Origin of the sequence: Streptomyces tropicalis, assembly GCF_029269835.1 — a bacterium.
Lineage (GTDB): Bacteria > Actinomycetota > Actinomycetes > Streptomycetales > Streptomycetaceae > Streptomyces > Streptomyces tropicalis.
Window position 1 is genome coordinate 57,045 of record NZ_JARJBB010000014.1, and the last position, 56,884, is coordinate 113,928.

48 protein-coding genes, 1 tRNA gene and 1 riboswitch (2 of these 50 only partly in view) are annotated in these 56,884 nt (G+C 72.2%); of the genes, 18 read left to right on the top strand and 31 right to left on the bottom strand.

Annotated elements, in window-relative coordinates; genetic code table 11:
* A protein-coding gene (hutU, locus tag P3H78_RS23775) for a urocanate hydratase (protein WP_276111165.1) crosses the window boundary here: on the bottom strand, positions 1-973 show its 5' portion. 692 nt of this gene lie to the left of the window's left edge; the window shows 973 of its 1,665 coding nt (coding positions 1-973); its start codon is at positions 971-973; the stop codon falls past the left edge of the window.
* A gap of 273 nt (positions 974-1,246) precedes the next feature.
* Between hutU and P3H78_RS23780 the strand changes: the two genes are divergently transcribed.
* The 5 genes from P3H78_RS23780 to P3H78_RS23800 all read left to right on the top strand — a co-directional run bounded on the left by P3H78_RS23780 (position 1,247) and on the right by P3H78_RS23800 (position 5,050).
* Positions 1,247-2,737: a type III PLP-dependent enzyme domain-containing protein gene (locus P3H78_RS23780; RefSeq protein WP_276111166.1), complete on the top strand. Its 1,491-nt coding sequence runs from the start codon at positions 1,247-1,249 to the stop codon at positions 2,735-2,737.
* A gap of 169 nt (positions 2,738-2,906) precedes the next feature.
* Entirely contained in the window at positions 2,907-3,299 is a 393-nt protein-coding gene (locus P3H78_RS23785) for a hypothetical protein (protein ID WP_276111167.1), read from the top strand.
* Complete coding sequence (locus P3H78_RS23790; protein WP_276111168.1) at positions 3,296-4,147, top strand: transcriptional regulator; 852 nt, start codon at positions 3,296-3,298, stop codon at positions 4,145-4,147. Before P3H78_RS23785 ends, P3H78_RS23790 begins: the two co-directional genes overlap by 4 nt.
* A gap of 13 nt (positions 4,148-4,160) precedes the next feature.
* Positions 4,161-4,655, top strand: a complete 495-nt coding sequence (locus P3H78_RS23795) for a roadblock/LC7 domain-containing protein (protein ID WP_276111169.1) — start codon at positions 4,161-4,163, stop codon at positions 4,653-4,655.
* A gap of 20 nt (positions 4,656-4,675) precedes the next feature.
* The gene (locus tag P3H78_RS23800) at positions 4,676-5,050 is read left to right on the top strand and encodes a roadblock/LC7 domain-containing protein (RefSeq protein ID WP_276111170.1); all 375 of its coding nucleotides are present in this window, start codon (positions 4,676-4,678) and stop codon (positions 5,048-5,050) included.
* Positions 5,051-5,300: 250 nt separating this feature from the next.
* On the opposite strand, the gene P3H78_RS23805 is transcribed toward P3H78_RS23800, so the two are convergent.
* Together P3H78_RS23805 and P3H78_RS23810 are read right to left on the bottom strand one after the other, a co-directional pair.
* Complete coding sequence (locus P3H78_RS23805; protein WP_276111171.1) at positions 5,301-6,143, bottom strand: MurR/RpiR family transcriptional regulator; 843 nt, start codon at positions 6,141-6,143, stop codon at positions 5,301-5,303.
* A 136-nt stretch (positions 6,144-6,279) separates the two neighbouring features.
* Entirely contained in the window at positions 6,280-6,822 is a 543-nt protein-coding gene (locus P3H78_RS23810; RefSeq protein ID WP_276111172.1) for a GNAT family N-acetyltransferase, read from the bottom strand.
* A 130-nt stretch (positions 6,823-6,952) separates the two neighbouring features.
* Here P3H78_RS23810 and P3H78_RS23815 point away from each other — a divergent pair, with 130 nt between their 5' ends.
* Positions 6,953-7,384 (top strand): hypothetical protein, encoded by a 432-nt coding sequence (locus tag P3H78_RS23815; RefSeq protein WP_276111173.1) that lies wholly within the window; start codon positions 6,953-6,955, stop codon positions 7,382-7,384.
* Positions 7,385-7,888: 504 nt separating this feature from the next.
* Here the strand turns inward: P3H78_RS23815 and P3H78_RS23820 are convergent.
* Positions 7,889-9,277 (bottom strand): cystathionine beta-synthase, encoded by a 1,389-nt coding sequence (locus P3H78_RS23820; protein ID WP_276111174.1) that lies wholly within the window; start codon positions 9,275-9,277, stop codon positions 7,889-7,891.
* Between the two features lie 156 nt (positions 9,278-9,433).
* On the opposite strand from P3H78_RS23820, the gene P3H78_RS23825 reads away from it, so the two are divergent.
* The 3 genes from P3H78_RS23825 to P3H78_RS23835 all read left to right on the top strand — a co-directional run bounded on the left by P3H78_RS23825 (position 9,434) and on the right by P3H78_RS23835 (position 12,995).
* The gene (locus tag P3H78_RS23825; protein ID WP_276111175.1) at positions 9,434-10,459 is read left to right on the top strand and encodes an SGNH/GDSL hydrolase family protein; all 1,026 of its coding nucleotides are present in this window, start codon (positions 9,434-9,436) and stop codon (positions 10,457-10,459) included.
* Between the two features lie 142 nt (positions 10,460-10,601).
* Positions 10,602-11,822, top strand: coding sequence for an acetyl-CoA C-acetyltransferase (locus tag P3H78_RS23830; RefSeq protein WP_276111176.1), 1,221 nt, complete (start codon positions 10,602-10,604; stop codon positions 11,820-11,822).
* 351 nt (positions 11,823-12,173) lie between these two features.
* On the top strand, positions 12,174-12,995 hold the full coding sequence (locus P3H78_RS23835) for a hypothetical protein (protein WP_276111177.1): 822 nt from the start codon (positions 12,174-12,176) through the stop codon (positions 12,993-12,995).
* A 69-nt stretch (positions 12,996-13,064) separates the two neighbouring features.
* Here P3H78_RS23835 and P3H78_RS23840 read toward each other — a convergent pair whose 3' ends face one another.
* Complete coding sequence (locus P3H78_RS23840; protein ID WP_276111178.1) at positions 13,065-13,376, bottom strand: hypothetical protein; 312 nt, start codon at positions 13,374-13,376, stop codon at positions 13,065-13,067.
* Between the two features lie 101 nt (positions 13,377-13,477).
* On the opposite strand from P3H78_RS23840, the gene P3H78_RS23845 reads away from it, so the two are divergent.
* Positions 13,478-13,705, top strand: a complete 228-nt coding sequence (locus P3H78_RS23845; protein WP_276111179.1) for a DUF4287 domain-containing protein — start codon at positions 13,478-13,480, stop codon at positions 13,703-13,705.
* 97 nt (positions 13,706-13,802) lie between these two features.
* Here the strand turns inward: P3H78_RS23845 and P3H78_RS23850 are convergent, their stop codons facing one another.
* The 5 genes from P3H78_RS23850 to P3H78_RS23870 form a co-directional block, all read right to left on the bottom strand.
* Entirely contained in the window at positions 13,803-14,726 is a 924-nt protein-coding gene (locus P3H78_RS23850) for a Bax inhibitor-1/YccA family protein (protein ID WP_276111180.1), read from the bottom strand.
* 318 nt (positions 14,727-15,044) lie between these two features.
* On the bottom strand, positions 15,045-15,719 hold the full coding sequence (locus P3H78_RS23855) for a hypothetical protein (protein WP_276111181.1): 675 nt from the start codon (positions 15,717-15,719) through the stop codon (positions 15,045-15,047).
* A 130-nt stretch (positions 15,720-15,849) separates the two neighbouring features.
* Complete coding sequence (locus P3H78_RS23860) at positions 15,850-17,760, bottom strand: zinc metalloprotease (protein WP_276111182.1); 1,911 nt, start codon at positions 17,758-17,760, stop codon at positions 15,850-15,852.
* 132 nt (positions 17,761-17,892) lie between these two features.
* Positions 17,893-18,111, bottom strand: a complete 219-nt coding sequence (locus P3H78_RS23865; RefSeq protein ID WP_276111183.1) for a hypothetical protein — start codon at positions 18,109-18,111, stop codon at positions 17,893-17,895.
* A 48-nt stretch (positions 18,112-18,159) separates the two neighbouring features.
* A complete protein-coding gene (locus P3H78_RS23870) occupies positions 18,160-18,375 on the bottom strand; it encodes a hypothetical protein (RefSeq protein WP_276111184.1) in 216 nt (71 codons plus the stop codon).
* A gap of 233 nt (positions 18,376-18,608) precedes the next feature.
* Between P3H78_RS23870 and P3H78_RS23875 the strand changes: the two genes are divergently transcribed.
* Together P3H78_RS23875 and P3H78_RS23880 are read left to right on the top strand one after the other, a co-directional pair.
* Complete coding sequence (locus P3H78_RS23875) at positions 18,609-19,004, top strand: helix-turn-helix domain-containing protein (RefSeq protein WP_276111185.1); 396 nt, start codon at positions 18,609-18,611, stop codon at positions 19,002-19,004.
* 183 nt (positions 19,005-19,187) lie between these two features.
* Positions 19,188-19,439, top strand: a complete 252-nt coding sequence (locus tag P3H78_RS23880; RefSeq protein ID WP_276111186.1) for a hypothetical protein — start codon at positions 19,188-19,190, stop codon at positions 19,437-19,439.
* A 144-nt stretch (positions 19,440-19,583) separates the two neighbouring features.
* Here P3H78_RS23880 and P3H78_RS23885 read toward each other — a convergent pair whose 3' ends face one another.
* Together P3H78_RS23885 and P3H78_RS23890 are read right to left on the bottom strand one after the other, a co-directional pair.
* A complete protein-coding gene (locus tag P3H78_RS23885; protein ID WP_276111187.1) occupies positions 19,584-20,105 on the bottom strand; it encodes a hypothetical protein in 522 nt (173 codons plus the stop codon).
* Positions 20,106-20,326: 221 nt separating this feature from the next.
* Positions 20,327-20,409 (bottom strand) — tRNA-Leu (locus tag P3H78_RS23890).
* A gap of 378 nt (positions 20,410-20,787) precedes the next feature.
* Here P3H78_RS23890 and P3H78_RS23895 point away from each other — a divergent pair.
* Together P3H78_RS23895 and P3H78_RS23900 are read left to right on the top strand one after the other, a co-directional pair.
* Positions 20,788-21,594 (top strand): ABC transporter ATP-binding protein, encoded by an 807-nt coding sequence (locus P3H78_RS23895; protein ID WP_438828030.1) that lies wholly within the window; start codon positions 20,788-20,790, stop codon positions 21,592-21,594.
* A gap of 38 nt (positions 21,595-21,632) precedes the next feature.
* Positions 21,633-24,179 (top strand): ABC transporter permease, encoded by a 2,547-nt coding sequence (locus tag P3H78_RS23900; protein ID WP_276111189.1) that lies wholly within the window; start codon positions 21,633-21,635, stop codon positions 24,177-24,179.
* A gap of 92 nt (positions 24,180-24,271) precedes the next feature.
* On the opposite strand, the gene P3H78_RS23905 is transcribed toward P3H78_RS23900, so the two are convergent.
* The 13 genes from P3H78_RS23905 to P3H78_RS23965 form a co-directional block, all read right to left on the bottom strand.
* On the bottom strand, positions 24,272-25,579 hold the full coding sequence (locus tag P3H78_RS23905; protein WP_276111190.1) for a class I SAM-dependent methyltransferase: 1,308 nt from the start codon (positions 25,577-25,579) through the stop codon (positions 24,272-24,274).
* A 237-nt stretch (positions 25,580-25,816) separates the two neighbouring features.
* Positions 25,817-27,220 (bottom strand): NAD(P)/FAD-dependent oxidoreductase, encoded by a 1,404-nt coding sequence (locus P3H78_RS23910; RefSeq protein WP_276111191.1) that lies wholly within the window; start codon positions 27,218-27,220, stop codon positions 25,817-25,819.
* 514 nt (positions 27,221-27,734) lie between these two features.
* Positions 27,735-28,688: a Ppx/GppA phosphatase family protein gene (locus P3H78_RS23915; protein WP_276111192.1), complete on the bottom strand. Its 954-nt coding sequence runs from the start codon at positions 28,686-28,688 to the stop codon at positions 27,735-27,737.
* Complete coding sequence (locus tag P3H78_RS23920; RefSeq protein ID WP_276111193.1) at positions 28,685-29,215, bottom strand: DUF501 domain-containing protein; 531 nt, start codon at positions 29,213-29,215, stop codon at positions 28,685-28,687. The genes P3H78_RS23915 and P3H78_RS23920 overlap by 4 nt, the downstream gene beginning before the upstream one ends.
* 19 nt (positions 29,216-29,234) lie before the next feature.
* Positions 29,235-29,711 (bottom strand): FtsB family cell division protein, encoded by a 477-nt coding sequence (locus tag P3H78_RS23925; protein ID WP_276111194.1) that lies wholly within the window; start codon positions 29,709-29,711, stop codon positions 29,235-29,237.
* Between the two features lie 159 nt (positions 29,712-29,870).
* Complete coding sequence (gene eno, locus P3H78_RS23930) at positions 29,871-31,151, bottom strand: phosphopyruvate hydratase (protein ID WP_276111195.1); 1,281 nt, start codon at positions 31,149-31,151, stop codon at positions 29,871-29,873.
* A 320-nt stretch (positions 31,152-31,471) separates the two neighbouring features.
* Entirely contained in the window at positions 31,472-32,149 is a 678-nt protein-coding gene (locus P3H78_RS23935) for a LysM peptidoglycan-binding domain-containing protein (protein ID WP_276111196.1), read from the bottom strand.
* Between the two features lie 3 nt (positions 32,150-32,152).
* Positions 32,153-32,318: riboswitch (cyclic di-AMP (ydaO/yuaA leader) on the bottom strand.
* A gap of 182 nt (positions 32,319-32,500) precedes the next feature.
* A complete protein-coding gene (locus tag P3H78_RS23940; RefSeq protein WP_276111197.1) occupies positions 32,501-33,583 on the bottom strand; it encodes a transglycosylase family protein in 1,083 nt (360 codons plus the stop codon).
* 194 nt (positions 33,584-33,777) lie between these two features.
* Positions 33,778-35,049, bottom strand: a complete 1,272-nt coding sequence (locus P3H78_RS23945; RefSeq protein ID WP_276111198.1) for a cytochrome P450 family protein — start codon at positions 35,047-35,049, stop codon at positions 33,778-33,780.
* Positions 35,046-36,068 (bottom strand): nucleoside triphosphate pyrophosphohydrolase, encoded by a 1,023-nt coding sequence (locus P3H78_RS23950; RefSeq protein WP_276111263.1) that lies wholly within the window; start codon positions 36,066-36,068, stop codon positions 35,046-35,048. The genes P3H78_RS23945 and P3H78_RS23950 overlap by 4 nt, the downstream gene beginning before the upstream one ends.
* Positions 36,069-36,331: 263 nt before the next feature.
* On the bottom strand, positions 36,332-36,979 hold the full coding sequence (locus tag P3H78_RS23955) for a SurA N-terminal domain-containing protein (protein WP_276111199.1): 648 nt from the start codon (positions 36,977-36,979) through the stop codon (positions 36,332-36,334).
* A 170-nt stretch (positions 36,980-37,149) separates the two neighbouring features.
* Positions 37,150-37,749: a hypothetical protein gene (locus P3H78_RS23960; protein ID WP_276111200.1), complete on the bottom strand. Its 600-nt coding sequence runs from the start codon at positions 37,747-37,749 to the stop codon at positions 37,150-37,152.
* A 75-nt stretch (positions 37,750-37,824) separates the two neighbouring features.
* Positions 37,825-38,652: a glycoside hydrolase domain-containing protein gene (locus P3H78_RS23965; protein ID WP_276111201.1), complete on the bottom strand. Its 828-nt coding sequence runs from the start codon at positions 38,650-38,652 to the stop codon at positions 37,825-37,827.
* Positions 38,653-39,174: 522 nt separating this feature from the next.
* On the opposite strand from P3H78_RS23965, the gene P3H78_RS23970 reads away from it, so the two are divergent.
* Together P3H78_RS23970 and P3H78_RS23975 are read left to right on the top strand one after the other, a co-directional pair.
* Positions 39,175-39,882, top strand: a complete 708-nt coding sequence (locus tag P3H78_RS23970; RefSeq protein WP_276111202.1) for a hypothetical protein — start codon at positions 39,175-39,177, stop codon at positions 39,880-39,882.
* 79 nt (positions 39,883-39,961) lie between these two features.
* Positions 39,962-40,339, top strand: a complete 378-nt coding sequence (locus tag P3H78_RS23975; protein WP_276111203.1) for a hypothetical protein — start codon at positions 39,962-39,964, stop codon at positions 40,337-40,339.
* A 19-nt stretch (positions 40,340-40,358) separates the two neighbouring features.
* On the opposite strand, the gene P3H78_RS23980 is transcribed toward P3H78_RS23975, so the two are convergent.
* Positions 40,359-40,778, bottom strand: coding sequence for an ATP-binding protein (locus P3H78_RS23980; protein ID WP_276111204.1), 420 nt, complete (start codon positions 40,776-40,778; stop codon positions 40,359-40,361).
* A 235-nt stretch (positions 40,779-41,013) separates the two neighbouring features.
* Between P3H78_RS23980 and P3H78_RS23985 the strand changes: the two genes are divergently transcribed.
* On the top strand, positions 41,014-41,865 hold the full coding sequence (locus P3H78_RS23985) for a helix-turn-helix domain-containing protein (protein WP_276111205.1): 852 nt from the start codon (positions 41,014-41,016) through the stop codon (positions 41,863-41,865).
* Between the two features lie 8 nt (positions 41,866-41,873).
* On the top strand, positions 41,874-42,074 hold the full coding sequence (locus P3H78_RS23990) for a DUF397 domain-containing protein (protein WP_276111264.1): 201 nt from the start codon (positions 41,874-41,876) through the stop codon (positions 42,072-42,074).
* Here the strand turns inward: P3H78_RS23990 and P3H78_RS23995 are convergent.
* The 5 genes from P3H78_RS23995 to P3H78_RS24015 all read right to left on the bottom strand — a co-directional run.
* Positions 42,053-43,183, bottom strand: coding sequence for a hypothetical protein (locus P3H78_RS23995; protein WP_276111206.1), 1,131 nt, complete (start codon positions 43,181-43,183; stop codon positions 42,053-42,055). The genes P3H78_RS23990 and P3H78_RS23995 overlap by 22 nt on opposite strands.
* Before the next feature lie 44 nt (positions 43,184-43,227).
* On the bottom strand, positions 43,228-44,814 hold the full coding sequence (locus P3H78_RS24000; protein ID WP_276111207.1) for a M48 family metalloprotease: 1,587 nt from the start codon (positions 44,812-44,814) through the stop codon (positions 43,228-43,230).
* A 61-nt stretch (positions 44,815-44,875) separates the two neighbouring features.
* Complete coding sequence (locus tag P3H78_RS24005; RefSeq protein WP_276111209.1) at positions 44,876-45,397, bottom strand: DUF4304 domain-containing protein; 522 nt, start codon at positions 45,395-45,397, stop codon at positions 44,876-44,878.
* Positions 45,398-45,646: 249 nt separating this feature from the next.
* On the bottom strand, positions 45,647-46,099 hold the full coding sequence (locus P3H78_RS24010; protein WP_276111211.1) for an Imm26 family immunity protein: 453 nt from the start codon (positions 46,097-46,099) through the stop codon (positions 45,647-45,649).
* A 41-nt stretch (positions 46,100-46,140) separates the two neighbouring features.
* Positions 46,141-56,884 carry the 3' portion of a LamG-like jellyroll fold domain-containing protein gene (locus P3H78_RS24015; RefSeq protein ID WP_276111212.1) on the bottom strand. Its footprint extends 203 nt past the window's final position, so 10,744 of the gene's 10,947 nt are visible here — the last part of the coding sequence; the start codon falls outside the window, past its right edge; it ends in the stop codon at positions 46,141-46,143.

Below are 56,884 nucleotides of genomic sequence, written 5' to 3' on the forward strand. Positions count from 1 at the left end.
CCTCGCCGCGGATGGAGTTGCCGTAGTCGAAGACCTCGGCGCCGGCGTCCATGAAGCCGACCATGGCCTCGACGTGCCGGGCCATGGACTCGCGGGCGCGGGCGGTGAAGCCGGCAGGGTCCTTGGCGGCGGCGTCGGCCATGTCCTCGAAGGCGATCCCGACGGGCAGGTAGGCCAGCGGGTCGTGGGCGGAGGTCTGGTCGGTGACGATGTCGATCGGCGCGTCCATCGCGAGCAGCTGCGGGACCAGCTCGGCGGCGTTGCCGAGGACGCCGATGGACAGCGGGCGGCGGGCGTCGCGGGCCTCGGTGGCCAGCCGCAGCGCGTGGTCGAGGGAGTCGGCCCTGACGTCGAGGTAGCGGTGCTCGATGCGGCGGTCGATGGCGCGCGGGTCGCAGTCGATGCAGAGGGCGACGCCGTCGTTCATGGTGACGGCGAGCGGCTGGGCGCCGCCCATGCCGCCGAGGCCCGCGGTCAGGGTGATGGTGCCGGCCAGGGTGCCGCCGAACTTCTTCGCGGCGACGGCGGCGAAGGTCTCGTAGGTGCCCTGGAGGATGCCCTGGGTGCCGATGTAGATCCAGGATCCGGCGGTCATCTGGCCGTACATGGTGAGGCCGAGGGCCTCCAGGCGCCGGAACTCCTCCCAGTTCGCCCAGTCGCCGACCAGGTTGGAGTTGGCGATGAGGACGCGCGGGGCCCACTCGTGGGTCTGCATGACGCCGACCGGGCGGCCGGACTGGACGAGCATGGTCTCGTCCTGCTTCAGACCCTGCAGCGTCCGCACCATCGCGTCGAAGGAGCGCCAGTCGCGGGCGGCCTTGCCGGTGCCGCCGTAGACGACGAGCTGGTCGGGGTGCTCGGCGACCTCGGGGTCCAGGTTGTTCTGCAGCATCCGCAGGGCGGCCTCCTGCTGCCACCCCAGGGCGCTCAGTTCCGTACCGCGCGGCGCCCGTACGGGGCGGGGTCCTGACATCGTCTGCCTCCCGGCGCATTGTTGCTGTCGTTATTCACATCCTGAACCTCTGAATAGAACTAGTCAATACATCGGCACGACACCACGGCGCACGCCGGGCGCACTGCCGCACGCCCCGGCCCGGTCCGCGCTCCCCCCGCGCTCCGCGCCGCACTCTCCCCCTCCGCGCCCCGCCCGCCGCCCGCCCGCGCCCCCGCATCCGCGGACCCGCCCCTCCGTCGCCGGCACCGGCGCACCCCCGCGGATCGGCGCACCGGCGGGTCGGCCGGATGCATGAGCACCCCTCGGCCGGGGGACGCGAACGGCATGGGCGAGCAGCACCAGGGACAGCCGGCCGCGGCCGGGGAGCAGCAGCGGCCGGCGGCCGGGACCCGGGAGGCGGGCGGGCCGGGCGGCCCCGGGGAGGCGGGGCGGCGCGCCCGGCGCCGGGACGCCGCCGTGCGGGCCGCGGTCGCCCAGGGGCTGATCGGGCCGGACGAACCCCTCGTCTGCCTGCTCGACGTGGCCGGGATCCGGGAGTCGGCGGCTGCGCTGCGGTCCGCGTTCGCGGAGGTGGCCGCGCCGGGGACACCGGTGCTGCACGCCTTCGCGGTGAAGGCGGCCCCGCTGGTGCCGGTGCTGCGACTCCTGCACGAGGAGGGCGTCGGCGCCGAGGTCGCGAGCCCCGGCGAGCTGGCCCTGGCGCGGGCGGCGGGCGTCCCGGCCGGGCGCACCGTCCTCGACTCCCCCGCCAAGACGGCCGGCGAGCTGCGCGAGGCCCTGGCGCTGGGCGTCGCCGTCAACGTGGACAACCCGCAGGAACTGGACCGGCTCGACGCGCTGGTCGCCGGCGCCCCCGGTGCGGGGCCCCGGCCCTCCGTGGGCATCCGGGTCAATCCGCAGATCGGCGCCGGCTCCATCGCGGCGCTCTCGACGGCGACGCCGACCTCGAAGTTCGGCGTGGCGCTGGAGGACGAGGGTGCGCGGGCCTGGGTCGTCCGGGCCTGCCTGGACCGCCCCTGGGTGACCCGGCTGCACACCCACACCGGCTCGCAGGGCGTCCCCCTGGAGCTGATGGCGCAGGGGGTGGCCCGGACGTACGCCCTGGCCGAGGAGATCAACGCACGGGCCGGCACGCGGCGGATCGACACCCTGGACATCGGCGGCGGGCTGCCGGTGAACTTCACCTCCGACGAGACCGACCCGGCCTTCGCCCGGTACGCGCGGCTGCTGCGGGAGGCGGTGCCGGGCCTGTTCGACGGGCGGTACGGGCTGGTCACCGAGTTCGGGCGGTCGCTGCTCGCCAAGCACGGCACGGTGCTGGCCCGGGTGGAGTACACCAAGCAGGCCGGCGGGCGGCCGGTCGCGGTCACGCACGCGGGGGTGCAGGTCGCCACCCGCACGGTGTACGCGCCCGGCGCATGGCCGCTGCGCATCGCCTCGTACGACGCCGCGGGGCGGCCCCGGACGGGACCCGAGGTGGTGCAGGACGTCGCGGGCCCCGCGTGCTTCGCCGGCGACCTGCTCGCCGAGGGCCGCGCGCTGCCCCGGCTCGAACCGGGCGACATCGCCGCCGCGCTGGACACCGGCGCGTACTATTTCGCCCACCACTACGGATACAACTCGCTCGCCCGGCCGGGAGTCCTCGGCTTCGCGCAGGACCCGTCGGGCCGGGTGGCCTTCGCGACCGTGCGGGCGCCGCAGACGCTCGACGAGATCGTGGCCGCCTCGGGCGGAGGACACGCTTCGGCGCTCACCGCCCTGCGGACCCCCGGGCGCCCGTGACGCCCCCGGGGAACTCCCGTGCATCTGGTGTGAAAACCGGGTCAGTCGACCCACACTAGTGCCTCGGTCGCATGTTCCACCGGAAAATGCCAGATCCCTCATCACCCGCGCACACCGTGCGTAGCGTCGGCATCACTCAGCCGAACCCGAGGCGGGAGGGGAAGACACGGTGCCCGGAATCGACGAGTGCCTGCTGGAAGCCATGCGGCTGCCCGGCGCGCGCGGGGCTTCGCTGGTGGACTGGACGAGCGGCCTGGCACTGGGCACGGTCGGGGAGTCGCCGGGCGGGGACCACGAGACCACCGCGGCCGAGGCCGCCGAGCTGGCGCGGTTGGCCGCCGAGCACGGCGCCTTCGCCGCGGCCGACGACCCCGGCGGCGAACGTCCGCCGGTCGAGGACCTGATCGTCAGCAACCGCGACAGCTACCACCTGCTGCGATTCGTGGACACCTCCTTCGACAGCAGCGTCTTCCTGCACCTGTGGCTGGCCCGCGCCGAGGGCAACCTGGCCCTGGCCCGGATACGCCTGGGCGAGATGGCCGAACGGCTGGTGCTGGGATGACCATGGTCGGGACCCCACCGCCGCGTCTGCCGGTCCGGGACCGCGCCTCCGCCACCGAGCGGGCCTGGGGCGGGCTGTCGCCCATGCTGACCCGGCTCGCCGCCGAGCGGGCCACCGGCGTCCTGGTGCGGGCCCGCGGCACGCTGTACCTCGCCGAGGGGATGGTGGTGCACGCGGAGAGCCCCGCGGCGGCCGGGCTGGACGCGCTGCTGACCGCGCACGGCACGCTCGCGCCGGAGGTGTGGCAGGACGCCGTCGCCCGCTCCGACGGCCGGCACGGCGCCGCGCGCCTGCTGCTGGACGGCGGCCACCTGTCCCCCGGGGCGCTCCAGCTGTGCCACCTGGGCGCGCTGTACGACGCCGCGTACTTCGCGCTCGCGCCGAGCAGCGCCCCCGGCCGCTTCCGCTACGGCGTTGCCCACCGGCTCGGACCGGTCCTGCCGGTCCAGGTCGCGGCGCTGGAGCGGGAGACGCTGCGCCGGCGGGACCTGCTGGACCGCATCTGGCCCGACGCGACGCCGGACGAGGCCCCGCTGGAGCGGACGTACGCCTCCGGGGCCCCGAAGCTCACCACCCGGCAGCAGACCCTGCTGGACCGGATCGACGGCACCCGCACCGCCACCGGTCTGGCCCACGGGCTGGGACGGCAGTCGTTCCACACCCTGGTGGACGTCCGGCGCCTGGTCGCCGCCGGCCTGGTGGCGCCGCGGGCACCGGCCGCGCCGGAGCCCGTCGTCCACCCGCCCCCGCACACGCACACGCCCGCGGCCGCCGAGCAGTTGGCGTACACCACCGACCCCCACATCACGTTGCTGAAGAGGCTCAGGGATGCGCTGGAGGCCCTTTGAGAGGAGACACCGGATGGCAGCCGAGCCCGAAATCCTGGAGGAACTGCGCCGGCTCAGAGCCCGGGTGCCCCAGCTGACCGGTGCCCTCGCCGCGAGCGTCGACGGCCTGGTCCTGGCCCACGACACCCCGGGCGTGGAGCCGGAGAGCCTGGCCGCGCTCACCGCGACCGCGCTCGGCGTCGCCGTCCGCATGGCGGACGTGACCGCCCGGGGCGAGCTGCGCGAGCTGCTGCTGCGGGGCGTCCACGGCTACGTGGCGACGTACGCGGCCGGCCACACGGCCGTGCTGACGCTGCTCGCCCAGGACCGGATCAACGTCGGCCGCCTGCACCTGGAGGGCCGCCGGGCCGGCGGCCGCATCGGCGAGCTGGTCGACGCCGAGGCCGCCGCCCGGGCCCCGGCCAGGCCGCCGGTGAAGGCCGCCGCCAGGACCGGCACCCCACGGACCAGAACCACGCGCACACCGCGCACCACGGCGCCGAACGCGCCCACCACCACCGATAGTTGAGAGAACAGGGAGAACCACCCATGGCGAACACCGACACCTGCCTCAAGGAAGCGCTCGCCTCCATCGAGGGCGCCACCGCGGTCGCACTCGTCGACTACACCAGCGGCATGGCGCTGGGCACGCTGGGCGGCGGCAAGACCTTCGACCTGAACGTCGCCGCCGCCGGCAACACCGACGTCGTCCGGGCGAAGATGCGCACCATGGAGCACCTCGGCCTCAAGGCGCAGATCGAGGACATCCTGATCACGCTGTCCGACCAGTACCACATGATCCGCCTGATCAGCGGGCGCGGCGGGAACGGCCTCTTCCTCTACCTCGTGCTGGACAACAAGCGGGCCAACCTGGCGATGGCCCGTCACCAGCTGCGCCGGATCGAGGAGGACCTGGAGGTCTGAACCACCCCGGGCCCCGCCACCGGGCTCCCGTCACCGCCCGCGCCGCACGGGGAGACCCCCTCCCCGCCGCACCCGGGCACCGACGGGAGCCGGGCGCCGGGGCCTCACCGTGTACTACGGGCGCCGGGGCGCCCACGTTCAGCGACCGCTCCAGCTGGTGCGGGGCCGCGGTCCGAGGGCCCGTCGTCCGGGCCGGGAGTCTGGCGGCCGCACCCGAGACGCGTCCGAGAACGCGGGCGGGGGCGGTCCGTCACTCGACGAACAGGCTCCGCGCCGCCGCCTGCACGTCGAACTCCTCCAGCCGTGCCTGTGCGTCCGGCAGGTCGTCGCACATCGCCTCCAGCAGGACCCGGCCGAGCAGCATCGGCGCGCAGGCCGTGTCGAAGGCGAGGCCGGTGCCCACGGCGGCGGGCAGCAGCAGGTCGGAGAACTTGGCGACCGGCGCGAACGCGGAGTCGGCGACCGTGACGACGGTCAGCCCGGCCTCCCGGGCGTGGGCGAGGGCGTCGACGACCTCGCGCGGGTGCCGCGGAAGCGCGAAGCACAGCAGTGCGCTCGCCCCGGCCCGGACGGCCGCGTCGATCCGGTCCTGGACCATGGTGCCGCCCTCGTCGAGCAGCCGTACGTCGGGATGGACCTTGGCGGCGAAGTACGTGAAGCCGTAGGCCTGGGAGGCTGCGGCGCGCAGGCCGAGGACGGGCAGCGGGCGGGAGGCGGCCAGGATCCGGCCGGCCCGGCGCACCGGCTCCGGGTCGGCAAGTGCCGCCGCGAGGTGCCGCAGGTTCTCGATCTCGGCCTCGACGGCCTGCTGGTACTCGTTGTAGGAGGCGGGGCGGGCGGCGGGCTCGGCCGGCGCGACCTCGCGCAGGTGCCGGCGCAGCGCCGGATAGCCGTCGAACCCGAGCGCCACGGCGAAGCGGGTCACGGACGGCTGGCTGACACCGGCCAGTTCGGCCAGTTCGACGCTGGACAGGAAGGGCACGTCGGCGGCGCGCCGGACCATGCTGTGGGCGATGCGCCGCTGGGTCGGCGTGAGCCGGTGCCCCTCGAAGAGCGCCTGCAACCGCGCGGCAGGACTGTCGGTCACGCTCATGACGTACTCCCCCTCCAGAAGTCTCGACGCCCCGGGAGAGTACTCCCCGACCACCTTCTATTCAGATACCCAGAACTCTGCATGAGGTCATGCAGACGGGCAAGCAGGCGGGAGGGCCGCCGGGGGCAGGCTCCTGTCAGGGGCGATCCAGGCCCCAGGTCTGCAGGATGAAGGGCCGCCCCTTCTCCTCCCCCTTGATCAGCGGTACGTCGAGGAGGCCGAAGCCGGCCCTGGTCGCCACGGCGACGCTGGCGGCGTTCTCGGCCTCCAGCTCCAGGATCACGCGTTCCGCGCCCAGTTGCTCGAAGGCGTACGCGGCCATCACCCGCACCGCCCGCGCCGCCAGCCCCCGGCCGCGGTGCGCCGGTCCGACCGCGTAGCCGATCTCCGTGCCCTCGGGCGCTCGCCGCAGCATGACCTCGCCGAGCGGTGCGCCGCCGTCGGCCGTGATGGCGAGCAGGACGGCCGTGCCCTCCGCCCGCAGCCGCCGGCACCGGTCCAGTCGTGCGCGGGCGGCCGCCGCGTCGAAGGGGGAGGCGATCGGTGTCCAGTACGCGATGTCGGGGTGGTCGAACAGCTCCGGCATCGCGGCGAGGTCCGCTTCCGTCCAGTCCCGCAGGACGAGCCCTTCCCCCGCGAGCTCGATGCGTGCGGGAAAGGACGGGGTGGTGCCGGTCATGGTGGAGGGCCTCCCTGGCCTGGTGGGGACGAGGCAGCATATCCGGGGCGGTCGTCCGCTCCGCCGGGATGCCCGGTCGGGGGGTTTTCCCCAGTGCGGTGGCGGGTCCCGGCTGCCTAGCCTGACCGGCATGACGCCACGGGACCCGCGGGACGCGGATCTGACGAAGGACCTGGACGCCACCCTGCGCACCAGGGGTGAGCTGGGCGAGGAGTACGAGCCCGCGCTGATCGACTCCTTCCTGGAGAAGGTCGACCGGCGCATCGACGGCGTGGTCGAGCGCCGGGTGCGCCGGGAGCTGGCCGAGCAGCGGATGGCCGAGGCCCGCGGTGCGCGGCCGGCGCGGACCGGCGGCCGGGGGGAGCGTTTCGGCTTCGGGGTGGTCTCGCTGGTCCTCGCGGTGCCGCTGACCGCGGTCGCCGTCACCATGGCGCAGCTGCCGGGGCTCGTCGTCGCCTGGGCCGGGATCGTCGGCGTCAACGTCGCCCAGGCGGTGCGTGCCGACCCCGGCCCGTTCGGCCGCCGGCGCCGCGCGGAACGTGACGGCGACCGGGAGGCGTGAGCGGGCCGGGAGGGGAGGACGGAGGCGGACGGGGCCGCGGTCGGTGCCGGGCGGGCGGGGGAGCCGGGACGACACGGGTGCCGCACCGCCGGGCGGTCCCGGCCCCCGGAGCGGGCGGGAGCCGGTCGGGCCGCCGGTGGTGCGGGGCACCCGGCGAGAGGGGTGCGCGGGGACCGCCGCTCCCCCGTTGCCGGGGGGCGGGACGACGGCGGTCCCCGCGGCGGACGCGGGCCGGGTCAGGGCCGGGCTTGCGCGTCCGTGGCGTCCATGGAGGTCCGGGAGCCGCTCCGGAGGTCCGTGACGCCGTTCCGCACCGGCGCGGAACGGGACGCCCCGGGGTGCGTTCCCGGGCGGTGCCCCGCCGCCGTGCCGACACCCCTCACTCTGCCGGACGCGTGTTAAGCGGGTGCTGCGCCGACGTGACACGCTCGTGGCGCGGGCGCGACGCCCCCTCGGCCGGCCGTCACCGCGCGTTCCCCGCGGTCCGGCCGGCGTCCGGGCCTGCTACGGCCGGCCCGCCTTGGCCAGGAAGGCCAGCAGGTCCTGCCGGCTGACCACACCGGTCGGCTTGCCCTCGACCAGCACGATCGCCGCGTCCGCCGCGCCGAGCACGGACATCAGGTCGGCGACCGGCTCGCCGGAGCCGACCTGCGGCAGCGGTGCGGACATGTGCTTCTCCAGCGGGTCCTGGAGCGAGGCCCGCTGGGTGAACAGCGCGTCCAGGAGCTCCCGCTCCACCACGGACCCGACGACCTCGGCGGCCATGACGTCGGGGTGGCCGGCGCCCGGCTTCACGATCGGCATCTGCGAGACGCCGTACTCGCGCAGCACCTCGATGGCCTCGCCCACGGTCTCGTCCGGGTGCATGTGGACGAGGGACGGGATGCCGCCCTCCTTGTCCTTGAGGACGTCGCCGACGCGCGCGCTCGTGCCCTCGTCGTCGAGGAAGCCGTAGTCGGCCATCCACTCGTCGTTGAAGATCTTGCTGAGGTAGCCGCGGCCGCTGTCGGGCAGCAGCACGACCACGACGTCGTCCTCGGTGAGCCGTTCGGCGACCCGCAGCGCGGCGACGACGGCCATGCCGCAGGAGCCGCCGACCAGCAGGCCCTCCTCCTTGGCCAGCCGCCGGGTCATCTGGAAGGCGTCCTTGTCGGACACGGCGACGATCTCGTCGGCGACCGTGCGGTCGTAGGCGGTGGGCCAGAAGTCCTCGCCGACGCCCTCGATGAGGTACGGGCGCCCGGAGCCGCCGGAGTAGACCGAGCCCTCCGGGTCGGCGCCGATCACCTTGACGCGGCCGTCGCTGGCGTCCTTCAGGTAGCGGCCGGTGCCGGAGATGGTGCCGCCGGTGCCGACGCCCGCCACGAAGTGGGTGATCCGGCCCTCGGTCTGCTCCCACAGCTCGGGGCCGGTGGAGTGGTAGTGCGAGAGCGGGTTGTTGGGGTTGGAGTACTGGTCGGGCTTCCAGGCGCCGGGCGTCTCACGGACCAGCCGGTCGGAGACGTTGTAGTACGAGTCCGGGTGCTCCGGGTCCACGGCCGTGGGGCAGACCACGACCTCCGCCCCGTAGGCGCGCAGCACGTTGATCTTGTCGGTGGAGACCTTGTCCGGGCACACGAAGATGCACTTGTAGCCCTTCTGCTGGGCCACGATGGCGAGGCCGACACCGGTGTTCCCGCTGGTCGGCTCGACGATCGTCCCGCCGGGCTTGAGCTCGCCGCTCTGCTCGGCCGCCTCGATCATGCGCAGGGCGATGCGGTCCTTCACGGAGCCGCCCGGGTTGAAGTACTCCACCTTGGCCAGGACGGTGGCCCGGATGCCCTGAGTGACGTTGTTGAGCCTCACCAGCGGGGTGTTGCCGACGAGACTGATCATCGAGTCGTGGAATTGCACCGTTGTCTCCGGTTGCTGCAAAAGATGTCGTAGTGGTGCCGCCAGCCTAAGGCCAGGGACGGGAAGGGGGCGGGCGTTCACTCCCTGTCGAGATTGGACGACGGCCGGTACGGGGCAAGGAGTGGATGTACGGCTACGAGGAGGTGGCGGCGAGGCATGACGAGCATGTCGAGGGCGAGGGTGGCCCGGCGTATCGCGGCCGGCGCCGCGTACGGCGGCGGGGGGATCGGCCTGGTGGGCGCGGCCGCCGCGGGACTGCTGCTGGCCGAGGCGCAGCTGGCGAGGCGGCATGTCCGGGGCAACGGCCGGGGCGGACGCCTGCCGTCGGCCGACGGCGTGTACGGCCGGGGCTACGACGCTCCGGGCGAGTCGCCGCTGCGGCTGGCGTTGCTGGGTGACTCCACGGCCGCGGGGCAGGGCGTCCACCGGGCCGGGCAGACGCCCGGCGCGCTGCTGGCGTCGGGGCTCGCGGCGGTGGCGGAGCGGCCGGTGGACCTGCGCAACGTGGCCGCGCCGGGCGCGCAGTCGGACGACCTGGACCGCCAGGTGGGCCTGGTCCTGGGCGATCCGGACCGGATGCCGGACGTCTGCGTGATCATGGTCGGGGCCAACGACGTGACGCACCGGATGCCGCCGACGCGGTCGGTGCGGCACCTGTCGGCCGCGGTGCGCCGGCTGCGCACGACGGGCGCGGAGGTGGTGGTGGGGACCTGCCCGGACCTCGGCACGATCGAGCCGGTCCAGCAGCCGCTGCGCTGGCTGGCCCGCCGGGCGTCGCGCCAGCTGGCGGCGGCGCAGACCATCGGGGTGGTGGAGCAGGGCGGCCGCACGGTGTCGCTCGGCGACCTGCTGGGCCCGGAGTTCGCGGCGAATCCGCGGGAGCTGTTCGGGCCCGACCACTACCACCCGTCCGCCGAGGGGTACGCCACGGCGGCGATGGCGGTGCTGCCGACGGTCTGCGCGGCGCTGGGGCTGTGGCCGGAGGAGGAGCGTCCGGACGCCTTCCGGCGCGAGGGCTTCCTGCCGGTGGCGCGGGCCGCCGCCGAGGCGGCCTCCGAGGCCGGTACGGAGGTCACGGCCGCGATGCCGACGGGTCCGCGCGGGCCGTGGGCCCTGCTCAAGCGCCGCCGGCGCCGCCGGGTGCCCGAGCCGGAGGCGGCCCCGGCCACCCCGTCCCCGTGACCTTCCGGCCGTCCGGCCGGTCCGGAACAAAGCAAGCGCTTAGAAAGTTGCGGTCAGGATCACACCCCGACCCCCGTGACCCGGTCCGTACGTACCGGTAACTTCCCAGACAGCCCTGCCCGCTCTTCCGTATGGAGCCGTGATGCCCGAAGCCGTCATCGTCTCGACCGCCCGCTCCCCCATCGGCCGCGCCTTCAAGGGCTCCCTCAAGGACCTGCGACCGGACGACCTCACCGCCACGATCATCCAGGCGGCCCTCGCGAAGGTCCCCGAACTGGACCCGAGGGACATCGACGACCTGATGCTCGGCTGCGGCCTGCCCGGCGGCGAGCAGGGCAACAACCTCGGCCGGATCGTCGCCGTGCAGATGGGCATGGACCACCTCCCCGGCTGCACGGTCACCCGGTACTGCTCGTCCTCCCTGCAGACCTCCCGCATGGCCCTGCACGCCATCAAGGCCGGCGAGGGCGACGTCTTCATCTCGGCCGGCGTCGAGACGGTCTCCCGCTTCACCAAGGGCAACTCCGACAGCCTCCCGGACACGCACAACCCGCTGTTCGCCGAGGCCGAGGCCCGCACCGCCGAGGTCGCCGCGCAGGAGGGCACCACCTGGCACGACCCGCGCGAGGACGGCCTCGTGCCCGACGCGTACATCGCGATGGGCCAGACCGCGGAGAACCTCGCCCGCCTCAAGGGCGTCACCCGCCAGGACATGGACGAGTTCGGCGTCCGCTCGCAGAACCTCGCCGAGGAAGCGGTCAAGAACGGCTTCTGGGAGCGCGAGATCACCCCGGTGACGCTGCCCGACGGCACGGTCGTCGGCAAGGACGACGGCCCCCGCGCCGGCGTCACGCTGGAGGGCGTCCAGGGCCTGAAGCCGGTCTTCCGCCCCGACGGCCTGGTGACCGCGGCCAACTGCTGCCCGCTCAACGACGGCGCCGCCGCGCTCGTGATCATGTCCGACACCAAGGCCCGCGAGCTCGGCCTGACCCCGCTCGCCCGGATCGTGTCCACCGGCGTCTCCGGCCTGTCCCCGGAGATCATGGGCCTCGGCCCGGTCGAGGCCAGCAAGCAGGCGCTGCGCCGGGCCGGGCTGTCCGTCGGCGACATCGACCTGGTCGAGATCAACGAGGCGTTCGCCGCGCAGGTGATCCCCTCCTACCGCGACCTCGGCATCGACCTGGACAGGGTCAACGTCAACGGCGGCGCCATCGCGGTCGGCCACCCCTTCGGCATGACCGGCGCCCGCATCACCGGCACGCTGATCAACTCCCTCCAGTGGCACGACAAGCAGTTCGGCCTGGAGACGATGTGCGTCGGCGGCGGCCAGGGCATGGCGATGGTCGTCGAGCGCCTCAGCTGATCGCCGCGCGGCCACCGGTGGCCCGACCGGACGGCCGGTCGGCGGAGCGGCCGGAAGGCCGCCCAACGGCCCGCCGGAGGACCGTCGGTGGCCGCCGTAGCACCCTGAGTGAGCGAATGGCCCGGAATCCAAGAAACGGATGGATTCCGGGCCGTTTTGTGATCGAATCTCCCCCAGGATGTGACCTAACTCCCCCGGAATGGGGATAGCTGCAGGTCAGCGTGGCCACGGAAGGGACGCACAGGCGAAGTTCCTGTCCCTTTCGTGACGTTACGCACTGACAGCTGCTTAGTCCGCCCTTCAAGCTGATGTAGGAAGTCGGGGGTCGACCTTGAACCCGGGAGTACGTCAGTGAGCGCCATGCCCATCGCCCTGCTGCTCATCACGGCCGCCACCGGTGCCGTGGGCGTCGCCGTCCTGCGCACGCTCATGGCGCTGCGCCGCCAGGTCGCAGCACTGCACACCCAGCTCGCCGAGAGCCAGGCCGCCGCCACGCGCGCCCTGCTGCCGGCCGCCCGCACCCAGGCGGACGCGGAGCAGATACGCACCGCCGTGGCCCAGGCGCTCGCCGAGGAGCGGGAGCGGGAGCTGGCCGAGGCGCGCGCCTTCTGGGCCGCGCAGGAGGCCCGCGACGCGGGCGACACACCCACGCTGCTCGGTCTCAACGACAGCGAGCTGTTCCTGCCCCGCCAGGCCGACTTCGCGGGTCTGGAGCCGCTGGAGCCGGTGGCCGAGCCCGGCGCGGACGCCGAGGACCCCGCCGGCGAGGACGGCGTCCCGGGCGGGACCCCGAGGGAGTCCGCCGAGCTGGCCGCGGCCCGCCGCCGCCACCCCTCGCACCCCGACTTCACGCCGTCCCCGTCGCCGGTCGCCGGCGACCACGAGCGCACGGTGGCGACCCTGGAGGAGCTGGCCGACTCCGCGGTGGAGCTGGCCGACGTGCGCCCCGGGCCGCTGGGCACCCTGGACGTCTACGTCTTCGCCGACGGCACCACCCTGTGCATGACCCCCGGCCACCGGGAGACCGCGGAGCGCCTGTCGGCCGCCCTGCACGCCGGACGCGCCCCGGTCCTGCTCGGCGGCTCCGGCGTGTCCGGCGCCTACGCCCTCACCTTCGCCTGCGGCGAGGAGAACGTGTACATCCTGGCCGACCGGGTCATCGCCTCGCTCTGACCGCCCCGGCCCTCCGCCTCTCCGGCGGAGCGTGACGTGCGGGACGTGCGCCGGTCCGGCCCCGGCGTGTCAGACACCGGCCCGCTGCCGGGCCTCCTCCACCAGGACCACCGCCTCGTCCACCTCGGCCGCGCTGCCGAGGACGAGCGCCAGATCGCGTCCTGCGACGGTCACCTGGTCCGCGGCTGCGAACATGCCGGCGTCCGGCATCTCCCGCGGCTCGCGTCCCGGTTCCTCGCGCAGCTGCGCACGCCGAGCCAACTCCCGCGCCAGTCCGAGGGCCTCGGCCGCGCCGCTGCGCTGCAGGCGGCTCTGGGGTGCGGCCCGGAGACGGTCGGCGAAGTGATCCACTGCCCGGATCAGAGGTGTCGTGTCAACCACGCGGCGAGACTACGCGTCGCGGCAGGACTGTTGCCAATACGCGAACGCTCAGGCACGGTGACGTGAAGGACCGGCTTCATCGAACGCGTCCGGAGGCGCCGATGTCCCAAGTCTTCTCCGAAGAGACCCACCGCAACCTGCTCGCCCGCATCCCCCATTGCACCGGTCGTGAAGTCTCCGACTGGCTGCGCACCGTCGAAGAAGGCCCCGCGCTCCGCTTCGAGGAGAAGGTCAGCTGGCTCCGCCACGAGCACGACCTCGCGTACGGCCACGCCAAGGCGCTCATCCACGAGTACGACCTGAGGAGGGCCGCGCGCAAGCTGCTGTAGGCGCGCACCACCGGCCCGGCGTCCGGCGCGGCCCGGTCGCGCGCAAGGGCCCCGGGGTCTTCCCCGGGGCCCTTGCGGTGCGACTGCCGTCGGCGCGCTAGTCGTTCTGGTTGAGGATCGCGATGAGCCGCAGGAACTCCATGTAGATCCACACCAGCGTCATCGTGAGGCCGAAGGCGGCGAGCCAGGCCTCGTCGCGCGGGGCGCCGTAGGCGATGCCGTCCTCGACCTGCTTGAAGTCCAGGGCGAGGAAGCAGGCGCCGAGGATGACGCCGACGACGCCGAAGAAGATGCCGAGGCCGCCGCTGCGGAAGCCGAGGCCGTCACCGCCGCCGAAGACCGCGAACAGCAGGTTCACCATCATCAGCAGGACGAAGCCGAGCGCGGCCGCCATCACGAAGCCGTAGAAACGGCGGTTGACGCGGATCCAGCCCGCCTTGTACGCGACCAGCACGGCGGCGAAGACCGCCATGGTGCCGATCACCGCCTGCATGGCGGCACCGCTGGCGATGCGGTTGTCGACGACGCTGGAGACGACGCCGAGGAAGACGCCCTCGAAGGCCGCGTACGTCAGGATCAGCCCGGGCGAGGCCTTGCGCTTGAAGGACTGCACGAAGGCCAGCACCATGCCGACCAGCGCGGCGGCCACACCGATGCCGTACGAGCGGTTGATGTGGGCGTCGTCGACCGGCAGCAGCGCCCAGGCGAGCGCGGCCGTCACGATCAGCGTGCCGAGCGTGGACGCCGTGCGCAGGACGACGTCGTCCATGGTCATGCGGCCGGTGGTGGCCGGTGCCTGCGGCGGGGCGCCCTGCAGGTCCTGCTGGGCGTAGGGGTTCTGGGCGTACGGGTTCTGCGCGTAGGGGTTTCCGCTCGGCTGGGCGTACGGGTTGCCCTGCGCGTACGGATGGCCCTGCGTGCCGACAGCGGGACCCCCGGCCTGCGGCGCGGCGTTGAAGCCCGCGTAGCCGTTGTCGCGGCTGAAGCCCCGTCGCGAGAAGACCGGGTTTCTGCTCCTCATCTCACTCCTCCATGGCCGCACAGCACGGCCTTGGCTCAAGAGTAATGGAAAGGCAAAGGATCGATCCTAGTACCTGGGAAGGATCTTTCCCTCGCTCTGCTGGCCAACACGCTACGCGGCCAGGTGATTCCCGGCCACGACCGCCCCCATTCATGACTGTTCCGGGACACGTCCGGAATCGGCCGGAGATCATCGGACCCGCAGGGGCGTGCCCCGGGGCGGTAGCTGCCCGCCCCGGGGCACGCCACCGACCGCCGTGCCCGCCCGGTCAGGTCGCGGGCACGGCGGTCGGCCGGGGGCGGCGTGCGTGCGCCGCGGTCAGTGGCCCGGCCAGCCCTCCAGGTGGCGGTGCAGCGTCACGTCGGGCTGTGCGTCGCCCTTCGGGGCGCGCGCGACGGCGTCGTGCAGGACGCCGCTCACCTCGGCGGCGAGCCCGTCGACCCGGGTCTTCAGGTCGGCGGCCGGCAGGGAGGAGCGGGTGAGTGCGTCCAGCCGGCGGTGGATGTCGGCGAGCCGGTGCCGGGCGTCGTCGTCGAGGAGGAACGGCCGGGGCGTGGAGACGACGAACTGGTAGGCGCCCGCCAGGGTCTGGCAGCCGGTGCACTTCTTGTTCGCCGCGTCGCTGAGGTTCACGGCGTTGAGGTGGGTGCGCTCCCCGGCGATCGTGACGATCTGGAAGGACAGCGCCACCGAGCGGCAGGCGTCGTCCGCCGAGCAGCCGGCCGACACGGCATTGGCCTGATTGCGGACGGAGGCGGCGTTCACCGTGCCGAACTGACGGACGGTGAAGCTGTCGCGGACCTGGGTGTGGTGCATCCGGTCGGTGTGGCTGAACACGTTGTCGGAGGCGATCGCGGCGTGCGGTGCGGCGGTGGCGGCCTGGGCCGGCACGGCGGTGGCCACCCCGGCGACCCCGGCCGCGAACAGGCCTATGCGGGCGACGCGCCCGGTGAACGGATTGCTGGTGGAGCGTGGTTTGCGATGACTGCTCACTGGTTCTCCTGCGCTGGATGGTTCGTACGGGCGCGAGCGGCGCTGCCGGATGCGGCGGGCACGGCCCGGGGGCGGGCCCGCCGTCCGGGCCCGCCCCCGGGCCGCGCCCGCCTCCGGGACGCGCCGGCCCTCAGGTCGACGCCGGGCTGGGCGACTCGGTGGCCGGCGGCGGGGACGGACTTGCCGGGGACGACGGCGGCAGGCTCTCCGAGGGGGTCGGCGAGGGTTCCGGCGCGGGCCCGCCCCCGGGCGACGACGACGGGTCCGGCCCCCCCGCGCCGCCCCCGCCGGACGGCGGCGGCTTCTGGGACGTGGTCGCCGGCCTCCCCGACGCCGGGGCCGACGCCCCGGGCGAGGCCGGCGCACTGCCGGAGGCGTCCGCCGACGGGCCGCCGGACCGGGCCGCCGGACCGGTGGCCCGCACCCCGGACGGTCCCGCCGGAACACTGCCCGACGGGCCGGTGGAGGCCGGACCTTCCGGGGTGGACGCCCGCCGCGGCTGCGGCTCCTGGGTGGGCACCCCGGGCTGCAGGATCGGCGCGATCGGCGGCTTCTTCGGCAGCGGTTTCGGCGTCACCCCGGACACCCACGCGTAGCTGAGGCCGGTCAGTCCGGCCAGCGCGAGCGCGCACACCGCCACCCGCAGCACCGGCCGGCCCGAGGTGGCCCGCTTGGCCGCCCGGAGGATCCGCCCGGTCAGCTTCACCGACAGGTAGACGACGCCGGCCATGGGGCACAGCAGCATGACGCAGCCGATGACCCCGACCAGGCCCTCCACGATGCGCCCGTCGGCGAAGGCGGAGCCGGTGCCGGTGATCTGCTCGGTCAGCGACCGCGTCATCGTGGCGATGATGCGCGGCAGGTTCCACAGGGCGTAGCCGAGTTCGCCGACGAGCAGCGGCACCATCGTCAGCACCCAGGTGGCGACGACGGAGCGCGCCGACCGCTTCAGCCCGGCGACCTCCTTGCGGGCGGCGCGGCCGGAGCGTCCGGGCACGAGGCTCAGCAGGATCGGCTTGATCTTGCCGTACAGGTCCGGCACCCCGGCGAGGTCGCCGAGGATGTAGTAGCCGTCCAGCCGCACGGCCGGCATCAGCTGCTCCAGGATCTCGAAGTGCCCCAGATAGACCGCGGCCAGGAAGAACTGCGCCCCCGTGGCGAAGTACGCCCCGGCCATGGCCAGCATGAAGACGACGTTGAAGTACACGCCGCCCAGGTCGGTGCGCAGCCGCCCGCCGCGTCCGATCCGGTAGACGTCGGTGACGTCGGTGTACATCGACGGCCAGATGAGGAAGAGCCCGCAGCCGATGCATCCGGGTCTGGCGCCGCCGTAGCGGCAGGCGGAGGCGTGGCCGAACTCGTGGAAGACGAGCGAGGCCACGGTGAGCACGAAGACGATGAGGATCAGGACCGGCTGGTCCAGGACCTCCAGCACCGGCTCGATCGCCCCGAAGAAGCCGAACAGCCACACGTCCATGGCCAGCGCCGACAGCAGGACGGCGGCGACCACGGCCGGCCGGTGCAGCCAGGCCAGTGAGCGGGCGATCCGTGCGGTGCGGCGCTCGTTGAAGACGACCCGGTGGCCCTTGAGGGCGAGCAGCAGGTCGGAGCGCGGGGCGTCGACCTCCTCGCTCTCCTGACCCTCGGGCACGGTGACGCCGAGCGGTTCCAGCTTCTGCTCCACCAGGAAGCGGACGTTGTCGCCGCTGACCTCGCGGCCGAAGCGCGCGCTGACCCGGTGGGCGATGGTCTCGACGTCGCGGGTGCCGTCGACGGAGGAGGCGACGAGGTAGAGCAGCCGGGAGAGCTGCACGACCTGCCCGTCCCCCCGGCGGGCGATGTACTTCGGCTCGGTGAACCCCGACCCCTGGTACTCGCCGTGCAGCTTCAGTCCCGCGCTGAGCCGCGGCACCAGCGCCGGCGGCTCGACGACCGGCAGCCGGCCCGTCGTCGCCTGCTCGTACGTCACCGGCCAGCCGCCGGGCCCGGGAACCGGTCCCGTGTCGTACAGCGTCGGCGCCCCGTCTCCGAGCACCGTCATGTGTGGTCTCCCCCCACGTCCGCCCCCGTCCTCCCCGCTCTCCCCCGGTTCGGCTCCGGGGGCGGACCGCGCAGTACCCCCCGCGCGGTCCGCCCCCGGAGCCGTCGTCGCGGCCTGCCGCCGCGGTGTGCGTTACTGCGTGACGCTGATGCTCTGGACGGCCTGGGACGACGCGGCCGAGAAGGCGGAGTGGTCGTTCAGGGCGGCGGACTCGTTGTGGGCCGAGATGTTCGCGACGTGCTTGGTGACGTTGACCGTCTTGCCGAAGCTGAACTTCAGGCGACCCAGGGCCTCACGGCCCGGCAGCAGCTCCGCGGACTCGGCCTCGAGGTCGTGCATGTCCATGCTCATGATGGGTGTCCTTTCGGTGTTTCCGTGATCGGGATCGGCTGGGGAGGGCTACTGGGTGACGCTGATGCTCTGGCCGGCACCGGAGTCGGCCACGGACCACAGCGAGTGGTCGTTCAGCGCGGCGGACTGGTTGTGGGCCGAGATGTTCGCGACGTGCTTGGTGACGTTGACCGTCTTGCCGAAGCTGAACTTCAGGCGACCCAGGGCCTCGCGACCCGGCAGCAGCTCCGCGGACTCGGCGTCGAGCTCGTGGGCGTCCATCATGATCAATTCCCCCTCAGGGATGGGCATTTCCGGTCGGACCGAGTCAGGTTCCCCCCGGACTCTGTCCAACTTGGTCGGACGAGCTGTCCAACGAGATTGGACACTAGGGCCTCCGGAACCCCTCGCGCAACCCGTTCGGGGAATCGCCTCTCGGCGGGCGGCGCCGACGCCCGTAGAATCGGGCCCAGGGATTTCAGGGGTTCCGCCAGGCGGCGAGCGGGAAGTGACCATCAGTGGCCAACGCACTGCAGCAGTTGATCCGTGAGCGCCTCGACCGGAAGGGCTGGTCCTACGGCGAGGTGGCGCGACGCGGTGGCGTCCCCCGGTCCACGGTCCATCACCTGGCCACCGCCGACCGCGTGGTGCGCATGCCCCAGCCGGCCACGCTGGAGGGGCTCGCCAAGGGGCTGGAGCTGCCGCTGGACGGTGTGCGCCGGGCCGCCGCAGAAGCGTGCGGCATCCACGTCTACGGCTCCGCGGACCAGGGCGCCGAGGGCGCGGCCGCCCGCCCCCGGGACCTGGAGGTGGACATGCTCATCGCGAGTGTCCAGCAGCTCTCGGCCGACGACCGCCGCCATGTCGCCGCTCTCGTGGAGTCCCTGCTGGACCGCTCCTCGCGGGAGAAGTGACCGGTCCGGACAGACGCCCGACCGTCCGATGTCGTCGGACGGTCGCCGAGTGGCCGCTCTGCCGCCAACTCGGAAAAAGAATGCAGACCGCCCGAAATCCCTCCCGGCCCGCCGCTAGTCTCTCGCTTGCCCGAGACGCGAGAGCCGCACGACCCGGGCTCCCAGGGGGGAAGTGTGTTGTTCGTGCATGGCGGACCGACCACGGCCGTGGTCCGGGGGCCCGCCGGTGAGTCGGTCGTCCTCTTCTCCGGCGAGCTGCCGGAGGTCCTGACCGACACGTCCGTGGCGGAACTCCTGGACCTGGCCGCCGCCATCCTGGACGCGGACGAACTGGTCCTGTTCCACCAGTGCCTGCAGACCCTGCGCCGCAACGGGATGCGGGCCGGACGCCGGATCGAACGGGGAGGCGCCGTCCTCACGGTCTACGAAGGGTGAACGACCCACGGGCCGCGGGGTTACGGGCCCGGCACCACGCCGGCCCGCACCGGGAGCCCGACCTCCGCGAGACCGGGCTCCGGCTCCCCGGGCCCGGGGAGCCTCCGCACAGCCCCGCCTGCGACGGGACCCTGCGGACGTGCCCTAGCTCCCCGCGCGCCGGGCGGCCCAGGCGTGCACCTCGGGCGCGCAGTCGGCCCGCGGCTTCCCCGCGGGCACGGCATGCTCCCACTGCTGCAGCACGCCGAACCGGTCCTCGTCGTCCACGCCGTGCTTCCGCAGGCTCCGCAGTGTGCTGTCGACGACGGCCGCCAGGTGCGGCAGGTCCTGCGTGCAGCGCGGCGCCAGCGCGTCGAGCACCTGCTGGTACGCGGCGACGGGCCGCCCCCCGCCGTCGAGGTCGGCCAGCCGCTGGGCGGGCCCGGCCGCGGACGCCTGCGGGGCGCCCGTCGGCGTCGCCGCCGCCGTGGACCCGGCCGCCGGTCCGCCGCCACGCGCCGAGGCGTGGTGCGCCCCGGCCCCCTGCGTCCCGAGGACCACCCCCACGGCGAGCAACGACACCACGGCCAGCACACCGCCCCCGACGGCGGCCTTCTTCCCCCGGCCCGGCACGCCCCGCCCGGCCGAAACGTTCCGCTCCTCCACGATCCCCCCTGTGCAGACCACGCCCCCACCACGCCGAACACGGCACCGGGACCGTACACCGCACGCGCCCGGTCCCGTCGGTCGGTCGGGACGGCCGCCGGCGGTGCGGCGGGCGTGCGTCCCGCCGCAGAGAGAGGGAAAGCCGCAGAGAGAGGGAAAAGGGGGAAAGGGGGAAAGGGGACACCGAGGGCCCCGCGGGTCGGCGGGGCGTCGTGGGTGAGGGTGCGCCGCAGGTGCGGAAGTGCCCGGAACCGGACTTGAACCGGTACGCCCGCGAGGGGCAGCGAGGTTTAAGCTCGCCGTGTCTGCATTCCACCATCCGGGCAGGCCATGGGCTCCGCATCGCGGTCTTGAGCCTATCGGGGCGCGCCCCGCGAACACCGGTCGGGCGACCCGATGTTGTCTTATTTTATTGAGTCCTGAGGGAGCATCAGCACCTGGAACAGGCCGTCCTCACGAGCCAGAAGCCTCACGCGGAGCCGATCACCGCGCATGCGAAATGACGGAATTTCACCGTCCGAACGAGGGGGCTCCACCTGTTCTTGACCTGCGCGGTCGCGGGGGACGGGCCGCGGCGGTCTCGGGGGCGGCCCTCATCCCCAGGTATGACGCGGACGGCGGCGGTCCGACCCGAGTCGGCCCCCGGAACCGGAGCAGCGGCTGACTACACCGGCGCGGGCGGCGGCGACGATGGAGTACGTCCATGCGAACACCCTCGTCCCGTCAGGAGCCCCCACCCGTGACCACCTCCTCCCTCGCCGGCCCGACCACCGCCGTGGCCGCGCGCGCCACGGAGCTGTCGAAGATCTACGGACAGGGCGAGACCCAGGTGGTCGCCCTCGACCAGGTCTCCGTCGACTTCCGCCGAGCCGAGTTCACCGCGATCATGGGGCCGTCCGGATCGGGCAAGTCCACGCTGATGCACTGCGTCGCCGGCCTGGACACCTTCTCCTCCGGCTCGGTGCGCATCGGCGACACCGAACTGGGCTCCCTGAAGGACAAGCAGCTCACCCGGCTGCGCCGGGACAAGATCGGCTTCATCTTCCAGGCGTTCAACCTGCTGCCGACGCTGACGGCACTGGAGAACATCACCCTCCCCATGGACATCGCGGGCCGCACGGCGGACCGGCAGTGGCTGGATTCGGTGATCGCCATGGTCGGCCTGGCGGACCGGCTGGGCCACCGGCCGGCCCAGCTCTCCGGCGGTCAGCAGCAGCGGGTCGCCGTCGCACGGGCGCTGGCCTCCAGGCCGGAGATCATCTTCGGCGACGAGCCGACCGGCAACCTCGACTCCCGCTCCGGCGCCGAGGTGCTCGGCTTCCTGCGCAACTCCGTGCGCGAGCTGGGCCAGACGGTGGTGATGGTCACCCACGACCCGGTGGCCGCGGCGTACGCGGACCGGGTGGTGTTCCTCGCCGACGGCCGGATCGTGGACGAGGTGCACGGGCCGACCGCGGACTCGGTGCTGGACCGCATGAAGCGGTTCGACGCCAAGGGCCGCACCAGCTGACGCCCCCGACCCGACGCACCCCTGGACTGAGACACCCCATGCTCCGCACCGCCCTGCGCAATGTCTTCGCGCACAAGGCCCGGCTCCTGATGACCGTGCTCGCCGTGATGCTCGGCGTCGCCTTCGTGTCGGGGACCCTGGTCTTCACCAACACCATCTCCCGGGCCTACCAGAAGAGTTCGGCCAAGGGCTTCGACCGCGTCGACGTGGCCGTGCGCCCCGCCCACCAGGAGGGCCCCGCCCACCGGGAGGGCCGCGGCCACCGTGCCGGCCGGACGGCCGACCTCACCCAGGCCGACCTCGACCGCAGCGCCCGGGTGCCGGGCGCCGCCTCCGCCGTCGGGGTGGTCGGCGGCTTCACCGCCCTCGCCGGCAAGGACGGCAAGCTGGTCGGCAACGGCTTCCAGTCCCAGGGAGGCAACTACTCCGGCGCCCGGGACCCGCGCTACCCGCTGGTCTCCGGGACCGCCCCGCACGGCGCCGGCGAGGTGGCCGTCGACTCCGAGACCGCGCGGCGCACCGGGTACCGGGTGGGCGACACGATACGGCTGTCGGTCGACGGGCCCGTCCTGACGCCGCGGATCACCGGCGTCTTCACCACCGACGACGGCAACGTCGCCGCCGGCGGCAGCCTCGCCCTGTTCGACACCCCGACCGCCCAGCGGCTGTTCGGCAGGCCGGGCGCGTACGACGAGATCGACGTGACCGCGCGGCCCGGCACCGGCCAGACGGCGCTGAAGGCGCAGCTGGACCGGGCGCTGCCGCACGGGTCGACGGAGACCACCACCGGCCGGCAGCTCGCCGACGACCAGGCGCGCACGATCGCCTCGTCGATGAGCGGCCTGCGCCAGTCCCTGCTGGTCTTCGCCGGCATCGCGCTCTTCGTCGGCACCTTCATCATCGCCAACACCTTCACCATGCTGGTCGCGCAGCGCACCCGTGAGCTGGCGCTGCTGCGCGCGGTCGGCGCGTCCCGCCGGCAGGTCACCCGCTCCGTGCTGGTCGAGGCGTTCGTGGTGGGCGTCGCGGCGGCGGTGACCGGGCTGGTCGCGGGCATCGGCATCGGCGCCGGACTGCGGTCCCTGATGGGCTCGATGGGGGCGACCGTGCCCGACGGGCCGCTGGTCGTCACGCCCGGCACCGTCCTCGCCGCCCTCGCCGTCGGCGTCCTGGTGACCATGCTGGCCGCCTGGCTGCCGGGCCGCCGGGCCGCGAGGATCCCGCCGGTCGCCGCGATGAGCAGTGTGCACGCGCAGGCGTCCACGCGGTCGCTGGTGCTGCGCAACACCCTGGGCGCCCTGTTCGCGGCCGCGGGCGTGGCGGTGGTCCTGGCGGCCACGACGATGAACGGCACCGACGGACAGGCGCCGATGGGCCTGGGCGCGGTCCTGCTGATCATCGGTGTGTTCGTCCTGACCCCGCTGCTGTCCCGCCCGCTGATCGCGGCGGCGGCACCGCTGCTGCGCGGCTTCGGTGTCGCGGGCCGGCTCGCCCGGCAGAACGCGGTGCGCAACCCGCGCCGGACGGCGGCCACCGCGTCCGCGCTGATGATCGGGCTGACCCTGATCACCGGCATGACGGTGATGGCGGGCAGCCTCCAGCAGTCCATCGACCGGATGGCGTCCTCCGCGATCCGCGCCGACTACGTGGTGTCGATGGCGAACGGCAACCCGCTCTCCCCCGAGGTGGAGCGCACGCTGCGGGGAACTCCGGGCGTGACCGCCCTCAGCCCGCTGCGCAACGCGCCCGCCCGCATCGGCGGCGGCACCGAGTACCTGACGGGCGTCGACGGCCGGGCGATCGGCTCCCTGACCGACCTCGCGGTCGACGAGGGCTCCTTCACGGTCGGCGGCACGCGCGTCGTCGTCGACTCCGGCACCGCCGCCTCGCACCGCTGGAAGGCGGGCTCCGGCTTCACCGTCGTCTACGAGGACGGCCGCACGCAGCGCCTCACGGTCGCCGGGGTCTACCGCGGCAACGACATGATGCGCGGGATCATGCTCGACACCGCGGTCCTCGCCCCGCACCAGAAGGACCCGGCCGACATGCAGGTCATGGTGAAGACGGCCGGCGGGCCGTCCGCCGCGGCGAAGGACCGGCTGGCGAAGGCCCTGGGGCTCAACCCGGCCGTGAAGATCCAGGACAAGCAGGACATCTCCGACGGCATCGCGCGGATGTTCACGCTGATGCTGAACATGCTCTACGGCCTGCTCGCGATGGCGGTGGTCGTGGCGGTGCTCGGCGTCATCAACACCCTGGCGATGTCGGTCTTCGAGCGCTCCCAGGAGATCGGCATGCTCCGCGCGATCGGCCTGGACCGCCGGGGCGTGAAGCGGATGGTCCGTCTGGAGTCCCTGGTGATCTCCCTGTTCGGCGGGGTGCTCGGCATCGGCCTCGGCGTGTTCTTCGGCTGGGCGGCCGGCGAACTGCTCGGCACGAGGATGGCGACCTACGAACTGGTTCTGCCCTGGGGGCGGATGGCCCTCTTCCTGCTGCTGGCGGCAGGGGTCGGCATCCTGGCGGCGCTGTGGCCGGCCCGGCGCGCGGCCCGGCTGAACATGCTGGCGGCGATCACGTCCGAGTAGCCCGCCGAACCCCGTGCGAGGGGCCCCCGTTCCGGCCGGGACGGGGGCCCTTCGTCCTGCCCGGCCGGCAGCACCGGCCGGGCGGGACCGTGCTACGGCTGCCGGGTCGCCCAGACGCGGGAGCGCAGCGGCAGTCCCGAGGCGCCCGAGTCCGGGGTGCGCACCGCCAGGACCTGGTTCACGCCGATGCGGTTGCGTTCGAAGGCGAGGGCGGAGGCGGCCATGTACAGCCGCCAGACCCGGGTGCGGCCGGCCCCGGCCAGCCGGGACGCGCGGTCCCCCTGGGCCTCCAGGTTGGCCACCCAGCGGCGCAGGGTGAGCGCGTAGTGCTCGCGGATCGACTCCACGTCCCGGACCTCGAAGCCGGCGCGCTCGAGTTGGGTGACGGTGGTGCCGAGGGGGGCGAGCTCGCCGTCCGGGAAGACGTAGGCGTCGATGAACTCGTCCACCCGGTAGGCCGACTCGTCGAGCTGGGGGCGGCGGGCGATCTGGTGGTTGAGCAGCCGGCCGCCCGGCTTGAGCAGGCCGTGCAGGTGGGTGGCGTACTCCAGGTAGCGGGCGGCGCCGACGTGTTCGGCCATGCCGATGGAGGAGATCGCGTCGTACGGGCCGTCGCGGACGTCCCGGTAGTCCTGGACGCGGATCTCGACGCGGTCGGTGAGGCCCTCGTCGGCGACGCGCTTGCGGGCGTAGGCCGCCTGTTCCTGGGAGAGGGTGATGCCGACGGCGTTCACCCCGTGCTCGCGGGCCGCGTGCATCGCCATCGAGCCCCAGCCGCAGCCGACGTCCAGCAGCCGCTTTCCGGGCGTCAGGTCCAGCTTCCGGCAGACCAGTTCCAGCTTGTCGTGCTGGGCCTCCTCCAGGGTGCCGGCCGGTTCCGGGGCGCTCCAGTAGGCGCAGGAGTACACCATGGACGGGCCGAGGACGATCTCGTAGAAGGCGTTGCCGACGTCGTAGTGGTGGCTGATGGCGCGCCGGTCGGAGCGCCGGGTGTGCAGGTGCCCGCGTCTGCGGACCTCCTCGCGCGGCGGGGCGGGCGGCAGGGCGGGGCCGGCGAGCTTGATCAGGCCGCGGACGGCGGCGCGGGAGTGCGGGTCGCGCAGCGTGTCGGCGAGGGTCCGGGCGTCGTCGCCGCGCTCCCAGATCTGCCCCGAGATACGCTCCAGGACGGCGTACAGGTCACCCTCGACCCCCAGGTCTCCGGCGACCCAGGCGCGGGCGAGCCCCAACTCGCCGGGCTTCCAGAGCAACCGGCGCAGGGCGCGGCGGTTGCGCACCACCAGCGTCGGTGCGTCCGGCGGCCCCGCCTGCGATCCGTCCCAGGCGCGAATGCGCAACCGGAGCGGGGCCCCCAGCAACTGTTCCAGCAGGCTTCTGAGCCGCGGCGCGGCGTCGGGCATGGTGCACACCTCCGTGACGAGCGTTCCGGGATGTCTCCTCCTCCTGTAACACCCGGGAGGCCGTCGTGCAGTCCCCCACGCGCGTGACAATCGGACGATCCCCGCTCCACTCACCCGATCCGCCCTGGTGCACCGCCCCGCCGGGGCCGTCCGGAACGCCGTCGCGGACACGCCGAAGGGGGCCGCCCGCACCACGGATGGCGGACGGCCCCCTTCGGGGTGACGCGTGACCGGAGGTCAGGAGGCCTTGGCCCGCTCCTCGGTCGGGGCGGCGGCCGGGACCCCCGCCTTCACGGCCGGAGCCGGGGCGGGCTTGGCGGCCTCGTAGAACTCCTCGCGCGGGTTCTCCATGGCGCCGAGGGAGACCACCTCGCGCTTGAGGAACATGCCGAGGGTCCAGTCGGCGAAGATGCGGATCTTCCGGTTCCAGGTCGGCATGGCCAGACCGTGGTAGCCGCGGTGCATGTACCAGGCGAGACGGCCCTTGAGCTTGATCTTCATCTTGCCCATGACGATCATCGCGACGCCCTTGTGCAGACCGAGGCCCGCGACCGCGCCCTTGTTGGCGTGGCTGTACTCCTTCTGCGGGAAGCCCCGCATGCCGGAGACCACGTTGTCACCGAGGACCTTGGCCTGGCGCAGCGCGTGCTGGGCGTTCGGCGGGCACCAGGCGTTCTCGTTGCCCGCCTTGCGGCCGACGAGGTCCGGGACCTGGGCGTTGTCGCCCGCGGCCCAGATGTAGTCGGTGCCCTGGACCTGGAGGGTGGGCGCGCAGTCGACGTGGCCGCGCGGGCCGAGCGGCAGGCCGAAGCGGGCCAGCGCCGGGTTCGGCTTGACGCCGGCGGTCCAGACGATCGTGTTGGAGTCGACCTCGAGGCCGTTCTTCAGCACGACGTGGCCGTCGACGCAGGAGTCCATCGAGGTGGAGAGGTAGACCTCGACCCCGCGGCCCTCCAGGTGCTCCTTGCCGTACTGGCCCAGCTTGGGGCCGACCTCCGGGAGGATCTTGTCGGCGGCGTCGACCAGGATGAAGCGCATGTCCTCGCGGGACACGCTGGTGTAGTACTTGGCCGCGTCCCGGGCCATGTCCTCGACCTCACCGATCGTCTCGGCGCCGGCGAAGCCGCCGCCGACGAAGACGAAGGTGAGCGCCTTGCGGCGGATGTCCTCGTCGGTCGTGGAGTCGGCCTTGTCGAGCTGCTCGAGGACGTGGTTGCGCAGGCCGATGGACTCCTCGACGCCCTTCATGCCGATGCCCTGCTCGGCGAGGCCGGGGATCGGGAAGGTCCGGGAGACCGCGCCCATCGCGATGACCAGGTAGTCGAAGGGCAGCTCGTACGCCTCGCCGACCAGCGGGGCGATCGTGGCGACCTTGCGGTCCTGGTCGATGGTGGTGACCCGGCCGGTGAGGACCTCCGCCTTGGGGAGCACGCGCCGCAGCGGGACGACGACGTGACGCGGGGAGATGCTGCCGGCGGCGGCTTCGGGGAGGAAGGGCTGGTAGGTCATGTACGACCGGGGGTCGACGACCGTGACGGTCGCCTCTCCGTAGCGCATCTTCTTGAGGATGCGCCGAGCTGCGTACAGGCCTACGTACCCACCGCCTACTACGAGGATCCTGGGACGCTCCGTGGTGCTCATGGCATCGAGTATCCACCCGCCCCGAGGGGGGTGCTCGTGCGCCCCTTCACAAGGATTGCCATGCCCTGTGCTAAACTGCGCGGCCCACGTGACCCAGGTCATGGTCGCGAACGGGAACCATGATCGCCACGGGGGCGTTGTCAATAGCCCGTGAGCAGCCACTCCGGGCTCCCCAAGGCCCCGGACCGGCCCCCGGGTTCACCCTTTCGGCACCGCCGGAACCATCACCCCGCGAGGGCCGCACGGCCCGCCGAAGCCCCGAACGGGCGAGCGTGGGGCCCCCGGGCCGCGCACTGGGCAGAATTCCTTGTGAAGAACTTCACGAACATTGACCGAGGAGCGCGCCCGCAAGGCCCCGGAGGGCGCCGTTCGGGCGCTCATACGTTATCCGACCTGCTCAGTCGAAGCTACCGATCGGTAGTAATCGAGACCCACACCACCGGGTCACCCCGCCCGGGAGGCCGGTTCCGCAGCGCCGCCCCGGGAGCGCGGACGGCTCCCGGGGCGGGGTGGGTCAGGGGGTGGGGAGGGCGGCGGACCAGGCGATGCCGTCGAGGATGTCGTGCTCGCTGACGACGACCTCCTCCGCGCCGGTCCGCTCCATGATCGCCAGCAGCACCAGGGCGCCCGCGCCGATCACGTCGACCCGGCCCGCGTGCAGCGACGGGATCGCGGCGCGCTCGGCGTGCGTGGCGCGCAGCAGCCGGTCGGTGATCTCGCGGACGCGGTCGCGGGAGACCCGGGAGTGGTGGATGGCGGCGGAGTCGTAGCCGGGCAGGTCCTGGGCGATGGCCGAGACGGTCGTCACGGACCCCGCGAGGCCCACCAGGGTGCGCGCCTCGCGCAGCGGCACCGTCTCCTCGGCCAGGTCCAGGGCGGCCTCCACGTCGGCCCTTATGGCGGCGATCTGCTCCTCGGCGGGCGGGTCGGTGACGGCCCCGTCCCGCACCAGGTGCCGCTCGGTCATCCGCACGCAGCCCACGTCGACGGAGCGCGCCGCGCGCACATGGTCGTCGCCGACCACGAACTCGGTCGAGCCGCCGCCGATGTCCACCACCAGGAAGGGCCGGGGCAGGTCGGCGCGCCCGGTCAGCTCCTTGGTCGCGCCGGTGAAGGAGAACTCCGCCTCCTGCCCGCCGGAGATCACCTCCGGCTCGACGCCGAGGATGTCCAGCACCCCGGCGGTGAACTCGTCCCGGTTCTCCGCGTCCCGGGAGGCGGAGGTGGCCACGAAGCGGACCCGCTCGACGCCGTGCTCCTTGATGACCTCGGCGTACTCGCGGCAGGCCGCGAAGGTCCGCCGGAGCGCCTCGGGGGCGAGCCGCCCGGTGCGGTCGACGCCCTGGCCGAGCCGCACGATGGTCATGCGCCGGTCCAGCTCGACCAGCTCGCCGGTGGCCGGGTCGGCGTCCGCGACGAGCAGGCGGATGGAGTTCGTGCCGCAGTCGACGGCGGCGACCCGGGTCACCGGTCCTCCTCCGCGCAGGCCGTCACGCAGGACCCCTTGGCCCACCACTCGGGCAGCATCGCGAGCGCCTCGTCGCCGAGCGGGTTGACGCCCGGTCCGGCGGCCAGCGAGTGGGCGACCAGGACGTGCAGGCACTTGACCCGGTCGGGCATGCCGCCGGCGCTCGGGAAGCCGGTCAGCTCCTCGATCTCGTCCCGCCGCCGGATGTAGTCCTCGTGCGCGGCACGGTAGGCGTCGGCGAGCGCGGGGTCGGTGCGCAGCCGCTCCGTCATCTCCTTCATCACGCCGTTCGCCTCCAGCGTGCCGATGGCGGAGGCCGCCTTGGGGCACGTCAGGTAGTAGAGCGTGGGGAAGGGGGTGCCGTCGGGGAGCCGGGGTGCCGTCTCGACGACGTCCGGCTGCCCGCAGGGGCACCGGTGCGCGATCGCGCGCAGCCCGCGCGGCGGCCGTCCGAGCTGCCGGCGGAAGGCGTCGACGTCCGCCTCGGTGGGTTCGGTCCGCGGGGTGGGCGGCGGAGGGGTGTGCATGCCTGTCTTTCTGTCCGTGTCACTGGTCGGAGGCGTCTGACTTGTCGACCCCGTCCCAGACGTTCGCGTACCAGGGCCGGCGGGCCGCCGAGGAGTCCGCGTGGGGCTGCCGGGCCGCGCCCGGGTCGACCACGACGTACCCGGTCTCGCCCGGCAGCACGTAGTGCAGCCGCCGCCGGATCTGCGCCTGTGCGTAGGCGTCGTCCTGCCAGCGCGCCTTGAGGTCGCGCAACTGCTCCACGCGCTCCTCGGCCTGCCGCTTCTGCCGCTGCAGGTCGGAGATCCGGGCCCGCTGGGAGACGTACTGCCGCATCGGGTACGCCAGGGCGACCACCAGCGAGCACACGACGAGCGCGAGCAGCGCCGCGCGGCCGGTGAGGCGTGAGCGGCGGGCCTGCCGCCGGGTCTGGGAGCGGTAGACGCGGGCCGCGGTCTGCTCGCCGAGCAGCCTCAGCCTGGTCGCGGTGGAGAACCGGTCCCGGTCCTTCACGGCCATCGTCCCCGCCTCCCGTAGATCCACCTTCACACGTGCGTACGTCCCCGGACACGGTACGGGACCGGGTACGGGGACGTACGTACGACGGGCGAAGGCTTTAGGGCCTCTCTTCCGGATCTTGCCGAAGGCCGCGGAGGAGACGCCCTGGCCCGGTGCGGCTCAGTCCTTGAAGCGCGGGAAGGCGCTGCGGCCGGCGTAGACCGCGGCGTCGTCGAGGATCTCCTCGATGCGCAGCAGCTGGTTGTACTTGGCGACGCGCTCGGAGCGGGCCGGGGCGCCGGTCTTGATCTGGCCGCAGTTGGTGGCGACGGCCAGGTCGGCGATGGTGACGTCCTCGGTCTCGCCGGAGCGGTGGGACATCATGCACTTGTAGCCGTTGCGCTGGGCGAGTTCGACGGCGTCGAGGGTCTCGGTCAGCGAGCCGATCTGGTTGACCTTGACCAGCAGGGCGTTGGCGGCGCCGTCCTCGATGCCGCGGGCCAGGCGCTCGGGGTTGGTGACGAAGAGGTCGTCGCCGACGAGCTGGACCTTGTCGCCGAGCTGGGCGGTGATGGTCTTCCAGCCCTCCCAGTCGTCCTCGAACAGCGGGTCCTCGATGGAGACGAGCGGGTACGCGGCGACGAGCTCGGCGTAGTACTCGGTCATCTCGGCGGCCGTGCGCGCCTTGCCCTCGAAGAGGTAGGAGCCGTCCTTGTAGAACTCGGACGCGGCGACGTCGAGGGCGAGGGCGATCTGCTCGCCGGGGGTGTAGCCGGCCTCCTTGATCGCCTCGAGGATGAGGTCGAGGGCCTCGCGGTTGGAGCCCAGGTTCGGGGCGAAGCCGCCCTCGTCGCCGAGGCCGGTGGCCAGGCCCTTGCTCTTCAGGACCTTCTTGAGGGTGTGGTAGACCTCGGTGCCCCAGCGCAGGGCCTCGGAGAAGGACTCCGCGCCGATCGGCGCGATCATGAACTCCTGGATGTCCACGTTGGAGTCGGCGTGCGAGCCGCCGTTCAGGATGTTCATCATCGGCACCGGCAGCAGGTGCGCGTTGGGGCCGCCCAGGTAGCGGAAGAGCGGCAGGTCGCTGGCCTCGGAGGCCGCGTGGGCGACGGCCAGGGAGACGCCGAGGATGGCGTTGGCGCCGAGGGAGCCCTTGTTGTCGGTGGCGTCCAGGTCGAACATGGCCTGGTCGATCAGGCGCTGCTCGGTGGCGTCGTAGCCGACCAGCTCGGGGCCGATCTGCTCGATGACGGCGAGGACGGCCTTCTCCACACCCTTGCCCTGGTAGCGGCCCGGGTCGCCGTCGCGGAGCTCGATGGCCTCGAAGGCGCCGGTGGAGGCGCCGGACGGGACGGCGGCACGACCCGTGCTGCCGTCGTCGAGGCCGACCTCGACCTCGACCGTGGGATTGCCTCGGGAGTCCAGGATTTCCCGGGCTACGACGACGTCGATGGACGGCACGAGCATCTCCTTCTTGGATGTGACGCTGGAAGTGCGGGGCTTGCGCCTAGAGCCTAACCGCCCCGGGGCCGTCGGCCGGTGGACCGACCGCCCCGCGGACAGGGTGACCGTACACATTGTTCCTGCGCGGAACAAAGAGAACAGGAAAATCCCGTGGCCGCGCGGGGGGCGTGCGGCCACGGGACGGTGGAAAAAGCCCCGCCCCGGCGCGTACGGGGGAACACGCGCCGGGGCGGGGGGCCCGTGGGGACGGGCGGCCCGCACGGCCCCGGAGGGGGCCGCGGTGGGGGGATCGGGCCGGGGACCGGGCTAGCGGACCGTCACTTGAGGTGCAGCTGCTGGCCCGGGTAGATCAGGTTCGCGTCGTCCACGATGTCCTTGTTCAGCTCGAAGAGCTTCTTCCAGCCGCCCTGGACGTGGTGCTTCTGGGCGATGGTGCCGAGGGTGTCACCGGTGACGACCTTGTACTCGCCGTCGCCCTTCTTGACCTTCTTGCCGGTCGGGGTGGTGACGGTCTTCTTCGCGGCCGGGCGCTCGGCGGAGCGGTTGGCGGCCTGCTGCCCGCTCGAACGGTCCGTGCTGCCGGAGCCGGACGAGGAGGAGGCCGAGCCGCCGGTGGACGGCGAGGCGCCGGACAGGCCCTTGCCGCAGACCGGCCAGGCACCCTTGCCCTGGCCCGCGAGGACCTTCTCGCCGACGGCTATCTGCTGGGCCTTGCTCGCCAGGTCGGCGCGCGAGGCGTAGCTGGTGCCGCCGTACGCGGCCCAGGTGGAGTTGGTGAACTGCAGGCCGCCGTAGAAGCCGTTGCCCGTGTTGATGGACCAGTTGCCGCCGGACTCGCACTGGGCGACGGCGTCCCACTCGGAGGTGGTGGCGGCGGAGGCGCTGCCCGCGGCCATCAGCGGGGCGGCGACGGCGGCACCGGCCACACCGGCGAGCGCGATGGCACGGGTGGCCTTGGACGGACCGCGGTGCTTGCCCTTGCTGGAAAAGCGCATGGTGGATCCCCTCACCGACGCCTGCGAGGTGAGCTGTCGGGTTCGGGCCGGATGAGTTGCCCGGCCGCGCCCCTCACGAGGCACGGCTCCACCCCTAGCCGCTCGGGTCGACTGCCCGGCGCGGCACTTACCTTGGGTCCCCCGCTCCTGCCTGCGGCGCGTGACGCGTCGACTGTTCCCGGGCTGCCGCTGGCAGGATTCGGCGTTGCGACAGCCGGGGCTCGCGGTGACGAGCGGTCATGACCGTAGACATGCGATCCGCGGAAATTCAAAGACGATCAGGGCGTCTGAGACTCATCCCACACTTTCACCCAATGGGACATTAGGTACGAAGCGTGACGTCAACTTCCGCTACTTCGGGGCCTTTTCGGACGGGACATCCAGGGTCTGACCGGCGGAGATGTGGTCGGGGTCGGCGCCGACCGCCTTCTCGTTCGCGGCGTAGAGCGCGCGCCATCCGCCGTCGACGCCAAGGGAGTCGGCGATGGACGCGAGGGAGTCGCCGGTACGGACGGTGTAGGCGCCGGCGGGCGCGGTACGCGCGTCGGCGTCGCCGCGCGAGGCGTGACGGCCCGGGGCGTCGGAGCCGCGGCCCGCGCCCCCGGCCCCGTCGGTCCCGTCGTTCTCGTCGGCACTGCCGCCGCGGTGCCGGCCGCCGCCGATCGCACCGGTGTCGACGAGCGCCGAAGAGCCTCCGACAAGGGCGGAGTTGTCCTGTTCGTCCCCCGCGGAAGCGGCCGGGGACGGGTCGGCGGAGTGGCGGCCGCCGCTCGACGGCGAGGCCGTTCCGGATCCGGTGGGGGCGCTCGCACCGCGGGACGAAGAGGGCGAACCGGACGAAGCCCCGGGATGGACGGACGCCCCGTCCGTGGCGGCCGGTGAACCGGACTCCGCCGCCGAGGAGTCGGAGGAACCGGGCGAGTGGAATATACCGGACAGACCATCGGAGAGGCCGGTGTCCGACCCGCCCGCAGAGCCGGAGGAACCGGACGATCCGGAGTTTCCGGGCGTGTCCGACGAACCGTCACCCACCCCCGTGTCGACCGCGGCCGCGCCGGAGCTCTTGGTGAGACCGGACAGCAGACCGCAGGTCGGCCAGGCGCCCGGGCCCTGGTCGGCCAGGATCCGCTCGCCCACGGCGATCTGCTGGGACCGGCTGGCCTGGTCCGGGCTCTCGGCGAAGGAGAGGCCGCCGTACCTCTCCCAGTCGTCCTGGCTCAGCTGGAGGCCGCCGTAGAAGCCGTTGCCGTTGTCGGCGCTCCAGGAGCCGCCGCTCTCGCACTCCGCGACCTTGTCCCACGTGGTGCCCTCGGCGGCGCTCGCACCGGAGGCGGCGAACAGCGGGATGGCGATGACGGATCCGGTCACTCCGGCCGCGACGAGGAGGGCCGGAGCCTGGCGGGGGCGACGGTGACGACCGTTCCCGGGAAGCATGCGGAAGCCTTTCGTGCGACAGCAGTGACCGGCGCGGCGGATGGAACCGGGCGCCACGCCGATGCGTGAACGTATCGGGTGACGATCACTTGTCACAAGTTCATGCCGCGCAGATCACGTGAAGATCACATAGTTGAAGGCGCGTCACGTTTACGGGCACCGTCCGTACCGCCCGGGCGGTACGGACGCCGCTCTCAGCCCTCCGGTGTGAACTGCACCGGAAGGGTGCGCAGGCCGCGCATGATGAGGCCGCCCCGCCACCGCAGGTCCGCCGGGTCGGCGTCCAGGCGCAGGTCGGGCAGCCGGCCGAGGAGGGTGGCGAGCGCGGTCTGCCCCTCCAGCCGGGCCAGCGGCGCGCCCAGGCAGTAGTGGATGCCGTGGCCGTAGCCGAGGTGCTGGTTGTCGCGCCGGCCGAGGTCGAGCAGATCGGGTTCGGCGAACCGCTCCGGGTCCCGGTCGGCGGCGGCGAGGACGACCAGGACCGGGTCCCCCGGCGCGATGTCCCGGCCCGCGAGGGTGAGCGGCTCGGTGGCGAACCGCCAGGTGGCCAGCTCCACCGGGCCGTCGTAGCGCAGCAGTTCCTCGACGCCGGTCTCCAGCAGCCCGCGCTCGCCGGCCGCCAGCGACGCCTGCAGCCGCTCCCGCTGCCCGGGATGGGTCAGCAGCGCGTAGGTGCCGTTGCCGATGAGGTTGACGGTCGTCTCGAAGCCCGCGAAGAGGAGGATGAAGGCCATCGCGGCCGCCTCGTTCTCGGTGAGGTGCTCGCCGTGGTCGGAGGCGCGGATCAGGCCGGAGATGAGGTCCTCGCCCGGACCGGGCTCGTCCGGGAGCGCCGCGCGCTTGCGGTGGATGAGGTCGGCCAGGTAGCCGCGCATCTTCTTCACCGACCGCGCGACCCCGCCCCGGGGCCCTCCGCCGTGCCGGATCATCATGCCCGCCCAGTCCCGGAAGTCGTCCTGGTCCTCGCGCGGAACGCCGAGCAGGTCGCAGACGGCGTGGATCGGGAGCGGGAAGGCGAACTCGTGGATGAGGTCGGCGGTGCCGCGCTGCGCGAACCGGTCGATGAGGCCGTCGGCCAGCTCCTGCACGCGCGGCGCGAACTCGGCGACCCGGCGGGGGGTGAACGCCTTGCTGACCAGCCGCCGCAGCCGGGTGTGGTCCGGCGGGTCGATGTTGAGCAGGTGGGTCATCAGCTCGGCCTTGCGCTCGCCGGGGATGCCGGTCTTCCCCTTGGCGTGCGCGGGCTCGTCGTGGTGCGCCGGGTTCTTGCTCAGCCGCTGGTCGGCCAGGGCCTGCCGGGCGTCGGCGTACCGGGTGACCAGCCAGGCCTCCACCCCGCTCGGCAGCCGGGTGCGGTGCACGGGGGCGTGCTCGCGCAGCCAGGCGTACGCCGGGTACGGGTCGGCGGCGAACTCCCAGGTGAAGAGGTCCGGGGCGGGGCTGGCGGGCGCGGGCTGGTCGGTCACCCCTCGACGGTATCGGGCCGCTGCCCGGCCGCCGGACGGGTGCGCCGCTCGGTCTCCAGGATCGCGTCGCGGTAGGCCCGCGCCGCCGCCCGCAGCGCGGCCTCCGGGTCGACGCCCCCGGCCTCGGCGCGGGCCGCCAGTGCCAGCAGCTCGTACCCGACGCCCGGCGCGGCCGGCAGGGGCACGTCCAGGCCCGCCGTGCGCACCCGGGAGGCGAGCTTCGCGGCGAGCGCGAGGCCGGGCTGGCCCAGCGGGACGCCCTCGGTGACGGAGGTGCGCCGCTTCTCCTCGGCCTTGGTGCGCAGCCAGTGCGCCTTGACGTCCTCGGGGGTCGCGGCCGTCTCGTCGCCGAAGACGTGCGGGTGGCGGTGGATCAGCTTGGCGACGATGCCGCCGGCGACGTCGTCGACGGAGAAGGGCTCCTCGGGGTCCTCCTCGGCGATCCGGGCGTGGAAGACCACCTGGAGCAGCACGTCCCCCAGCTCCTCGCGCAGCTCCTCCCGGTCGCCGTCCTCGATCGCCTCGACCAGCTCGTACGCCTCCTCGATGCCGTACTTCGCCAGGCCCTCGTGGGTCTGCCGGGACGACCAGGGGCACTCGGTGCGGATGCGGTCCATGACCTGCACCAGGTCGAGCAGACGGGCGCCCGGCAGGTCGTAGGAGGCGGGCAGCAGCTCCAGGTCCGGCATGCGGTGGCGGCCGGAGCCGGCCAGCCGGGCGAGGCCGTCGGTCAGGGCCGGTTCGCCCTCGCCGGTCGCCACCACCACGACGGTGAGGCCGCCGGCGCAGGCGTCCACCAGCTCCTCGGCGGCGGGCGCGGCCTCGTCCACGGCGACGCCGGCCTCCCGCAGGTACGGCAGCTGCGGGTGCGCGCCGTCGGCGCACAGCACGCGGTCGGCCGTGTGCAGCGCCTGCCACGCCGGCCAGGACAGCAGGCCGGGGGCGACCCGGTGGCTGGTGGTGAGCAGGACGATGCGACCGGGTGCGGGGCCGTCTGCCTGCGGGGCGGCGGCGCTGATGCTGTTCACGCTCCGAACGTAACGCACCGGGGAGCGGGCGCCACGGGCGGAGGCGGGGCCGGGGACCGGCCTCCGGCCGGAGGCGGCCCGAGGGAGCGGCGGGCACCTGGCGGCGGCCGCCCGAGGGCCCGGACCGCCCGGGGGCAGGGCGCGGGGGCACGGCCGCCCGGGGAGCGGCCGCCCGGGGGCCTCGGGCTGCGGCCCGGGAGACCGGAGCCCGCCGGTGTCGCGGGTGCCCCGGGCTGCCGTCCGGGAGACCGGGGTCAGGCCGGCTGCCGGCGCGGGGGCGAGGTGACCTCGCGGATCCACGGGGTGCGGGCGTCCACCCGGCCGCTGCGCTGGACGTCCCAGCTGCCGTAGCGCGGGTTGAGGTCGATGCGCAGTTCGCCTGAGGCCTTGGACAGGGCCTTCCAGAACTCCGGCCTGCTGGGGTCGGTGTGCAGCGACGAGGCGAGCTTCTGCGCCTCCAGCTGGAGGCGCAGGTTGTCGTCCAGGCGCTGCGGCGGCACCCCGTACTGCTGGAGCCAGGCGCTCTTGAGCCCCTTGGCGCCGCCCGCCTGCTGCTCCAGTCCGGCGCGCATCCGCTGGACCTCCAGCCGGCTGACGGAGATGCCCGCGTCCTGCGCGGCCCGGTCCAGTACCCGGTCGAGGACCAGCTGGTGCAGGGTGTCCCGGGTGAGGGTGCCGGTCCGGGCGACCGCCTGCTCGTAGCTCGCCGCGTCGGGGACCGAGGCCCGCTGGGCCCGGCGCACCTCGTCGACCCTGCTCTGGAGCTGCGCGAAAGTGATGCGCTGCCCGCCGACGACGGCCGCCGCGCCCGGATGCGCGTCGTTTCCGCAGGCGGTGAGCAGAGGAGCCGCCGCGGCGATCACGGCGGACAGGGCGAGCGCGGTGCGACGGCGGCGGTGCAAGGGAACCTCCCGAGGAGATTGTGCGACGGTGCACAAGGTCTTGCGGTGATCGATGGTAGGCAGCGGCCGGGCTCCGGCCAACCCATTGGACCAACGATTCCCCGGGTGTTCCGGTACGCCGTCCGGCGCGCCTTCGCCCCGTCGTGCACCCGGTCCGCCCGCCCGGCGGCTCAGGCGCGCTCGCGCACCGCCCGCTCGACGGCCGCTGCCACACCGGCGCGCACCCCGTCGCCGGCGGCGACCGTGCTCGTGTTCGCACCGGCACGGCCGCCGCCCACCAGCACGAAAGCGACCTTCTTCTGCCGGGGCGCCGCCTCGGAGGCCGCCGCGGTCTCGGGGCGGCCGACGGCCAGGACGACGTCGCAGGAGCGCTGCAGCATCCCGTTGAGGAACGGTCGGGCGTTGCCGACGCTCTGCTCCCCGCTCACCTGGGTCCAGCTGACCCGGGCGTGGGTCGCCAGCGAGGCGTCCTGCATGCCCTGCCAGACGGCGGCGCCGCTCCCGGTGATGCCGTCCTTGCCGGTGAGCAGGCAGGCGTCCGTCTCGGTGTAGTGCCGGGCGCGGGTGTCCGGGATCGGCGGCCGGTCGTCGTGCCCGAGGAACAGCACCCCGGCCACGACGAGTGCGGCGACGACGGCCGTCGCACCCGCCGCGAGTGCGACGGTGCGGCCGCGCAGCGACCGCAGCCAAGTGACGGCGGCCCGCCCCAGCACGGCGAGGCGGCCGCCTCCCGGCCCCTGCGCGCCACCGGAGGCGCGTGCCTGCGTCACCTGTCTGACCTGTTTGGTCACGAGAACCGACCGATCCTGTTTCTGTGCCTGCCTGTTCCTGCCTCGGCCGCCGTCTCAGCCGGTAATCGCCACCGGGCCGTCCCAGGCGTCGCGGTCGACGGTGAGGGTGTAGCCGTTCCGCGTCTCCTTGCTGTTGACGAGGTATTGGTGGCCGCGGCTGTGGTTGGTGAACTGGGTGGAACCCCAGGGCCAGTCGGTGGTGGTCGTGTACGTCTTGTCCCAGAGGGCGTACCAGAGGTTGCCCGGCAGGTCGGTCTTGTTGCTCGCGGTGGCGATGGCCTTGGCGCTGGAGCTGCTGAAGCCGTAGAAGCCGGCGCGGTACGTCTTCGCGTGCAGTTCCTTGTCGAAGGCGCGGACGTACGTCAGCACGGCGTCGTTGCACGACGTGTTGGTGATGTCGTACGGCTCCATGTCGAGGTAGACCGCGCTGCCGGCCTTCATGCCGAGCGCAGCGGACTTGGCCACCGCGTCGTCGGCGTCGGCGGTGCCGAGGGAGGAGGCGGTGGAGGCGGTGAGCTTCTCCGGGTTGGAGCTGGTCTGGCACGGCGGCTGGGCGCCGACGTAGATCGGGATGAGCTTGTAGCCGACGGAGCTGACCGACTTCACCCAGGAGGCGGTGAGGTTGGGCTGGTTGCAGCCCCGGTTCTTGCCGCCGACGTAGACGGCGGCCGCGCCGTAGAAACCGGTGTGCCAGGCCTTCATGGCGCTCAGCGAGGGCGCGGTGCAGGTGTCGAAGGCGTGGCCGGTGAAGGTCTTCTGGGCCGGCCAGACGGTGGCGGCCATGGAGGTCTGCGCCGCGATCCCGCCGCCCGCGACGACGGCGGCCCCGGCCACCGCCCACGTGACGTACCTGCGCTTCTTGGACTGCCGGTGCTCGGCCATCCCCACCCCTTGTGTTCTGTACGTGCGCGCGCTCGTGGGCGCGCACGCATACGGAGCGGCGCACGACGACGGTCCTTCGTCACGCGTCCGCTGGAAATCTCTGTTCGGCCCCCTGAAGCGGCTCCCGGCGCGCATGGGCCCGTCTGCCGGACCCCTCCCCGGCGCGCCTGAGCGATCGCAGAGTAAGCGGCTCGCAAAGTATCCGACCGTGCGTCCGCGAACGGGAAACAGAAGCTATCGACCGTCACATGTTTCACTCAAGCAACGGCAAAGACTTCCATGGCACGGCGGCCAAACGTGGGCCCGTCGACCCGACTTCCTTTTTTTGAACAGTTGTTGGTGAACTTCATACCTGTGCATGTACTGTGCAACTTCCGCAGGCCGTATGGTCCGTTGGCCGCCCCCTCGACTGCCCGGCCGGACTCCCCGGCTCCTTCCGGCAGTTCTCCCGGCCCATGCGGCCGTTCACACGGTCCGGACGAGCCGCCCCACGGACTCGTCCGCCCCACCAGAAGGACTCAGATGAACCTCCCGTCCCGCGCCGCCCGCGCCCTCGCCGTGGCCGCCCTCCCCCTGGTCCTGGCGGGCTGCGGCTCCCAGGACGCCACGTCGGCCAAGGCGTCGGCGGCCCCGGCCAAGGACCCCAACGCCGGTCTGTCCACCGGGACCCAGCTGAAGAAGGCGCTGGCCCCGGCGTCCTTCTTCGCCTCCGGCTTCGCGGTCGACCCGAACGGGGAGAGGGACTCCGGCGACACGTACACGCCCCCGTCGACGGCGCCCGCGGCCAAGCCCGACTGCACCAAGCTGGGCGGCACCGCCTGGATCGCGGTCACCGGCGTCACCGGGGTGTCCTTCGCGCAGAACGACTACGTCAGCAAGAACACCTCCGAGGACATCGGCCAGGAGATCGACGCCTACCGCGGCACGACGGCGGCGCAGGTCCTGAAGGACGTGGCGACGACGGCCAAGGCCTGCTCGGGCTTCACCGACTCCCAGACCCACTCCAAGGTGAAGGTCGCCGCCGTGTCCACGCCCGGCCTGGGCGACGACGCCTGGACCGTCACGCTCACCGACTCCGCGTGGCAGAACGGCAGCACGCTGATCGCCGCCCGCGTCGGCACGAACGTCGTCAGTGTGATGTCGACGGACGGCCACGACAACGGCGCGGCGACCGCGAAGAAGCTGACCCAGCGCATCGTCGCCTCCCTGAACGCGTCCGCCAAGAAGTAGCGCGTCCCAGGCCGCCCGGGACCGGCCTGCGCGGGCCTCGGGTGGCCTAGTCTTTACCCCCTTGCACCGCCTTGGGGGGATGAAGATGGAGAAGCGCCTGGAGGCCGGCTGGCTCCAGCGGATCGCCTGGTCGGTCCTGGCCTGGGGATCGCTGGGCCTGCTGGTCTGGGTCCCGTTCCTGTACGTGGCGATCCGCCGCGGCCGCCGCTCGGACTGGGGGGCGTTCGCCGTCTTCGTCTTCTACGAGTGCGCGACGCTCCCCTGGGCCTCGGCCACCTCCCACGGGGACGGTGACCCGGTCCTGGGCGGCGTCGCCCTGCTGTGCCTGCTCATCGCGGCGGCGATGCTCCTGTTCGCCGTCTTCGACGGGCGCTCGGCACCGCAGCCGCAGCCGCTCTACGGGGCACCCCAGGTGCCCGCGCAGGGGCAGGCGTACGGGTACCCGTACGGGCGGTAGCCGGACCGCCCAGGCCGGTTCAGGCGGCGGCCAGTTCGCACCAGACGACCTTGCCCCGGTTGCCCTCCCTCGCCAGCGGCTGCCAGCCCCACAGATCGGCGCAGGCCCGGACGAGTCCGAGCCCCCGCCCCTCCTCCAGGTCGGTGACCTGCTCCAACGACACCGGCGGTTCCGGCGGAGCGGGGTCCGCGTCCCACGCCCCGATCCGTAACACGCCCGCCGCCCAGCGCACCCGCAGGGCGGCGGGCCCCTTGGTGTGCCGTACGGCGTTGGAGACCAGCTCGGCGGCGAGCAGTTCGGCCACGTCGACGAGACGGATCAGCCCGTGCATGGTCAGGATCAGCCGGAGTGTGCGGCGGCTGACAGTGACGGCGCGGGGGTCGTGGGGGATGTAGAGGCAGTACTCCCACGGGTCGGTGGGGGGACCGGTCTCGGGCATGGGTCAACTCCGTCTGAATGCAGTGGGCTTGTGGCTGTGTCGTCACGGATGCGGGTGGTGGCCTGTCGCGTCCGTCATGGCAGGACGGAGCGGTGCGCTTCCGGAGTCCCGGGGTTCCGCAGCGTGTGCGTCGCGTCACCGACGGTAGACCTTAGAATTAAGAGTCTGCAAGCGATCCCGTAGCCTGACCCCCGAACGGGTCGCCTGGGCAGGCATGTTCAGCAAGGAGCGGTCAATGGGGACCAAGCGTGAACCCACAGCGCGGCAGACGCGGCTGGCCCTGGAACTGCGCAGACTCCGCGAGGCCGCAGGCATCAGCTCACGGGAAGCCGCGGCCTTGCTCGGCGTGAACTCCGTCCAGATCAGCCAGATCGAGTCCGGCGCCTCAGGAGTGAGCGAGCAGCGCCTGCGACGCATGGCCTCCAACTATGCGTGCACAGATCAGCAGTTCATCGACGCCTTGGCCGGGATGGTCAGAGATCGGCCGGAAGGGTGGTGGGAGGAGTACCGCGGACAGCTACCCACACCATTCCTGGACCTCGCCGAACTGGAACACCACTCCACATACCGGCACGACGTTGAGCTCCTCTTCGTTCCCGGACTGCTCCAGACACCCGAGTACGCCCGCGCCGCCTTCTCCTCCAGAGTCCCCGAGCTCCCCGACGAGGAGCTCGAACTACGTGTCCGTCATCGTATGCAGCGCAAGGCGATCTTCGTGGGCCCGGATCCCGTCCCCTACGAAGCCGTGGTGCATGAGGCAGCCCTACGCATCAGAGTCAGCGGCCGAGCGACAGCAAGAGCACAGTTGCTCCGCGTCCTGGAACTCTCGGAGGCAGATCACATCACCGTGCGTGCCATCCCCCTCGACATGGATGGTTTCGGTGCAGCCTGGAGTCCGATGATGCTGGCCGGCGGCGCCGTGCCCAAACTGGACACAGCTGTTCGCGACGCACCTCACGGCACCGGCTTCATTGATTCCGAGGCCCAACTCGGCCTCTTTCGAACGCTTTTCCGTAGGGTGGAAGCTGTTTCGCTCGACCCTGCTCGTTCGCGTGACTTCATCCACAGACTGGCCAAGGAGCTGTGAGGCGCATCGTGATCACCCCCGACAAATGGCGGAAGTCCTCCTACTCCGGGGGCGGCGACGGCAACAACTGCGTAGAGATGGCCGACACCCGCACCCACATAGCCGTGCGCGACTCGAAGGCCCCGGCCGGGGCCGTCCTCGTCTTCCCGGCCGGAGCGTTCAGCGCCTTCGTCGACGCCCTGAAGGGCTACACCGGGTTCCGCGGCTGACCGGCTCGCGCGGGCGGCGCCGGGCGACCGGCCCTCTCCCACTCCACGAAGGAGTTGGTGCGGGCGTGGATGAAGGCGTCCGCAGGGTTCGCGGCGTAGCTCCACGGGGGACTGCCGATGTAGCCGCCGACCGCGTGGAACTGCTCGACGGCCTCCGCATGGCGCTTCGTACGGAACAGCGCGTCAGCCAGGAGATGCCGCACGAAGGGAAGCCGGTGGTGACCGGGCGGCACCTGGGTGACCGCGTCGAGCACGGCATCGATGGCCGGTCCCATGAAAGGCTGCTGGTAGACCGCGGCGTCGTTCTCCCGGATGCGGTGCTCGAAGGCCGCGTAGAGACGCAGCACTCGCAGCAGACTTGCCGGAGGGGCCGAGGCAGCAGCCTCCTCGGCGAAGGCGAACATCAACTCGTCGGAACCCCGCCACTTGGCACACCAGTACTGCAGCGCGCGGGTGTGAGCGCCGAAATGGTACGGGTCACGGGCCACGACCTCGGCCCACAGCGCACGGAAGTCCCCGTGCGACCATCCCAGTCCCTGGGCGATGGTGAGCTGCGCGATCCAGGGGCTGGGGTCCTCGGGTGCCATCCGCGCAGCCTCCTGGCAGGCGGGCAGCGCCTCGGCCAGCAGTCGGCGGAAGCCCTCGAACTGCTCCGCCGTGGTGTACTTCGCACGCTTCGCTCCCCTCACCTCGCCCGCGAGCACGACGAGGGCGTCGGCGTGGACCAGGGCGGCGGCCGGGTCGTGGGGGTACTCCGTGCGCCACGCCTTGAGCCATGCGTCGTCCTGCACGGCCGCGTGGGCGAGGATGCCGAGCCGGTACCACCTCAGGTCCCAGTCCCGGCCCGCCTCCGCGAGATAGGCGGCCGCCCGACGCCAGTCACCGGCGACCGCCGCGGCCGCGACGGCGTCGCCCTCCGGGTCCGGACCCGCGAAGCGGGCGTCGAGCCGGTCGCCCGGTACGAGCCCGTACTTGGCGGGGTCGATGACGATCGGTTTCTTCGCCGCGGCCGCGGCACGCTTGGCGCGCGCCTTGCGGGCGTTGAGAGGAATGGAGATGGCGGCGTAGCCGAGCAGGCCGGTGCCGGCTATGGCGACGAATGGGTTCACGGAGGGCGTCCAGAGGTAGGGGTGGAAGGGGGCCGTCGCTGGGTTCAGGGTGCGAACGGCCGGGAGGAGTGCAGCGCTTCGGCGCCGGGGCCCGCTGCGATCAAGGTCCGCAGGGGCTCGGTGTCACAGGGGTCGGCCACGACGGCGTTCAGCGCCGACTCCACCGCGCCGAAGAGACCGTCGGGCGCGATCGTCCGTACCGGCGGGCCGGCCCACGACAACTCCCAGGTCAGGTGACCGGCCTCCACCAGGGCGAGAAGTGACAGGTGATGCAGGGCGTGCCGGAAGGCTGTACGGGCGAATTCGCGGGACGCGCGTCCGGTGCTGCGGGCGGCCACGTCGGACCGAGGCAACCGTGCGGCGACCTCGAACCACGTTCCGCGGTCGACCAGGTCCAGCAGCGCCTCCACGCCGGCGCGGGCTGCGGGATCGGCACCAGACGGGGCGGCGCCGGCGGCGAGGGCGTCGCGCAGCGGCTGAGCGGCGCGCATGTGCTCGGCCAGGCGCAGGTGCTTCGGCAGATCCGGCCAGGCCACACGCCGAGACTGAGCGCCCGGGCCCGGCCTCGATTGCATTTCCAACTCCGCGCAAAGGTGATCCGGTGCGCACAGCAGGGCTGCCGCGGGGAGCGGCTCGGCGTCGGGCCGGCGCCCGTCGTCGGCGAGGGCTTCCAGTGCGGCGATCCGGTCGGCGGCGGGTGGGTGCGAGTCGTACGCCGATGCCGCGTCCGGGGGCGGGAACCGCTCCGCCTCCGCCAACTCGCACGCGCGGGTGCCGTCCGCGAGGAAGAGGCTGAAACCTCCGTGCAGCAGGCCGGCGGGCGGGAACAGTCCCACCGCGCTTCCCATCAGGGCGTAGTCCGTCCAGTAGACGTCGTGTGCGGCCTCCAGGACCGGGATACGGCGCAGTGCCGCGACGGCGTTGTCCCGCCCCGCGACCCGGGCGGCCACCAGATCGGCGGCGAACTCCTGCCGACGGCTCACCGACTGCGTGGCACGCAGGCAGAACCGGGCGTAGACGGTGAACAGCTTCGCCAGGTGGTGGTCGGGGCCGGGCGGCGACTGCCGCGCCCCCTTCTCGTCTGCGGCCGGCTCGGCTCGCTCGCGCAGCGCGAGCACCGTCCGCAGGAGACGGTGGCGAGTAGTCCACACCGTTGCCGCCCACCGGACATCGCCGTTGGCGTAGTGCCCGAGTTCATGGGCGAGGACGGCGTCCAGCTGGTCCCGGGACAGCCCGAGCAACAGCGGCACCCCGAGGTAGAGGCGTCGCTCACCCGGGATCACGCCCCAACGACGGTCCTGCCGAACCCCGGCAGCGGCCTCGGCCGTGAGCACCAGCTCGGTCGGCGGGCGGGTTCCCACCGCCTCGGCGACCTGTCGCACCCGCTCCCATAGTCCGGGCTGCGCCCGCGGCGTCACGGACAGACCGTACGGCTGCTCTTCGCACTTGTCCGCACGGCGGACGAGGAACACTCCCCGAACGAGGGCCCAGGCGATGGCCACCGATCCAAGCAGCCCCTCCAGTCCGTTGAAGGTGAAGACCTGCCCCTCGCAGACGAGAATCCAGTCGCCGACAACCAGCATGGCGAGGACCACCAGCGCCAAGGGGTAGTGCCCTACGAGGAGCCCCAAAGAGAGCAGAGCTCGCGCCGAGCGGCCAGACGCATACCGACCATGTCTCTTCACGTCCACGTCATTCATTCAGCCGTCGCTGTTCCTGCAACGCGGGTACGGCATAGTCCACGCACGCCGACAGAACCCGACGTGCGAGATCATCCGACTCGGTGTCATTCGTGACGGTCCACCAGAAATCCTGCCCACCTGGCATCAGCTCCCCGACCCTCTTCCACCAAGCCCACTTCCCGTACACCTTATTCGGACTCGGCCGGCCCGGGAACTTGGCACCCGCATCCAGGACTTCCTGCCACTTCTCTTTGGAAACTGCCGCGACATTGATCGTGAAGCGCAACCGAGCCGCGGTCGCCCCCGACGATTTCTGAATCCCGAGCAGGAGCCACACACGAGAGTCCGGCAGCTCGAACACCTGCCCGGAGCCCGTAAAGCCAAGCTTTCGCAGCTCGGGAGACAATCCCGTACGAATCGCCGCCGTAAGCACTTCATGCGCAGTCGTCACGTAACGCCCCCGGAGTCCACACGGCTGCATAGAGGTCACCACCGCCGTGCTCAGCAGCGGCACCCAGTGCTCACCCAGCACCTCGTCCCCCCTGTGGAGGGACTCCGGGCTGGTCCACGGCAGCATCCGGGCCCCCGACCCGACTGCAGAAGCCCCGCCAGGACGCATCTGACGGGGCTTCACATTTGCAGTACGAAATGATCCGGGATGGCCGACCAGCCGCGGACAGACGGTCGGCACGCTCGTGCCGCCCGGTGTCACCTTGGCCACCTGGAAGACTGGCTGGTAGCGCTCGCGAGCAACGAGGAGATCGATCGCCCCCGTAGAGCCTTACTGCTTGACTCTCATCGACTCGACGAACCTGTTCGGACGCTCAGCGTAATGATCTTCGATTCGCGTCTCAATGTGCTCAGCCGACCAAACAGCACTGCGCTCCAAGCCGACACATTCCACAGGTGATACCACGGTTTCCTTTCCGTCAGCATCAACAATCACGCAGTCGGCACGATTGAGGATGTCCTGTCGAAAGAAAGCAGGAATCGGCGGTAGGGATTCCTTTGGAGCGCGAGAAATGATCGACCCCCATCGCCCTTTCGAATAGGCAGAGTTATGAACGGCAATGATGAACAACGGGTCTTGCTCAAAGCTGGTCAACCCCTCCCCCACAGCCAGATCCCTGTAGAAAGCCATATAAGGGCGCACACCCAGCATCACCCCATATGCGAATTGACCGTCGGGCAACGACAACCTGAGGATGCCTCCGGCCGTGAATCGTACAGACATCCCCAGGCTTCTCCCATCTCGCAAGTATTCTGCAGATGCAACTAACCGAACGCCACGGTAGCCGCATTCATATAGATCCCTCGCAGGGAATTGTCTTCTGCCACGCCGCGAATAGCGTTGCCTGACGTTCCACCGGCACTTTGCGCACCGCCAAACGCGTCGATCAGTTGTTGCTCACGGCCGCGAATGGCCTGATATGCCGGATCACTGTGCCGCTCGGCAACACTCTTGGTGGCCACTGCGAACTTGTCAAGAACGGCAGGGCCGAACCCCTTCTCGGTCATGTGGTGGCCTGCGTCGCGAGCCGCAACGATCTGTTCCGGCGTCCCGATTCCGCGAGACCGCCCTGTGTAAACGACGCCGGTGTCTGGATTGGTCTTCGTGTACGTCACGTATGTGACATCACAATTGTGAACGAGGACCGGGGTCTCACCTGCCAGCACATAGTACGTGTGGAGGCTGCCGATCGTCAGGTCGTACGTCGTGGTGTTCGCGTGGTAGAGGCGGACACCGGTGACCTCGGTCGTGCCGGTCGGCGTCTGGAGGACGTCGCCGGGCTTGAGGTCCTTCGCCTCGACGAAGGCCGACCTGGTCTCGTCGTAGAAGGGGTGGTGGAAGGTCGTCGTCAGGTGGCCGTCCTGGGCGTCGGCCTTGGTGGCCTGGCCCTGCGACACCTTGCTGATCGCCGCCACCGGCGCCGTCGCCGGCTGGTGGGCGTCACCGTGGCCGTGGCCGAACGCCAGGGCTCCGAGCACCGCCGCCGAGGCCGCCAGGCCGAACGCCGCCTTGCGGGCCGCCTTCTTCGCCACGGACCCGACCGCGGTCTTCGCGCCGGCCTTCGCCGACTTCCCACCCGCGGACCTGCCCGCGCCCTTGACCGTCACATCCACGAAGTCGTGGTCCGTGCGCGTCACGATCACGTCCGTGACCTTGTGCGCCTCCGTGCCCTTCGCGCCCGGTACTGAGTTGGCGATGCTGTCGCCGACCTTGACCTGGTCAATGGCCTTGGTCGTGCCGTCGGCCAGCAGCACACGGGTCGAGCCCGTGAAGCTGTGGGGACCACCCTTCCGGCAGCTCGGGCCGGACTCCTCGGCCGGTCCGCCCGATTCGTCGGAGTGCGACTGGGCCCGCGTCCCCGCCCCCTCCGACTCCGCCGCCGAGGCTGCTTCCTCCGTGGCGTCCCTCGCTCCTGTCTCCTCGGCCTCCGTCGCCCCCTTGCCGAACAGCCCGCCGACGACCTTCATCGCCTTCGGTGCGACCTTCGACAGGAGCTTGCCGCCCAGGCTGCCCAGGGCGCCGCCCACCGCACCCGCGACCGCACCCTCGACCGCCGAGCCCGCGAAGGCGCCCACGCTGCAGTCGCCGCCGCCGTTCTCCGCGCACTTGAAGCCCTGCTCCACCAGGGAGCCCGCCGCGCCCGCGGCCGCCGCGCAGCCGATCGAGCCGACGCCGGCCGTCACCGCCTCGCAGCCCGCGAACACCGCCGTGGACACCACGAAGGAGGTGATCGCCGCGGCGTGGTGCTTGACGTACTTCGCCGCCGACTTCGCCGCCTTGACCGTCGCGTGGTACGCCGTCCTGGCCGCGTGGGCGACCGCGTGCGCGGCCTTCCTCACCACGTGCGCGACCGCGTGCGCCGCCTTCTTCACCGCGTGCACCACCCGGTGCACCGCGCGTGAGATCCGGTGGTACGCGGAGTGCACCGCGTGGACCACCCGGTGGTACGCCCGTCGGACGTGTCTGACCGCGTAGTGGTAGACGCGCCGGACCACCCGGACCGTGGCGTGGTAGTAGTCCCGCACACGGTGGACGATCTTGTGCGCCGCGTGCTTGACCGCGTGGACGACCTTGCGGGCGATGTGCTTGGCCGCGTGGTAGATCCTGTGCGCCGCGTGGCTGACGGCGTGGCTGACCTTGTGCGCGACCTTCTCGGCCCCGCACACCACGTCGTACCAGGAGCAGTTGCCCGACTCGTCCGTGCCGGCCAGCGGGTTGTCGTCGACGTAGGCGAACGGGTTCGCCGCCACCGAGTTCGGCACCGGGTTCAGCGAGATGCTGTCCTTGTTCAGGAAGACACCCGTGTCCGGGTCGTACCAGCGGGACGCCGTGCCGACGTTGCCCGTGCCGGGCTCGGTCCAGCCGGACTGGAAGCCGAGGTGGCCGTCGATCGTGTCGGTCGGGGAGACCACCTTGCCCAGCGGGTCGTAGGAGGCGGAGCCCGCCAGCGAGGTCGCCCCCGAGGCGAAGGTGCCCACCACGTCGCTGTGCTGGTCGGTCAGGGCCAGGACCCCGCTGCCGCCGCCGGCCGGCTTGATGCCGACGATGCCGCCGGACGGGTCGTAGGTGTAGGTGCTGTCGCCGTCGGAGGCGATCGTGTTGTCCGCGCCCGAGTAGGCGAAGGTGCGGGTGGTGCCGGTGCCCGTGTCCCGGTCGGAGACGTTACGGCCGGCCGCGTCCAGCGTGTACGACTGCTGGCCGGCGACGATCTGGCCGCCGAAGGCGTCCGTCTGGTACGCCACCGTGCCGCCCGCCGCCGACGACTCCTGCGTCATCGTGCCGCGGGCGGAGTAGTCGTAGGTGTGGACGCCGTCCGAGGTGAGCTGGTCCCGCTCGTCGTACGTGAAGACGTCCGAGCCGTTGCGGATGCGGTTGCCGGAGGCGTCGTAGGCGTACGCCGTCGTCTTCGAGCCGTCGTTCCACGACGTGAGGCGGTTGGACCAGTCGTAGGTGTACGTGTTGGCCGAAGCGCCCGAGACGCCCGTCGTCGTCTTCGACGTCAGGTTGCCGTTGCCGTCGTAGCCGTAGGTGAAGCTCGCCAGCGTCGAGGCGCCCTGCGCCAGGACGTCGCTGGTGAGTTCGTGGGCACTGTTGTAGCCGAAGGTGCGGGTCTGGCCGGTCGAGCCGTACTTGACCGACTTCAGCTCGTTCAGCTGGCCGTAGGCGTACGTCAGCTGGGAGCCGGTGGCCGCGTCGTTGAGGGACGACAGGCGGCCGGCCGTGTCGTAGCCGTAGGTCGTCGTGCCCGCCGCGTCGGTCCGCGAGGTCATCGCGCCGTCGTCGTTGTAGGCGAAGCCGGACGAGCCCGCCGAGCCCGACGCGGTCAGGACGTCACTGCGGTCGTCGTAGGTGAACGCGTTGTGCGTGGCGTCCTGGTGGTCCACCGCTCCGGCGATGCCCGCCGCGTCGGTGTCCGCCGACAGCACCCGGCCGTCCGCGTCGTACGTGAAGCTCCGCTTGGCCGTCGCCGCGTCCGCGCCCGAGCCGGACATGGTCTTCAGCTGGCCCAGCGAGTCGTACGTCATCGACGTCGTCACGCCGCCCGGCAGCGTCACGTCCGTCATCCGGCCGTCGGCGTCGTAGGCGAAGGTCGTCGTCGAGTCGGCCGCCGAGGTGTACTTCGCGGTGGTCGGCTCGATCACCTTCTCCTGCTGGCCCCACGGCGTGTAGGAGTAGCGCCACGAGTTGCCGCGGCCGTCGGTGAAGCGGGTCCGGTTGCCGGCCGCGTCGTAGCCGAAGGTCGTGGTGATCGACGTGGAGGCGTCGACCGGCTGGATCTCCTGGGTGATGGTGCCGGCCGCGTCGTAGGTGAAGTGGCTGGTGTGGCCGTTGGCGTCGGTGGCGGCGGTCATGTTGCCGACGCCGTCGTAGGCCTGCGAGGTCTCCCAGATCTTGTTGCCGAGCACGTCGTAGGACCGGGTCGCCGTCGGGTCGCCGTCGGCGTTGTAGTCGGTCGTCGAGTAGCTGCCGTCCGCCAGGGTCGTCTTCGAGCGGTTGCCCTCGAAGTCGTAGGCGTAGCGGGTGGGGTTGCCGGCCCCGTCGGTGACCGTGGTGACGTCACCGGCGCGGTCGTAGCCGTACGTCGTCGTCACCCCGCCGGGGGAGGTGGTGGAGGCGACGTGGGCGCCGTAGGGGTTGCCGGTGGTGACCGCGTAGGAGTTGGTGGTGGTCAGCGTCCGCGTCGACGGCTGGCGCTCCAGCGTCGTCTGCGTCAGCTGCCGGCCCAGGTAGTCGTACGTGGCCTGGGTCTGCGCGCCGGTCGGGTCCGTCGCCGAGAGCTGCTCGCCGTCGGTGTCGTAGGTGGCGTGCGTCGTGCTGCCGTCCGGCGCGGTGGTCTGGGCGACGTTGCCCATCTGGTCGTACAGGTACGACGTGGTCCTGCCGCCGGGCGAGGTGACGGCGGTCTGGTTGCCCTCGCTGTCGTAGGTGAAGACGGTCGTGCCCGCGTTGGGCGACGAGGCGCCGCTCGGGGTGTACGGGGGCAGCGTCTCGGAGACCTTGTTGCCCTCGGCGTCGTACACCGTGGAGGTGACCAGGCCGTTGGGGTCCTGCTCCTCGACGCTCTCGCCGAAGGTGTTGAAGCCGCTGGTCGTGACCGGGCGGACGGTGGACGCGGTGGTGCCGTCCGGCTCCGCCTGGACGGCGGGCGCGGTGGTGACCGCGAGGTTGCCCGCCTCGTCGTAGGCGTAGTCGGTGGTGTGCTGCTCGGCGTCCGTCATGGACGTCGGCAGGCCGCGCTTGTCGTAGGCGTACGTGGTGGTCTGCGCGTCGGAGGAGCCGACCGTGCCGCCGGAGCGGCCCTTGCCGTACAGCGAGGTGATCTCGGAGTCGGACAGGGCCCGCTGGTAGACCTGCACGTCGGAGACCGCGCCGGGGAGCGCGTCGTCGGCGTTGCCCGCGTACTTGTCCTGGCCGACGCTGAGCGGCCCGGTGGCGTTCCACGGGGTGGTGTTGGTGGTCGAGCCGGACAGGCTGCCGTTGACGTACAGCTTGACGGCGCCGGTGGCGGCGTCGTACTCGCCCACCAGGTGCGTCCAGGTGTTGGCGGACGGCGTGGCGGTGGCGTAGGCGCCCGGGAAGGTGGCGCCGGAGGCGTCCTTGCTGGTGTCCAGCATGCTCCACATGGGCGCGCTGGTGTGCGCGTAGTTGTACTGGAGCATGAACGCGCTGTTCGTGGTGCCGTTCTGCGCCACGACGGCCGCGTTGTGGGTCGGCAGCGAGCTCATCTTGACCCACGCCGACACGGTGTACGAGGCGGTGGTGTCCAGCACCGGACCGTTGGTGGCGATGCCCGACGACGTCGTGCCGTCGAAGTTGGCGGCGCCGTCGCTCCAGGTGACGCCGGTCGCCTGGGCGGAGTTGCCGGTGCCCGAGGCGTCGGTGACCTGGGTGCCGGAGGTCTGGTCGAGCTTCCACCAGCCCGCGGGGTGACCGGAGGCGTCCCCGTACAGCGTCTCGCTGAGCAGGTTGCCCATGTCGTCGTAGGTGTTGGTGGTGGTGCGGTCGTATCCGGAGGCGTCGTGGTTGCTCTCGGTGGCGACCTGATCGTCCGGGGTGTACGACACGGTGGTCACGCGGTCCACACCGGTCGGGTCCAGCTCGGTGGAGGTGGTCCGGGACGCGGCGTCGACGGTGTACTTGGTGACGTTCTCGCCGTTGTCCGAGGTGGACTGCAGCAGGTTGCCGGCCGCGTCGTAGGTGTCCGACTCCAGCACGTAGGTGCTCTGGCCGTCGGCGCTGGTCCGCTTCACCGTCGAGGTCAGGCCGTCGTCGGTGTAGGTGTACGAGGTGGTGTTGCCCATCGCGTCGGTGATCGACGCGAGCCGTCCGGCCGGGTCGTAGGCGCGGGAGGACTCGGTCACCAGGGTCGCCGGCTGCGGGTTGGCGGGGTCGCCGGTGGACATCAGGCCCTGGGTGAGCAGGGCGCCGTTGTCGTCGTAGGTGTACCGGGTCTCGTTCCCGGCGCTGGTGACCTCCTTGGTCTTGTTGCCGGATGTGTCGTAGGTGTACGTGGTGGTGTTGCCGTTGGAGGCGCCCTCGGCCGCGTTGGCGTCGGCCTCGGTCAGCACGTGGTCGTAGCCGTCGTAGGTCCACGTCTGCGTGCGGGACGTGTCGCCGCCGCTCGCGTCGGCGACGGACTGCGAGGTGGTGTTGCCGTCCTCGTCGTAGACCGTGCTGGTGACGGCGGCGTGCGTGGCGCCGGTGACGCGGTCGGTGAGCTGCGGGTCGTGCTCCTCGATCACCTGGCCGGCGGCGTCGTACTTGTACGTCGTCACCAGGCCGTTGGGGTAGGTGTCGGAGACGACCTTCTGGGTGGTGACCTGGCCCAGACCGTCGTACGTGTACTGGGTGACCAGGCCGATGGCGTCGGTGGTGGAGGCCACGTCGCCGTTCTTGAAGTAGGACACCTGGTTGACGGCGCCGCCCGGGCTGACCGTCTTCACCGGAAGGCCCTTGGGCACGGTGCCGCCGTCGGCGGACGGGTAGGCGCTGGTGCCGTCGCTGTACTCGGTGCTGGTGCTCCGGCCGTTCGGGAAGCCGGGCACCGCCGGGCCGGTGATCTTCGTCTGGTTGCCGGCCGTGTCGTAGGTGTACGACGTGAGGTAGGTGGTGTCGGTCGCGGACGAGGACCGGCCGTCGCGCTCGGTCAGCAGCTGGTCGTTGCGCGGGTCGGCGGTGGTCAGCTGCGCCGTGGTGTCGTCCGGGTAGTACGCGTAGTACTCGGTGTTGCACTTGTTGGCGGGCTGGTCCTGGCAGGACGTGGAGGACACCACGTTGCCGCGCACGTCGTGGCCGGTGACCGTCATCGACCCGTTGGGGTCGGTGACCGTGTGCTCGAAGCCGGCGGTGTCGTATCCGAAGCTCGTCCGGTTGCCCAGGCCGTCGGTCTCGGTCAGCGCGCGGTTGCCGTTGGTGACGTCGTAGGTGTACGTCGGGGTGGAGTTGGTCGGCGAGGTGACCTTGACGGTCTTCACCGGCAGCAGGCCGGTGGAGTTCTTCGCCGCCTGGAACTGCTCGGCGACGTCGGCGTCGGTCAGCTGCGACCGGAAGAGCGCGACGTCGGAGATCGAGCCCTTGAAGTACATCGCGTAGCCGGTGTTGCTGGTGGAGCTGTTGTGCGCCTCGTCGGGCCAGTTGCCGCCGTTGAAGCCCGCGCCGACGTACGTGTACGGCTGGTTGACCATGGCCGGCGCGCCGCTCTGGGTGCCCACCAGGGTGCCGTCGAGGTAGAGCGACTGGCTGCTCGCCGAGGAGGAGAGCACGACGTGGTGCCACTTGCCGTCGGCGACGGAGGCGGAGGAGCCGAGCGGCTTGGTGGAGCCGCCGGAGAAGTAGAACTCCCCGTACAGCTTTCCGCTGGTGCCGACGTAGAGGACGGGCGTGAAGGCGGTCGCGGTGGTGGCGCCCAGCGGGTCGCGGGACGCGCCGAGCAGCACGCCGCCGGCGGTGGACGTCTTGAACCACATGCTCGCCGACTCGGCGCCGGAGCCCGGGACCGATCCGCCGGGCAGGGTCACCCTGGACGCCGTCCCGTCGAAGGCGGCGGACTTGGCGTCGCTGAAGGTGCCGGAACCGCCGAGGGTCACGGAGCTGTAGGTGCCGTCACCGCCGTGCACCTGGTCCAGGGCGGTCGTGGCGCCGGCGGCCTCGCCGAGACGGAAGTACTCGGAGGGGGCGGCGCCGAGCACGGCTCCGCGGTAGGTGTCGCTGGAGCCGGTGACGGTCGGGGAGCCGAGCTTCCAGACGCCGCCGTTCTCGTCGGTGAGCTGGGTCAGCGTGGTGGAGTCCGAGTCGTACTGCATCCCCGCGAAGGTCTTGCCGGACGGCCGGGTCACGCTGCTGAGCAGGCTGGTGCCGTGCGTGCCGTACGTGTACAGCGCGCTGACGTCGGCGGCGACCAGGGGGCGGCTGTACCAGCCGACGTCGGCGATGGAGCCGTTGAAGTAGGTGGCGTAGCCGTCCTTCTCGGTGGTCGAGTAGTGCGGCTCGTCGGGCCAGCTGCCGCCGAGGAAGCCGGTGCCGAGGTAGTTGAACGACTGGTTCTTGCCGAAGGCGGTCGCGCTCTTGATGGAGACGGTGCCGGTGCGCGAGCCGACCTTGGTGTTGTCCAGGAACAGGGTCTGGGAGTTGCCGGCGGCGGACAGCACCACGTGGTGCCACTTGCCGTCGGCGACGGACGCGGTGGACACGATCGGGTTGACGCCGCCGCTGTACCAGAACTCGGCGTTCAGCTTGCCGTCGGTGCCGACGTAGACGGACGGCGTGAAGAAGCCGGCGGCCTGTCCGGAGCCGATCGGCTGGGAGGCGTAGGAGTAGAGAACGCCGGGGCCGGCCGAGGTCTTGAACCACAGGGAGATCGCGCCGGAGTCGGTGTCGTTGCCGAGGTTCTTGGGCAGCGAGACGTCGGAGGAGGTGCCGTTGAAGCCGGCGGCCTTCGCCGAGGAGCCGGTGAGCGGTCCGGTGGACGAGCCCAGGGTGACGTTCTCGTACGTCGCGTCGGTCGTGCCCTCGTTGGCGAGGATCGTGTCCTTCGCGCTGGTGCCCGAGGTCTCCGACAGGGGCCAGAAGGTGTGCGGGTCCAGGTCGAGGGCGGCGTTGCGGTAGCCGGAGCCGGAGCTGTAGCCGTAGGTGGTGCACTTGGTGGCGGACAGCGGTGAGCAGACCTTGGTGAGCTGGTCGCCGGTGTAGCCGTAGGTCCACGTCTGGACGGTGGAGGTGTCGCCGGGGGTGACCGGGTCGGTGACCACGGTCGCGACGTGCGCCGCCTGCGCGCCCGAGGGGGTGCTCCAGGTCAGCGACAGCGAGCGGCCGGAGACGGCGGAGGTGATCTTCGTGACGTGCCCGCCGGACCAGGTGAGGTCGATCGTGCGGCCGTTGGCGTCGGTGACCGAGGTGAGGCCGTAGCCGCCGGAGCCCAGGGACTGGGTGAAGGTGTAGACGGTGTCGTCCTTGTCGGTCAGCGTGTAGCCGCCGGTGACCGTCTTGAAGGTGGCGAACCGTCCGTTGCCGGGCGTGAAGGTGCCGTCGCTGTTCTTGCCGTAGCCGACCTGGGAGCCGTCGGGGTAGGTGACGACGACGCTGGTGACCGCGCCGGAGGCGTTGTACTGCTCGGTGGCCCGGGAGTCGAAGATGCTGGACCAGCCGGAGCCGAAGGCCCCGGCCCAGCGCGGGTCGCGGGAGTTGTAGTCGCGTTCGACGTCCAGGGACGGGCCGACGGTGGAGATCGAGGCGTCGGTGTCGGAGGTCGTGTAGTTGCCGATGGCCGCGTCGAAGCCGTGGTCGCTGCTGTTCTGCGACAGCCCGGAGGTGATCACGGGCTGCGGGACCTGCACGGACAGGGCGTAGGGGTCCGCGGGAGAGTACAGATTGGTGGTGGCGTCGTAGGCCCGCACGCTCCACGTGTAGGACTTGCCCCAGGCGAGCTTGCCGGCGGGCACGGTCCAGTCGCCGGTGGCGATCAGGCCCGAGTCGGCGACCTTGGCGCCGGAGGCGTCGAAGACCTGGAACTGGTACTGGTTGTTCCCGCCGCCGGAGGAGTTGGCGCCGCCCGCCCAGGCGGTGAGTTCCGGCTGGGTGGTGCCGACGACGGCGTTGTCCTGCGGGAACTGCTCGTACAGCTGCGGCGCGGTGTTGCCGGTGTAGGTGACCGACAGGACCGGGCCCTTGCCCGGGTCGTTGAAGGAGCCGAACTGCTTCCAGTGCAGGTTGTCGGTGGTCGACGCGTAGACCGCCAGGCCGTAGTCGGCGGTGGTGCCGCTGAACCAGCCCTGGATGGCGGAGGTGGACAGCGGGACCGTCACCGAGTCGCCCACGGTGCGGTCGGCGGCGGTGTTGGCGCACGCGGTGGGCACGCTGGGGGTGGCGTTGCCGATGGAGGCGCCCTTGGAGGGGCCCGGGTAGCTGGTGACGGACTCGGGGGTCCAGGTGCCGGTCACCAGGGCGATGTCGAAGCGCTCCGGGGTGCAGGTGGCGGCCCAGGTGTCGAAGAGCTTCAGGGACGCGGCGGTGACGGTGGCGCCGCTGGCGTCCCAGGCGGTGTCCCAGTGGTTGACGAAGCTGTTCGCCGCGTGCGTGCCGGAGTCGTAGGAGCCGACCTTGATGGTCTGCTCGTAGGAGTGGTCGATGTTGTTGCCGGCCCCGGACTCGGCGTAGGTGGTGGTCCATCCGTCGTCGACGGTCGGGTCGACGGTGACCGGGAAGACGCGGTGCGGGTCGCGCAGCCAGCGGCTGTCCAGGGTCACCTTCAGCGCGTAGCCGTCCTTGCCGTGGACGAGTTCGGAGGTCACGGCGTGGGTGGTGGCGGGGTCGCCGGAGCGGCGGTTCACCTTCGCGTCGTAGGCGTACGCGGGCGGGATGCGCTCCATGGTCCGGCCCGTGCCGTCGCGCAGGTCGATCCAGCCGGTGTCCGCGTGCTGGACAGGGGTGAGGCCCTTGAGGGTGAGGGGGAACGTCCAGGAGTTCGCGGCGTCCGCGGAGTGCAGGACGACCGACTCCTTCACACCGGTGGCGGTGGGCGACACCTTCAGGTCGGTGGAGTCCAGGACGCCCCCGTAGGTGACGGTCGAGCCGTCCGCGGTGCCCTGGACCGGGGCGGCGTCCGCGAGGGAGTAGGCGATGCGGTGCCGCGCGTCGGTCGCGAGGGAGGCCAGGGCGGAGTCGGTGCCCTTGGCGCCGAAGTCGACGGCGACGGAGTTGGCCTTCTCGTGCCAGCGTCCGTCCGGTCCGGCTCGCACCTCCACGTCGATGGGCGCCCACCGGCCCTTGCTCACCCGGTAGTTGACGGTCGCGGGCGATATCTGGCGGGTGGTGGAGCCGTCGGCGTTGTCGTAGACGGTCTCGTTGCGCGTGGACTTGCCGGCGTCCCGCTTGCTGGTCCTGGCGTCGAAGGCGCCGCCTCCGGCGCTGCGTCCGCGCTTCACGCTGCTGGAGTGCGGGTGGTAGGCGGCCAGCTCACCCCGGCCCCTGCCGGGGGCGCGGCCCGCGCCGCGGTGGGCGTCCGTGGCGTCG

What these genes read in the sequence shown, in the direction of transcription:
- P3H78_RS23780 (WP_276111166.1), top strand. Translation starts at nt 1,247, where the DNA reads ATGAGCACCCCTCGGCCGGGGGACGCGAACGGCATGGGCGAGCAGCAC.
- P3H78_RS23790 (WP_276111168.1), top strand. Translation starts at nt 3,296, where the DNA reads ATGACCATGGTCGGGACCCCACCGCCGCGTCTGCCGGTCCGGGACCGC.
- P3H78_RS23795 (WP_276111169.1), top strand. Translation starts at nt 4,161, where the DNA reads ATGGCAGCCGAGCCCGAAATCCTGGAGGAACTGCGCCGGCTCAGAGCC.
- P3H78_RS23800 (WP_276111170.1), top strand. Translation starts at nt 4,676, where the DNA reads ATGGCGAACACCGACACCTGCCTCAAGGAAGCGCTCGCCTCCATCGAG.
- P3H78_RS23805 (WP_276111171.1), bottom strand. Translation starts at nt 6,143, where the DNA reads ATGAGCGTGACCGACAGTCCTGCCGCGCGGTTGCAGGCGCTCTTCGAG.
- P3H78_RS23810 (WP_276111172.1), bottom strand. Translation starts at nt 6,822, where the DNA reads ATGACCGGCACCACCCCGTCCTTTCCCGCACGCATCGAGCTCGCGGGG.
- P3H78_RS23815 (WP_276111173.1), top strand. Translation starts at nt 6,953, where the DNA reads ATGACGCCACGGGACCCGCGGGACGCGGATCTGACGAAGGACCTGGAC.
- P3H78_RS23825 (WP_276111175.1), top strand. Translation starts at nt 9,434, where the DNA reads ATGACGAGCATGTCGAGGGCGAGGGTGGCCCGGCGTATCGCGGCCGGC.
- P3H78_RS23830 (WP_276111176.1), top strand. Translation starts at nt 10,602, where the DNA reads ATGCCCGAAGCCGTCATCGTCTCGACCGCCCGCTCCCCCATCGGCCGC.
- P3H78_RS23845 (WP_276111179.1), top strand. Translation starts at nt 13,478, where the DNA reads ATGTCCCAAGTCTTCTCCGAAGAGACCCACCGCAACCTGCTCGCCCGC.
- P3H78_RS23850 (WP_276111180.1), bottom strand. Translation starts at nt 14,726, where the DNA reads ATGAGGAGCAGAAACCCGGTCTTCTCGCGACGGGGCTTCAGCCGCGAC.
- P3H78_RS23860 (WP_276111182.1), bottom strand. Translation starts at nt 17,760, where the DNA reads ATGACGGTGCTCGGAGACGGGGCGCCGACGCTGTACGACACGGGACCG.
- P3H78_RS23865 (WP_276111183.1), bottom strand. Translation starts at nt 18,111, where the DNA reads ATGAGCATGGACATGCACGACCTCGAGGCCGAGTCCGCGGAGCTGCTG.
- P3H78_RS23870 (WP_276111184.1), bottom strand. Translation starts at nt 18,375, where the DNA reads ATGATGGACGCCCACGAGCTCGACGCCGAGTCCGCGGAGCTGCTGCCG.
- P3H78_RS23895 (WP_438828030.1), top strand. Translation starts at nt 20,788, where the DNA reads ATGCGAACACCCTCGTCCCGTCAGGAGCCCCCACCCGTGACCACCTCC.
- P3H78_RS23900 (WP_276111189.1), top strand. Translation starts at nt 21,633, where the DNA reads ATGCTCCGCACCGCCCTGCGCAATGTCTTCGCGCACAAGGCCCGGCTC.
- P3H78_RS23905 (WP_276111190.1), bottom strand. Translation starts at nt 25,579, where the DNA reads ATGCCCGACGCCGCGCCGCGGCTCAGAAGCCTGCTGGAACAGTTGCTG.
- P3H78_RS23910 (WP_276111191.1), bottom strand. Translation starts at nt 27,220, where the DNA reads ATGAGCACCACGGAGCGTCCCAGGATCCTCGTAGTAGGCGGTGGGTAC.
- P3H78_RS23920 (WP_276111193.1), bottom strand. Translation starts at nt 29,215, where the DNA reads ATGCACACCCCTCCGCCGCCCACCCCGCGGACCGAACCCACCGAGGCG.
- P3H78_RS23925 (WP_276111194.1), bottom strand. Translation starts at nt 29,711, where the DNA reads ATGGCCGTGAAGGACCGGGACCGGTTCTCCACCGCGACCAGGCTGAGG.
- P3H78_RS23935 (WP_276111196.1), bottom strand. Translation starts at nt 32,149, where the DNA reads ATGCGCTTTTCCAGCAAGGGCAAGCACCGCGGTCCGTCCAAGGCCACC.
- P3H78_RS23940 (WP_276111197.1), bottom strand. Translation starts at nt 33,583, where the DNA reads ATGCTTCCCGGGAACGGTCGTCACCGTCGCCCCCGCCAGGCTCCGGCC.
- P3H78_RS23965 (WP_276111201.1), bottom strand. Translation starts at nt 38,652, where the DNA reads ATGGCCGAGCACCGGCAGTCCAAGAAGCGCAGGTACGTCACGTGGGCG.
- P3H78_RS23970 (WP_276111202.1), top strand. Translation starts at nt 39,175, where the DNA reads ATGAACCTCCCGTCCCGCGCCGCCCGCGCCCTCGCCGTGGCCGCCCTC.
- P3H78_RS23975 (WP_276111203.1), top strand. Translation starts at nt 39,962, where the DNA reads ATGAAGATGGAGAAGCGCCTGGAGGCCGGCTGGCTCCAGCGGATCGCC.
- P3H78_RS23980 (WP_276111204.1), bottom strand. Translation starts at nt 40,778, where the DNA reads ATGCCCGAGACCGGTCCCCCCACCGACCCGTGGGAGTACTGCCTCTAC.
- P3H78_RS23985 (WP_276111205.1), top strand. Translation starts at nt 41,014, where the DNA reads ATGGGGACCAAGCGTGAACCCACAGCGCGGCAGACGCGGCTGGCCCTG.
- P3H78_RS24010 (WP_276111211.1), bottom strand. Translation starts at nt 46,099, where the DNA reads ATGTCTGTACGATTCACGGCCGGAGGCATCCTCAGGTTGTCGTTGCCC.